We start from the raw sequence: 56,106 nt of genomic DNA on the forward strand, positions 1-56,106 counted from the left end.
CCGGCGCCGCCCGTAAACGCCGCGCCGCCCCCGGCACAGACCGCGCCGCCCCCGGCACAGACCGCGCCGCCCCCACCCCCGCCCGGGGCCGGGGCGCCGCCGCCCTCCGACGAGTGGCGGAGACCCGCCCGACGGGAGCACGCCCCGCCCGTCGACGCCCGGCAGCCCGTCGACGCCCGGCCGCCCGCCGTACGGGAGCACGAGGAGCACCAGCGCCCCGACGAGGCGCCCGGCGCGCAGGACGTACGGCCGGCGGGCCCGTTCTCCGAGGACCCCACCGCCTCGCCCGACGCGATCCTCATCCGCCGCACGATGACCGAGATCGAGCCCATCTCGGACAAGGTCACCTCGTACTTCTACGCGCTGCTCTTCGTCCAGCACCCCTATCTGCGCCCGCTGTTCCCCGCCGCGATGGACGCCCAGCGCGACCGGCTCTTCAGGGCCCTGCTGACCGCGGCCAAGCTGGTGGACGACCCGGACATCCTCACCGAGTACCTTTCGGGGCTCGGCCGCGGCCACCGCAAGTACGGCACCCAGCCGGAGCACTACCCGGCCGTCGGGGAGTGCCTGATCGGCGCGCTCACCCGCTATGCGACCGGGACCTGGAGCGAGGAGACCGAGGGCGCCTGGGTCCGGGCGTACACCGCCATCTCGCAGATCATGATCGACGCGGCGGCCGAGGACGAGCTGCGCGCGCCCGCGTGGTGGCAGGCCGAGGTCGTCGGCCATGAGCTGCGCACCCAGGACATCGCGGTCGTCACCGTGCGCCCCGACCAGCCGTACCCTTTCCTCGCCGGCCAGTACACGTCCCTGGAGACCCCCTGGTGGCCCCGGGTGTGGCGGCACTACTCCTTCGCCGCGGCGCCCCGCCCGGACGGTCTGCTGTCCTTCCACGTCAAGGCGATTCCGGCCGGCTGGGTGTCCTCGGCGCTGGTGCACCGCGCCCGCCCCGGCGATGTGATCCGCCTCGGCCCTCCGGCCGGCTCGATGACGGTCGACCACTCCACCGACAACGGCCTGCTCTGCCTGGGCGGCGGCACCGGCATCGCGCCGATCAAGGCCCTGGTCGAGGACGTCGCCGAGCACGGCCGCAACCGCCCGGTCGAGGTCTTCTACGGCGCCCGCAGCGACCACGACCTCTACGACATCGACACCATGCTGCGGCTGGCGCAGGCCCACCACTGGCTCTCGGTCCGCCCGGTCGTCTCCGACACCCCGACGAACGGGCTCAGCGGCCGACTCCCGGACGCCGTCCGCCAGTACGGCCCGTGGAACACGTACGACGCCTACCTGTCCGGCCCGCCCGGGATGATCCGCAGCGGTGTGGACACCCTGCGGGGCATCGGGATCCCGTCCCACCGCATACGGCACGATTCGCTCGAAGAGCTCGTCGCGGCGGGGGAATAGCGGGCAACTGCAACACGGCGGGGGGCCATGGCGCAGTAGTGACTAGTGAGGAGCAGGGGACTGGGGGCCGGGAGAGCAGTGCATCACTGACTCGAGCATCGCAGGATGAGGGACAAGTGAGCGTGGACGACGTCGAGCACGAGAGGGCGACGACGGAGACGACGGCGAGGGCGGCGACGGCATGGACCATGCCGGCCGACGCCCCCACGGCTGACAGGGACCGTACGAGACGTCCGGGCAGCGACGGCGAACACCGGCTGCAGCGGCGCCTGGACACGGGCGACCGCGCCGACCGCTTCTACGACGAGCAGGTGCTGGACCGGCTCAACGAACGGATGCGGGAGTTCGTCGGCCGCCAGGAGATGTTCTTCCTGGCGACGGCCGACCGGCACGGCGAGTGCGACAGCACCTTCCGGGCCGGACCGCCCGGCTTTCTGCGGGTGTTCGACGACCGGACCCTGGCCTACCCCGAATACCGGGGCAACGGCGTCCTGGCCAGCCTCGGGAACATCGAGGACAACCCCCACCTCGGCATCCTGATGATCGACTTCCTGCGCGACCGGATCGGTCTGCACATCAACGGCCGGGCGCGGGTGGTGGAGGACGCCGAGATGCGCGCCGCCCACCCCGGGCTGCCGGTCGACCCGGTGCCGGGGCGGCGGGCCGTGGTGTGGGTCGAAGTGACGGTCGAGGAGGCGTACATCCACTGCGCCAAGCACATCCCGCATCTCCAGAAGGCGCCCGCCCAGCGGCGGGTCGCGGCCAGGGTCGGTGCTGTGGGCCGCGGTACGGACGGCAGCTTGGCCGGGAGCTTGGCCGGCGGCGGCGTCGCCGACCGGGACCGTGACGACTGGGGTACGGACGACTTCAAGCGCAAGGGCGGCGACTTCTTCGGCGCCGCCGCCGACGTACGCGGGGGCCGGCGCACGCCCGTGGCCGGCCGGGAGCCGGAGCCGGAGGCCGACCATGGCTCTGGGCCCGCGCGCCCCGAGGAGTGGCAGCAGGAGGCCGAGCGGGTGCTGGCCAGGGCCCGGGAGCGGGCACCGGAGGGGGCCGGGCAGCCGTTCAGCGGCTGGTTCCGGTAGCCGACGGCTGTCGGTTCCGGTCGTCGCCGGCCGTCTTGATGGGGCGGCGGGTCAGCCCAGGTCGTCGGCGAGCAGCGCCAGCACACCTTCGATGTTCGCGTCGAGATACGTGCGCAGCGACGGCGGCACCACCCCCACCGAGGCGATCCCCGCCCGGGTGAACGGGACGCGCACCACCTCGTACTCCCCGCAGGGCTCGTCCACCTCCGGGCCGTGCCGCCGCGACAGGTCCATGGACCCCAGCCGGCATACGAAGAAGTGCTGCACCTTCACACCGGGCGAGGACTCGTCGGGGTGCGGGACGGTGTCGACGAAGGCGGGCACCACGTCCGTCACCTTCGCGCCGAGCTCCTCGTCGACCTCGCGGTGCAGCGCGTCGACGACCGAGGCGTCCTCGGGCTCCACTCCGCCGCCCGGCGTGATCCAGTACGGCTCCTCGCCCGGCTTGGTGCGCTTGATCAGGACCAGCCGGGGCTCGGGGCCGCCGTCGAGCAGGATGGCGCGGGCGGTGCGCTTGACCACAGGTCGTTCGGTCATGGTGGAGATCTGCCGCATGCGTCGCCCGGTGAAACCCGATACTCACCAGTCAACAGCGGCGCGCAGCAGCCACTCGTGCGCCCGCGCGATATGCGGCAAGGCGAGCGCACCGTTCCGGACCACCAGGAAGTACGTGCGCAGTGGCGGTACCGGCGGGTTGAGCAGGGCGACGACCTCCCCCGCGTCCAGTGCGTCCATGCACAGATAGCGCGGCAGGACGCCGAGCCCGACGCCCTCCACGACACAGGTGAGCACCGCCCGCAGATCGGGGGCGATGACGGTGCCCGCGGTGATCGGCGGGGTGTCGAAGACGGCCGACCAGTAGCGGGTGATCAGCGGCAGGCTCTCATGGACCTCGACGACCGGCAGCCGCTCCAGCGCGCTGACGCCTTTGACCTGTAACACCGCGGGGCCGCCGAGCCGGGCGGCCCAGCGCGGCGAGGCGACCAGCACATGTTCCTCGTCGCACAGCGGGGCGGCGGTCAGCAGCCGGCCGCGGGGCCGGGCGGTGGTGACGGCCAGGTCGTGGTGGTCGGCGGCCAGCCCCTCGAACAGCTCCTCCGCGCTGCCGAAGGCGCAGCGCACCGCAAGGCCCTGGTTGATGAGCGGGGCGAGGGCGGGCAGGACGCGCAGCGCGGTGAACTCCGGGGGGCCGGCGAGGTGCAGGGTGCGGTTGGCGGAGCTGTCGTCGAGCCCGGCCTCGGCTATCTCCAGCAGCGCGTCGAGGTGGGGCGCGGCCTTGTGGGCGAGCTCTTCGCCGACGCTGGTGGGGACGACCCCGCGCGCGGTGCGCAGAAACAGCGGGCGGCCCAGCTGGCGCTCGAGGGTACGGATCTGGCCGGTGACGGCGGGCTGGGAGAGCCCGAGCAGAACGGCGGCACGGGTGAACGACCCGGCCCGATGAACCGTGACAAATGTGCGTAAGAGGGCCAGATCCATGCGGTTCCCCTCCGCTCGACGCACCCCCGCCGCAGGCCAACTATAAATATGCCGATAGGTCCATGTCGCTACTGTGATTGGACACTGACGCTGAGTCAACTAGCCTTGTTCAAGCGGTTCTCCATGAGGGAACCGGGGCGTCTCGAGTCACGAGGGGGGAGACTCGAGACGCCCGCCCGGCGTGGCCTGATCCCGCTACGCCGTGGATCCAGGATCGTCCTGTGCCTCGGCGAGGGCCCGCAGCACATCCGCGATCAGGTCGTCCGGGTCCTCGGCGCCCACCGAGAAGCGGATGAAGCCGTCCGGCACGGCGTCGCCGCCCCACCGCCCGCGCCGCTCGGCCGTGGACCGTACGCCGCCGAAGCTGGTCGCGTCGTCGACCAGGCGCAGCGCGGCCAGGAAGCGATCGGCGTGTTCCTGGCCGGGGAGGACGAAGGACACCACACAGCCGTAGCGCCCGCCGCGCATCTGCGCCGCGGCGACGCGGTGCGCGGGGTCGGTCGGCAGCCCGGGGTGGCGCAGCCCGGTGACCTCGGGGCGCTCGCGCAGCGCCTCGGCCAGGGCGAGCGCGGTGCGCGCCTGGCGGTCGACGCGCAGTTGGAGGGTGGCCAGGGAGCGGTGCGCGAGCCATGCCTCCATCGGGCCGGGGATCCCGCCGGCCATCTTGCGCCAGGCCCGTACGGAGGCGGCCAGGCCCGGGTCGCGGCAGGTGACATAGCCGAGCAGGACATCGCCGTGGCCGGTGAGCGCCTTGGTGCCGCTGGCGACGGAGAAGTCCGCGCCGAGTTCGAGGGGGCGCTGGCCGAGCGGGGTGGCCAGGGTGTTGTCGACGGCGACCAGCGCGCCCCGCTCGTGGGCGGCGTCGGCCAGCCGGCGGATATCGCATACGTCCAGGCCCGGGTTGGCCGGGGACTCGATCCACAGCAGCTTCACGGGCCGCGGTTCGTTATCGGGCCGCGGTCCGCCATGGGGTCTGCCGCCCGAGTCCGGCGCGCCGTCCAGAAGGGGCAGCTGGGCGTCGCCGCCGGTGGGTGCGGTGCGCACCTCGATGCCGTAGCCCCTCAGCCGCTCGCCGAGCGGGGCCAGGAGCTGATACCCGTCGGAGGGCAGGACGGCCGCGTCGCCCTGCCCCAGCTGGGACAGCAGCACCGCGGAGATCGCGCCCATGCCGGAGGCGAAGACCACCGTCTCGGCGTCGGCGTCCGGCGACTCCAGCTCGCTGATGGCCCGCTCCAGCCGGGTCCAGGTGGGGTTGGCGTCCCGGCCGTAGGTGTACGGGCCCTGGTGGACGTCGGCGTCGCCGGGCAGGTGGTAGTGGGCGGCGAAGGCCGGGCCCGGCAGGGTCGGCTCGTACGCCTCGGGCTCGGGCAGCCCGGCCCGTACGGCCCGTGTGCCGTCGCCCGTGTGGTTGTTCGTCATGCGTTCTCTTCAGGGGCGGTCGGTGTGACGGAAGTAACAGGGGTGGCTGGGGAGGTTGAGGCGGAAGTGTCCCGGGCGGCGAGGGCCTCGCTCACCGCGCCCAGCAGCCCTTCGCTCGCCGCCTCGATCATCTCCAGGCACGCCTCGAAGTCGTCCGGCCCGCCGAAGTACGGGTCGGGCACGTCCAGGGCGTCCGGGTCCGTGCCTGGGCTTGTGCCTGGGGTGTATTCGCGCAGCAGCCGCACCTTCGCGGCGTCCTCGGGCGTCGGGGCGAGGGCGCGCAGCTCCCGCAGATGGCCGCTGTCCAGGGCGATCACCAGGTCGAGAGTCGAGAACCATGTGGACTGGAACTGCCGGGCGGTGTGGTTCTGCTCATAGCCGTGGGCCGTGAGTGCGGAAATGGTGCGCCGGTCCGCCCCGTCGCCCTCGTGCCAGGGGCCGGTGCCCGCGCTGTCCACCTCGACAAGACCGTCGAGCCCGGCTTCCTCGGCGTATGCGCGGAAGACGGATTCGGCCATCGGCGACCGGCATATGTTGCCGGTGCAGACGAAGCAGACGCGGTAGGGCGACGGGGCTCTCATGCGTCCCATCATGCTGGACTGCGCTCAGTCCTTGTCGTCGGGCAGGACGACATGCAGGGCCCAGGCGACTATGGAGATGATCAATGCGCCTATGACGGCCGTTCCGAAGCCCTCGACATGGAAGGCCAGGTCGAACTTGTTGGCCGCCCAGGAGGTCAGCAGCAGCATCAGGGCGTTGATCACCAGGGTGATCAGCCCGAGGGTGAGAATGAACAGCGGAAAGGCCAGCAGTTTGACCACTGGTTTGACCACGACGTTCACCAGGCCGAACACCAGCGCCACAAGAATGAGCGTGATCGCCTTGCGGCCGGCGTTCTCGCCGTTCAGCGTGATGTCCTTGAGGAGCCAGATGGCCACCCAGAGGGCGCCCGCGTTGGCGATCGTCTTGACGAGAAGATTCTTCATGGTTGAGATCGTCGCAGAACAGGCCCCGCGCTGGGCAGGGCCGGGGAGCAAGGGGCGGAGAGGCGAATGAAGGCGTTCCGGCTGGACGAGCTGGAGGCGGAGCGTGCCGCGAACGACGGTGCGTATCTACAGTTCCTGCGCGAACGGAACATGTCCGTCGGGCTGTACGCGCTGGACGCGGGCCAGACCGATCCACAGCAGCCGCACGGCCAGGACGAGGTGTACCTGGTGGTGAGCGGACGGGCATCGATCACGGTGGGGATGGAGACCACACAGGTGGCGCGCGGCAGCGTGGTGTACGTACCGGCCGGTGTGGCGCACAAGTTCCACCACATCACGGAGGACCTGCGGGTCATGGTCGTCTTCTCCCCGCCGGAGAGCTGACTCTCCGCTCGGGAGCCGATTCTCCGCTCGGGGGCTGGTTCTCCGACTGGGAGCTGATGCGCCCGCCCCGCGTCCCGTAGGGGTTCGGTCAGGGGAGGACGGGGGACGCGGGGCCTGTGTTCGCTTGTCGGCCGTCCTAGCATCGAAGGCGGGGGATGCGGGCCGGCGCAGAAGCTGTCGGTCCGGACCGACTCGCTCAGTGAAGAAAGCAGGGACCGACGTGGCGACGAAGGGCATATTTCAGGGCTTGCCGTGGTGGGTGACATGGGTCGCGGTTCCGATCCTCGTGCTGGCCGTGTTCGGCGGGCTGATCATGAGCGTGGTCGGCTTCGTCGTCGGTCTGGTCTTCAAGGCCCTGCTGCTGGTGGCGCTCGTCGCCGGTCTGATCTACCTCGTGCGGAAGTTCAGCTCGTCCTCGTCGTCCCGCGGCGACTGGTGACCCCGCGCGGCGGTTGCCCCGCCGCGGGCCGCGGGTAGCTCGCCGCGGGCCTCACGTACGCCACAGACCGCGGCTGCGTCGTCGCGTGCCGCGGGTACACCGCGGGTCTCGGGTACGCCGCGTGGGGGATACGCGCGTTCCAAACCTCAGTTTGACGGCACCGTTCCGGTTAGAGTTCGAGTGCTCGACGTCTCCCGTTCCGGGCGTCTGCCTCGCAACACACCCCGGGGGTGCCTGTTGACGAAAGCAATCATGGCCGCGGCCGGTGAACCGGCTCCGAACTCCCACGTCATAGGCCGGCGCCGCCCCGCCAGGCCCGGCGAGCGGATGCGCCCGCCCGCGCCGATTTTCTTGATCGCAGCCGCGCGAACAGCCGCGGCAACTCTGGCCATTTCCAGTCCCTCACATGAGGCAAACCGACTCCGCCCCGCAGTCGAGTCGCTACGCTCCAGAGTCGGCCGAGATATCAGCACTCTCTCAATCCCTATCAATATCTGAAAATTCACTTCTTATGGCCCGCTGGAGCTAGGCGGACCATGGCGTCAAGAGGCCAGGCCGTTCAAACCTGGCCATTCGCAATCAACTCGGGGCGGCGAACGATGCGTGACATGCGCGACACAGTCCAGGCAGAAGTGACGATGACCTTCCTGGTCTCCCAGGACCTCTCCTTCCGGATCCCGGTCGAGCTGTCCTACGACAGCAGCGACCCGTACGCAGTCGAGATCACCTTCCATCTGCCCGGCGACGCTCCCGTCAGCTGGGCCTTCGCCCGGGAGTTGCTATTGGACGGATTGAGCAAACCCTCGGGCGAGGGCGATGTGCGCATCGCCCCCGCCTCACCGGAGGGGCTTTCGGACGTCTTCATCAGGCTCCAAGTGGGGGCCGAGCGGGCGCTGTTCCGGGCCGGCGCCGCCCCGCTGGTGGCCTTCCTGGACCGTACGGACCGGGTGGTTCCGTTCGGCCAGGAGCAGGCGGCCTGCGATCCGGTCGGCGACCTGGACGCGGAGCTCGACCGGATCCTCGCGGAGGACCGGTACGCCGGCTAGCGCGCGGCTCTTTTGGAGGGCTCGGGTCGCCTCTTTGTCAGGGCTCGGCTCTCCCCCGGCCACCGCCGGGAGGTGCCCCCTGCCTGGGCTTATCGCCCGCGCGCCCGGCGCCGCCGTCCGCGCCCGCTCCGGCCCCCGTGGCCCCCCTGCTCCGCGCCGCCCTGTGGCGCGCGGTCCGCGGAGACCACGAGCGCGGCAAGCGCGGTGGTCACCGGCACCGAGGCGACGAGGCCGATGCTGCCCACGAGCGTCCGTACGATCTCCTCCGCGACGATCTCGCTCGTCGCCACCGCTCCCACTCCGCTGTCCGCGATCGAGAACAGGAGCAGCAACGGCAGCGAGGCGCCCGCGTACGCGAGGACCAGGGTGTTCACGACGGACGCGATATGGTCCCGCCCGATGCGCATCGCGGCCGCGTACAGCTTGCGCGGGCCCGCTGTGGGGTCCGCCTCCCTGAGCTCCCACACCGCGGAGGTCTGGGTGACGGTCACGTCGTCCAGCACTCCCAAAGACCCGATGATCACCCCGGCCAGCAGCAGACCGCGGATCTCGATATTCGGATAGAGGCCGTGGATCAGCCCCGTCTGGTCGTCGGTGTTGCCCGTCAGGCTCGCCCAGCCGATGAACAGCGAGCCCAGCAGGCCGATCAGCAGCAGTGAGATGAGCGTGCCGAGTACGGCGACCGATGTACGCGCCGTCAGCCCATGGCACATGTACAGCGCGATGAGCATGATCGCGCTGCCCCCCACGATCGCGACGACCAGCGGGTTGGAGCCGTCGAGGATCGCCGGGAGGATGAACAGCGTCAGCACCCCGAAGCTGACCGCGAGCGCCACCAGCGCGAAGACGCCGCGCAGCCGCCCGACGGCCACGACCGCGAGCGCGAACAGCCCGGCGAGCAGCGCCATGGGCAGCGCCCGGTCGACGTCCGAGACGGAGTACTGCAGATTTTTCGGCGCCTTGGGCGCGTACGCCAGCTTCAGCTTCTGGCCGGCGTCGTACTTGCGGGACGCGTTCGGCTGGACGATTTCTTCAAATGTGCGGCCTTTGTCCTTGCCTGAGGTGACCTCGATGGTCGCCTTCTCGCAGATGGTGTCCTTGCCGGATCCGCCGGCCGCGCCTTCCTGGCTCGCCGCGTCCTGCCCGGGCTCGGTGGGCTGCTGCGGCTGGGCGTTGACGTCGGCGCAGTTGACCTCCTCGACCTTCACCACCCGCCCGGCCACGGTCTGCTGGTCGAAGCCGAGCCCGCTGCGCTCATGGGCCTTGTGGTCGGGCGTACCGCCCGGCCACAGCACGATCAGCCCGGCGACGACGGCCGCGGCGAAGGGGATGAGGACCGCCGCGATCACCTTGCGCAGATGGGTGGAGACGGGCGTGGCGGGGCCGTGGCTGTGAGAATGACCATGCGTATGACTGGTTCCGGGGCTGTGCTCAGGGCCGGGCTCAGGGCTGTGGCCGCGCACGCCGCCGTGCGAGCGGCCGGGCTCGGGGCCGGGCTCATGGGGCTGATGCTGCTGCGGTGTCGAGGTCACCGTCAGATCATCGCAAGAGTGAGGGCCCTCTGTTCAGCGCCGCCGGACAACCGTTAGCGTGGGTGACACCTTTGCAATCGCGGGAGCTCGGAGCACCGGGCTGAGAGGGCGCTGATTGTGTCGGCCCGGGACGAGTCCCGGGCCCCATGCTGCGCCGACCGCTGAACCTGTTACCGGGTAATGCCGGCGTAGGGAGTGGGTCTCAATGACTCTGCAGGATGCACGCACGCCCGAAATGGTCGAGTTCGGCTGGCATAAGGGATATGTCACCGGCTCGCGACCGGACCTCCAGGTCCCGGTCCGCCGAGTGCACCTCACCAATGGCCAGGACGTCACGCTGTACGACACCTCCGGCCCGTACACCGACCCCCAGATCGAGACAGATGTCCGCCGCGGCCTCGCGCCGCTGCGGCAGAACTGGATCCTCGCCCGCGGCGACACCGAAGAGTACGCGGGCCGCCCCGTCCGCCCCGAGGACGACGGCATCAAGCACACCACGCCGCGCGGCGGGCTGCGCAACCTCGACGCGGTCTTCCCCGGCCGCCCCCGCCAGCCCCGCCGGGGCCGGGACGGCGCCGCCGTGACCCAGCTCGGCTATGCGCGCCGGGGCGAGATCACCGCGGAGATGGAGTACGTGGCGCTCCGCGAGAACGTCTCCCCCGAGGTGGTCCGCGAGGAGATCGCGGCCGGCCGGGCGGTCCTTCCGGCCAACGTCAACCACCCGGAGATCGAGCCGATGATCATCGGCAAGCGATTCCTGGTGAAGGTCAACGCCAACATCGGCAACTCCGCCGTCACCTCCTCCATCGAGGAGGAGGTCGAGAAGATGACCTGGGCCACCCGCTGGGGCGCCGACACGGTCATGGACCTCTCCACCGGCCGCAATATCCACACCACCCGCGAGTGGGTGCTGCGCAACTCCCCCGTCCCCATCGGCACGGTGCCGCTCTACCAGGCGCTGGAGAAGGTCGACGGCAAGGCCGAGGAGCTGACCTGGGAGATCTACCAGGACACCGTCATCGAACAGGCCGAGCAGGGCGTCGACTACATGACGGTGCACGCGGGCGTACGACTGCCGTACGTCCCGCTGACCGCCCGCCGCAAGACCGGCATCGTCTCGCGCGGCGGCTCCATCATGGCGGCGTGGTGCCTGGCTCACCACAAGGAGTCGTTCCTCTACACCCACTTCGAGGAGCTCTGCGAGATCCTCGCCGCGTACGACGTCACCTACTCGCTCGGCGACGGACTGCGCCCCGGCTCGATCGCCGACGCCAACGACGAGGCGCAGTTCGCGGAGTTGCGCACGCTCGGCGAACTCAACCGGATCGCCAAGCGGCACAACGTCCAGACGATGATCGAGGGCCCGGGCCATGTCCCGATGCACAAGATCAAGGAGAACATCGACCTCCAGCAGGAGATCTGCGAGGAGGCCCCCTTCTACACCCTCGGCCCGCTCACCACCGATATCGCCCCCGCCTACGACCACATCACCTCGGGCATCGGCGCGGCGATGATCGCCTGGTGGGGGACGGCGATGCTCTGCTACGTCACACCGAAGGAGCACCTGGGCCTGCCGGACCGCGACGACGTCAAGACCGGCGTCATCACGTACAAGATCGCCGCCCACGCGGCCGATCTCGCCAAGGGCCACCCCGGCGCCCAGGAGTGGGACGACGCCCTGTCCGACGCCCGCTTCGAATTCCGCTGGGAGGACCAGTTCAACCTGGCCCTCGACCCGGACACGGCCCGCTCCTTCCACGACGAGACGCTGCCTGCGGAACCGGCGAAGACGGCGCACTTCTGCTCCATGTGCGGGCCGAAGTTCTGCTCGATGAAGATCAGCCAGGACATCCGGCGAGAGCACGGGGGCGCCATGGACGCGGCCGAGGCCGGGATGGCGGAGAAGTCGAAGGAGTTCGCAGAGGCGGGGCATCGCGTCTACCTGCCTGTTGCGGACTGATCTTCTCGGTGGGGACCAACAGCAACTGGTCCCCACCGCCCTCATCGTGCGTCGCGCATCGTGAGAATGTATGCGGCGGTAAGCGCGACGACACGGTCTTCGTCGCGTGACAGCTCCGCGAGGGCACGTGACGCCGTGATTCCTGGGATATCCGCGAGCGCCTGCGTCAGCCGTCGACGTGCGGACGCCGATTCCGTGACGCCGTGGGCAAGACTTTCCACGAGCCGGGTGGCGATCTGATCCGCCAACGCAGGATGACTCGCCAGCGCGCTCAGCGCATCGGCCGCATCGACGTCGTTCGCGTCCTCGTCCACGACCATGTCGATGAGCGTGGGGACCGCGTCGGCCACTCCACGTGCCCCGAGCGCCATGGCCGCACACCTGCGGACCACGATGTCGGGGTGCGTGAGGGCGTCCCGCAGCAGTGCGGTCGCCGTACGGCTCGGAAACTCAGCGACGCACTGGACGGCACGTTTCCGCACCTCGGCCACCGGTGAGTCAAGGCCCTCGGCCAGCAGTGCCAATCCGCCATCGTCGCCCGATTGCGCCAAAGCCCATCGAAGGGCTCCGGCGACGTTCGTGTCCGTCTCGTTGAGGGCTGCCTCGACCAATGCTTCCGTTGGCACCGGAACCCCATCGACCGAGGACAGGGCCGCGCGCTGGCGCTTCCCGGCGCTCTCCGAACCCAACGCCTGGAGGAGCGCGACGATCCGGAGGACGTCTTCCCATCCGTCGGGTTCCGCGGCACCGATCCGACGGAGCCGCGTGAGCAGCTCAGTCTCGGCTGCGATGCGTTCTCGCGTCTGGCGGATGAGGTCGTCGACGAGATCCGGGGGCGTGAAGTCGGGGTCATCGAGCGCGCGCCTGACGTCACGCAGCGACAGCCCCAAGGACCGCAGGCTCTCGATATGGAAGATGCGCCGGATGTCCTGGTCGGAGTACTCGCGATAGCCGGCGCCGGTACGGTCCGTCGGCCGCAGCAGGCCGAGCGATTCGTAATGCCTGAGCATGCGGGCGCTGACTCCGGACCGTCGGGCCACATCGCCGATCAGCACTGCCCATCACCCCTTCTGGCTGGTCGGGCCGAGGGCAACAGCGCGCTTCGCCTCCTCGATCGCGAATTCGAATCCGGCGTCCGGGTCGCGCAACAGCCGTTCCGTGGCGACCGCGTGCGTGCGCACGCGAGGGTCGAGATCCGTCATCGCGGTGCGCAGAGTCGGCAAGATTACGTCACCGAGCGCGATCAGCGCCCGGCTGAGGCTCAGCTGCGTCTCACGATCGCCGCGCCCGAGCTGGGTCGCCAGCGCCGCGGCCAACTCGGCCTTCTCGTCCGCAGGTACGAGTACGACCCCTGCCCGCCAAGCGGCCCGCGCCACCTCGTCGTCGGCGTCGAACAGAAGCTCCCGCGTGATCGCCGGCCACGTCTGCGGATCCGCGATCTTGGACAGGGTGTGCAACGCCTGGCTTCGCCCCTGCGCACGCTTCGAGCGGAGTTCCTTGAGGAGCCTGGGGACTGTCAGTGACGGCGAGTGGCGGGTGAGCGCCCAGGTGAGCATTTCGCGCACGTAGAACTCGGGCTCGATCGCGCATCGCTCGATGAGCTTGTCGATGAACCCCGGGTCAGGCGTCGTGCCGACCGCCAGCGCCGCCCGCAGCCGTACCTGCGAGCGGCTGTCCTCCAGCGCCTGGAGAGCTCGAGCCGTATCCATGTCCTGACCTCGCGCGGTCATCGGGACCACCTCCTTGGCTGGAGTGAAGCCCTTGTCACTGTGTCAAGGTCAAGCGGGCAGTTCGCGGCGGCGGGCGGGTAATCGCGTATATCTGTCGATCGCGGACTGAGTGGCGGTAATGTGCGGGGGCCCGAAGCCGCAACTTCGGATTGCGACTTCGGGCCCCTGTGCCGTGTTTGTGCGGTGGGCTACTTCAGGACATACACCGGAGCGCCGTCGGGGGTCACCCCGGTCTGCCGGATACAGCCGCGCTTCTGCAGCATGCGCAGGGCGTCGTGCACACGGTGATAGGTGAGCCCGGTGTTGGACGCGATGGTGCCCAGCGGATACAGACATTCGCCCTGGGCGATGATCGCGGGCAGGATATACAGGGCCACGGCCCAGATGTCGGCGGTGACGACGAGGTTGCGCTCACGCCATCCGGCGATCACCGAGGCCGGGGTCACCGTCTTGGGCGGCTCGGGCAGGTCCCGTCGGTCGGGTGTGCGGTCGGCGAGCCGGTTGATCGCCACGGGGATCTCGCTCATGCACTGCGTCAGCGCATGAGCGGCGGTCTGCCCGGCGGCGATCGAATCCCGCTGGACGGCGGTGGACTCGCGGATCGCCTCGATCATCTCGCGCTGAACACGCTCCGCCTCGCGCTGCGCTTCGAGGGCTTCCCGCTGTGTCTCCACGGACTTCCGCATCATCTTGATGCTCTCGCGGCGCAGCTCCTGGGTCTCGCGCTGCATGGCGAGCATCTGCGCATCCATGTCGAGGTTGTGCTCCTCGAGCCGGACGATGGTGTCGGCGACCTCCTTCGGCATGGCGTAGGCGGTGGGGGCGTCCGGGGTGGTGGGCTGTACTTCGGCCTTCTCGAGTTCGTACGAGCCGTCGCGCTGCACAGACAGCACCACCTCGGCGACCCAGCGCTTGAAGGGGCGAGCCTCCGGTTTGGTCGACCCGTTGGCAAGCTGTACCAAGCCCTGGGTGTTCACCAGCTTCATCGACTTCTGCAGCCCCTGGCCTGCAGGAATGCGCAAGGCGTCTACTCCATAGACGCCTCGTGCAATCTCTCGGAGCGGCTTGCAATAGTCGTCGGCGACGTGGAAGTTCAGGGCTTGACGTGTGTTTGCGTAGCCGAGGTGCTGGGCCACATCCACAGCCGGGAACCAGTGGGTCCCGTCCGGCAGCGTGATTCGCCGCACGCGGGCTCCGGTCGCCGCGTACACGAAGTCGTTGATGTCGATCGCGTCCTGCTTGCCCGCCGGGGTCGGCGGAATGTTTTGTGTGCTCATGAAAGCATCACCTCCATGACGGACGTTATGCATCCCGGTGCGCAAATAACCCACGATTAAGGGCGAGTTCGCTCAAAAGGTGGGGAGTGAACCATTCCGCTGGCGCGAGATCACAGACCCTGAATCACCGACCCTGAACCACCGACTCCTGGAGCAGCCTTGATGGACAACCGACACGCACTCCGCGTCGTCAACGCCCAGTTCGCCGAAATCCTCAGCAAAGCGAAGGCGGAGGACTGGGGGCTGCCCACCCCCTGCAGTGAGTGGAGCATCCGCGATCTGGTGGGCCATGTGATCGGCGGGCATGTCATGGCGACCTCTCTCCTGACGGGCGAGGAGCTTGTCGCCGCGCCCGGTGACACCGTCGGGGTGTGGGCGGCGCGGGTGGAGCGGGCTGCGGAGGGGGAGGGGGTGTTGGAGCGGGTGGTGCGGCATCCGGTGTTCGGGGAGCTGAGCGGGGACGCCGCCGTGATGATCCGCTGGGGGGATGTGTGCGTGCATGCCTGGGACCTGGCCCAGGCCTTGGGCGTGGACTTCGTGCCGGAGCCGGGGCTGGCCGAGGCCGCGCTGGAGTGGCTGGTGCCGTTCGGGTCGGCGCTCAGCGCCTCGGGGAGGTTCGGGGAGGGGGCCGATCCGGGGCCCGGGGGCGATGCGTTCGCCAGGGTGCTTGCGATCACCGGGCGGGGCGGTTGGGCAGCAGAAAAATAGTAGCCATGTACATAGTGACCATGTAATGTATTCGGTGTGAGTTCAGCAGCTGAGAGCGCCACGGCAGGGTTCCTGGTCTGGCGCTTGTCGATGAAGTGGCGGGTGGCCGTCGACCGGGCGGTCGCGCCGCTGGGCCTGACCCATGCCCAGTACTCGTTGATGGCATCGCTCTACGGCATGTCGCGCTCCGGGCTGCGGCCCAGTCAGCGTCGGCTCGCCGACCACACAGGGCTCGAGCCGTTGTATGTTTCCAAGCTCGCCCGCGCCCTGGAGGCCGCCGGGCTCGTCGCCCGCACCCGGGACCCGAGCGATCCGCGCGCCATGCAGCTGTCGCTCACCGAGCAGGGGCGCGATGTCACACGCCGCGCGATCACGGTGGTCCAGGGTCTGCTGGACCAGTTGCTGGAGCCGCTCGGGGGGCAGGACAGCGCGCGCACACGGCAGTTCAACCGCGAGCTGGCGACCCTGCTCGACGTACCTCTTGACGTGCCTCTCGACGCATCTCTTGATCCGCACACCGAGAACGACAAGGAGCAGTCATGACCACCACCGCACCCACGGTCAATGGCCGGGCCATAGCCTTGGCGCACTATGCCGGGCGTGCCCTCGTGGAGGGTGTGCTGGCCCGCCACGGCGCCACGTTCCACCAGAGTGTGACGCTCGTGGCCGTCGTGCTCGCGGGCGAGTCCATCGGCCGGGACGAGCTTGTCGGCGATGTCACCGGCTCGCTGAAGACCGACGAGTCGGTCGTACGCGGCGTGATCGAGGAGCTGACGGTCGCGAAGCTGCTGGAGGAGGACCCGGCGGAGGTGTCCCGGGTGCGGCTCACGGACGCCGGACGCGAGCTGTACGAGAGCACCTCCGCCGAGACCGCCGAGATCTCCGCCCGGCTGTACGCCGGGATTCCGGCCGAGGACCTTGCCGTCGCGGGCCGCGTGTTGGCGCTGGTCACGGAGCGCGCGAACGCCGAGTTGGTCAGTGCCTGAGGTTCAGCAGACGCGGCCTAGTCGGGCTGGTGTTCCGGGCCGCCGTAGTCGGGGCTGGTGAAGTCCGGGCTGGTGAAGCGGGGGCGGGTCTTGGGGACGTCGCCTTCCGTGGAGAAGCCGGGGCGGCTGTAGCCGAGGTGGGGTGTGCGGCCGGTGGCCTGGGACCGGCTCGGGGCGTAGGCCGACGAGGGGCGTGTCGGGGAGGACGCGGGGGGCGGGGCCGGGGAGGTGTGGGCGCCGTCGGCGGCCGCCGGGTCGGCGAGCGCGTCGCGCAGGAAGGGCACCACGCCTCGCTCCAGCAGCGCCAGCCGCCAGGCCTCTCTGCTCCGGTCCACCTCTTCCCGCTGCGCGCTGCGCGCGCTGCCTCGGATCGCGCCGGTGCCGTTGCGCATCGCGGTGAGCAGAAGGCCGACGGCGGCGATCAGCAGGCCCGCGGCGGTGAGCGCGGCGAACAGCCAGCCCGCGGTGACCATCGGCTGGGCTATCGATGGTGTGGGGTTGAGCAGGTGCAGCAGATAGCCGGCGAGGAGAAAGATGACCGCCGCGGTGCCGGCCAGGACCGGGGCCAGGACGGAGAGCACGGCGACGAGTCCCGCGCCTGACGCCGCGTCCCCCACCGTGGCGGCGAACCCGCCCGTGGTCGTCGCCCCGTCCACGGTGGTCGCTCCGTCCGCGGTCGTTGTCGCGCCCGGTACCTCGCCCGCCGTGCCGTCCCGTTCCCTGTCCGTGGCGGTGAACTCGTCGCTCACGGTGTCGGGCCAGCCGGACGGCGCCGGTTGGCGCAGTTTCTCGCGGGCGGTCACATAGTGGTGGTATTCGTCGGCCGCGCATGCCGCTATGGCCGCCGCGGCGTTCATCGCCATGGTGCGCAGCTGCTCGGTGCTGAGCCGCTGCCCGACGCCGCTGAGGTCCGCGCGGCGGTCCGCGGTGCGCAGCGCCTCATCGAGAACCCGCTCGAACTCCGGGCGGTCCTCGATCAGCAGGTGCGGAGCGGTGTTCATGTGCATCCCCCGATGCTCCGTAGGGCCTTGGTGCCGGCTGTCACCGGGCAGTGGGGCGGAAACGGAGGAGAGCCTGCTACGGATAAGCCGATGGTAGAGCCGATCCGGCGCGGGGTGACAGTAGGTTTCCCGAAATTCGCTCCGCGTCGGTGAAACTGTCTATCTTCCCCGCGCGGCGTGGTATGAATCCTAGGAATCCTCAGACATTCAGCGGGAGTTGGACGACCAACAGCTTTCCGGCCATCGTGACGCCGCCGTCCATGGCGACCGCGAGGTTGTCCGCGTAGACGTGCGGGCCCTCGACGGTCGGCGCGCCGCCGTCCTCGTCGTCCTCGGAGCCGACCTCGCCGAGGAGATACGGAATCGGGCTGTGGCCGTGGACGATGCGCTGCCCGCCGTAGGTGTCGAGCAGTTCGCGGACGGCCAGGGGGCCGGCGTCCTCGTCGCGGAAGGCGAACCGCTTGGTGAACTTGCGGAACAGGTCCCAGCACTCGTCGGCGTCGCTGCGCTGCAGCGCCTCGGTCACGGCGTCGTTGACGGCCTCGATGGAGTCGCCGTATTCGAGGTAGGCGGTGGTGTCGGAGTGGACGAGCAGATGGCCGTCCTGCTCGGCCATCGCGTCGAGCCGGGACATCCACTGGAGGTGGTGGTCCTCGAGCCGTTCCATGTCGGTGCGCTGGCCGCCGTTGAGGAGCCAGGCGGCCTGGAAGGAGGCGGTGCCGGCGCCGGAGTTGACGGGGGTGTCGCCGAAGCGTTTGGCGCCGATGAGCAGCAGTTCGTGGTTGCCCATCAGGGCCTTGCAGTAGCCGCCGGCGGCCGCGGCCTCGGCGGAGAGCTGCATGACCAGGTCGATGACGCCGATGCCGTCGGGGCCGCGGTCGGTGAAGTCGCCGAGGAACCAGAGCCGGGCGTTGCCCGCGGACCAGCTGCCCTTGGCGTCGATCAGCCCTTGGGCGGCCAGCGCCTCGCGCAGCTCGTCGAGGTAGCCGTGCACATCGCCGACCACGTACAGCGGGCCGGGCCCGTCGTCCTCGGGCTCTTGGGAGCGCTCGGGGTCGGGGACCGGGGTGAGCTCGACGGTCGGGCGGTCCTGCGGGGGCACCAGCGGGGTGTCCGGGAGGGTGTGCCCGGGGCCCATGACCGGCAGGGAGCGCTCGGTGGGCGTGTACTCCGCGGGCGGCCGGGCGGGCGCGGCAGGGCGCTCGGGCACAGCGGGGCGCTCGGGCGCGGCGGGCGGCGCGGGGTGCGCCGCGGGCGCTGGGGGCGCCGGAGGCGGGGCGGGCTGGGCGGCCGGATCGCGGGGGACCCGGCCGTGCGGGACCGCGCCGTAGGGCGTCCCGCCGTACGGGTTCGGGGCAGGGGGGACCGCGCCGCCCGGGAGTGGGCCGGGCGCGGCGGACGTTCCGTACGCGGATACCGGCGGGACTGCCGCCGTGTTCCGTGCCGTGGCTCCCAGACCGGCCCCCTGAGTCATCGACCCCTCCACCATCGCGCCGCCGTGCCACCGTGTAGACCATGCCTGGTCGAGGGCGGTCCGCGGTGTCGTCCGCCCATCATAGGAATGACCGTACGGGCTTGTGACGCACCAGGGGGCCGTCAATCGGGGCGCAATCCCGGTTCGGCGGTCTTTTATCCCGGATTGGCCCGGTAGGGAAAGCGGATCGGGTTCGGGTGCGTCTCGCGTCATCCTCAAGTCTTCCTCAGGTCAACCTCCGGCACGGCTGCGCGGCGCGCTCACCGTGGTGCGTGGCGGACGCCGTTGCGAGGACGTCCGCACGATCAGTTCGGTGGGTATCACGCGCTCGACGGGGTGCTCGGCACCCGGTCCCTCGATGGCGTCGATCAGAAGCTGTACGACGGCGGTGCCGATCCGGCGGGGCTTGAGGGAGAGGGTGGTGACGGGCGGCTCGGTGGTGCGGTAGATCGCGGACTCGCTGCAGCACACCAGCAGCAGATCGTCGGGGACGCGGAGCCCGTGGCGGCGGGCGGCCGCCAGCAGATCGGTGCCGTTGGGGTCGAACAGGCCGTAGACGGCGTCGGGGCGGTCGGGGCGGGCCAGCAGGCGGTCGGCGGCGACGGCTCCGGCACAGGGGTCGTGGGCGGGGTACTCCTCGTACACCGGCTCCTGTCCGACCCGGTCGCACCAGTGCAGATACGCGGTGGTGGACAGCCGGGTGTAGGTATCGGTGGTGGTGCCGGTGAGCAGTCCGACGCGGCGGGCGCCGGAGTCGGCGAGGTGGTCGAGCAGGCCGAGCACGGCGGCCTCGTGGTCGTTGTCCACCCAGGCGGTGACGGGGAGGGTGCCGGCCGGGCGGCCGTCGCTGACCACGGGGATGCCCTGGCGCAGCAGCTCGGTGACGACGGGGTCGTGGTCGGAGGGGTCGATGACGACGGTGCCGTCGAGGGCGACGTTGGACCACACGTCGTGGCGGGAGGTGGCGGGCAGGATGACGAGGGCGTAGCCGCGGGCTAACGCGGCGGAGGTGGCGGCGCGCGCCATCTCCGCGAAGTACGCGAATTCGGTGAAGGTGAAAGGTTCATCCCCGTAGGTGGTCACGGTCAGGCCGATGAGGCCGGACTTGCCGGTACGGAGGGTGCGGGCCGCGGCGGAAGGGCGGTAGCCCAGCCGGTCGGCGACCTCGCGGACATGGCGGCGGGTGGCGTCCGGGAGCCGGCCCTTGCCGTTGAGCGCGTCGGAGACGGTCGTGATCGAGACCCCGGCTGCGGCGGCCACGTCCCGGATGCCCGCCCGTGTCAGCCGGCGGCCGGTCGACCGGCTCACCTGGTGCTTCCCTGCTGCTGTCATGGCGAGCCGATAGTAGGGCGAGGGTGGCCCCTTCGCGCGGGGGTACGCTCGGCTCTGCGAAGGCACGTTTCTGCATGAGCGCTTCGGCCAATTCCCTTGGAAATCAAGCCAGTTGACGGTTCGGGTGGGTCAGTAGTCGCCTCTGGCATATCCACGCCTGTCGATTGGTCGTTGTCTTGAAGAGGTCTCAACTCACCTGCATGGGTGATGCGCGCCAGGGCGCTCGCCACCGGCGCGCGGCAGAAGCGGAATCGCTCCCCCTCAGCTGTACGCGATCCCGCGCCGCGGTCGGCCGACCCCGTGTGCCCGCGGCCGGCCCCGTGTGCCCGGTCCTCGCACCCCGCGCGCCGGGATTGTCGCACCCCCGGACGCGGGGCTCTCACGGCCCGTGCCCCAGGGTCCGCCCACCGCGATACGCCCGGCTCAGGATGCCTCATACAGTGTGAGGTATCGACGTGCGCGGGCGCCGCGCACGGACGGGACGGTCGAGGAGGAGCCGCGGTGACTGAGAAGAGCCCCAAGCTGCGTGGAGCGCTGGACGGCATTCCGACGTACAAGCCCGGTAAGCCGGCCGCGGCGGACGGGCCGACGGCCTTCAAGCTGTCCTCGAACGAGAACCCCTATCCGCCGCTCGCGGGGGTGCTGGAGACCGCGACGGCCGCCGCCGCCTCCTTCAACCGCTATCCCGATATGGCCTGCACGGCCCTGATGGCCGAGCTCGCCGAGCGCTTCGATGTGCCGCCCGAGCACCTGGCCACCGGCACCGGCTCGGTCGGCGTGGCCCAGCAGCTGGTGCAGTCGACGGCCGGGCCGGGCGACGAGGTGATGTACGCCTGGCGGTCCTTCGAGGCGTATCCGATCATCTCGCAGATCTCCGGGGCGACGTCGGTGCGGGTGCCGCTGACCGATGGCGAGGTGCACGACCTGGACGCGATGGCGGACGCGGTCACCGAGCGCACCCGGCTGATTTTCGTCTGCAACCCCAACAACCCGACGGGCACGGTGGTGGGCCGGGACGGTCTTACGCGCTTCCTGGACCGGGTGCCGAGCGATGTGCTGGTGGTGCTGGACGAGGCGTATATCGAGTTCATCCGGGACGAGCGGGTGCCGAACGGCATCGAGCTGTACCGGGAGCGGCCCAATGTGTGCGTGCTGCGCACCTTCTCCAAGGCGTACGGCCTGGCGGGGCTGCGCGTCGGTTTCGCGATCGCGCATGAGCCGGTCGCGGCCGCGCTGCGCAAGACGGCGGTGCCCTTCGGGGTCAGCCAGCTGGCGCAGGACGCGGCGGTGGCCTCGCTGCGCAGCGAGGACGCGCTGCGCGAGCGGGTGGAGGCGCTGGTCGCGGAGCGGGCGCGGGTGAGCGAGGCGCTGGCCGGGCAGGGGTGGACGGTGCCCACATCGCAGGCGAACTTCGTCTGGCTGCGGCTGGGGGAGCGCACGGTGGACTTCGCGGCGGCGTGCGAGGCGGCGGGCGTGGTGGTGCGCCCGTTCCCGGGCGAGGGGGTTCGGGTGACGATAGGCGAGGACGAGGCGAACGACGTCTTCCTGCGCGCCGCCGAGGAGTTCCGCAAGGAGCTGTGACGCGCCACGGGGCCGCCGACGAATAGCTGACGAGCGGCCGGCGAGTAGCCGACGAGCACGCAACGCCCCGCAACCAGCAGAGATGCCGGTCGGATCCTACCGATACGTTCCGCTTACGCCCCTTCCACCCCCCCGGTGGGAAGGGGCGTATGTGTGTGCGTATCCTTGCTTGTGAATGTGAATACGTTCACAAGCTCCCTTGTGGGGCCGCAGGCGACCCCTGCGGTGGGCACGACCGGGCAACAGCGTAAGGAGAGATTCCCGTGGATCTGGCTCTGGCGCCGGAGACGCTGGCGCGATGGCAGTTCGGCATCACCACCGTCTACCACTACCTCTTCGTCCCGCTCACGATTTCTCTCGCGGCCATGACCGCCGGTCTGGAGACGGCCTGGGTCCGCACCGGCAAGGAGAAGTACTTCCACGCGACCAAGTTCTGGGGCAAGCTCTTCCTGATCAACATCGCGATGGGCGTGGTCACCGGCCTCGTCCAGGAGTTCCAGTTCGGCATGAACTGGTCGGACTACTCGCGCTTCGTCGGCGATGTCTTCGGCGCCCCGCTCGCCATGGAGGCGCTGCTCGCCTTCTTCTTCGAGTCCACGTTCATCGGACTGTGGATCTTCGGCTGGGACAAGCTGCCGAAGAAGATCCACTGTGCCTGCATCTGGATCGTCGCGCTGGGCACCGTCCTGTCCTCGTACTTCATCCTCGCCGCCAACTCGTGGATGCAGCACCCGACCGGCTACGCCATCGACAAGGCCACCGGCAAGGCGCGGCTCACCGACATCTGGGCGGTGCTGACCCAGAACACCACCCTGGTCGTGGTCTTCCACACCCTCACCGCCGCCTTCCTCACCGGCGCCGCCTTCATGGTGGGCATCTCCTCCTTCCACCTCTGGCGGGCCAAGCGCCGCCAGGACCGCGGCGAGGAGCTCGGCGAGAAGCAGCGGAAGCAGATCGGGGCGATGCGGTCGTCGCTGCGCGTCGGTCTGGTCGTCGCCGTGATCGCGGGTATGGGCACCGCGATCAGCGGCGACCAGCTCGGCAAGGTGATGTTCGAGCAGCAGCCGATGAAGATGGCCGCGGCGGAGGCACTGTGGGACACCCAGGCGCCCGCGCCCTTCTCGGTCTTCGCCGTCGGCGATGTGAGCAAGGGGCACAACAGCGTCGAGCTTGAGGTTCCCGGGATGCTGTCGTTCCTCGCGCACAGCAACTTCACCGACTCCGTCCCCGGTATCAACGATGTGGCCGCACGGGAGGCCGCCGCCTACGGCGGGCAGCCCGAGGACTACATCCCCAGCATCTTCATGACCTACTGGGGCTTCCGGCTGATGATCGGCTTCGGGATGACTTCGTTCGTCGCCGCGCTGATCGGGCTGTGGACGACCCGGCGCAAGAAGTGGCTGTCGCCCGCCTTCCGTACTGGGGAGGACGAGGTGCCGCGGCTCATGCTGACCAAGGGGCGTGAGATGAGCCCGCTGCTGACCAAGTGGTCCTGGCGGATCGGCATCCTGACCATGGGCTTCCCGCTGATCGCCAACTCCTTCGGCTGGATCTTCACCGAGATGGGGCGTCAGCCGTGGGTGGTGTACGGGCTGATGAAGACCGCCGACGCGGTCTCCCCCGGCGTCAGCCGGACCGAAGTCCTCATCTCCCTGGGCGTCTTCACACTGCTGTACGGCGTACTCGCGGTCGTGGAGGTGCGGCTGCTGACCAAGTACGCCAAGGCCGGGCCGGACACCGATGAGAAGCCGCCGGCCAAGGACCCCCGGCTGCGGCTGCCCTCCGGCGGACCGGGCGCCGGGGCGGCGGGGGAGCACGATGCCGCCGACGACGACGCCGACAAGCCGCTGACCTTCGCGTACTGAACGTACTGAACCGGAGAGAGCCATGTCACTGCATCTTCACGACGTCTGGTTCGTACTGATCGCCGTCCTGTGGACCGGCTACTTCTTCCTCGAGGGCTTCGACTTCGGCATCGGCGTGCTGACCAAGCCGCTGGCCCGGAACCGTACGGAACGCCGGGTGCTCATCAACACCATCGGCCCGGTCTGGGACGGCAACGAGGTCTGGCTGATCACGGCGGCCGGCGCGACCTTCGCGGCCTTCCCTGACTGGTACGCCACGCTCTTCAGCGGCTTCTATCTGCCGCTGCTGGTCATCCTGGTCTGTCTGATCCTGCGCGGCGTCGCCTTCGAGTACCGGCACAAGCGCCCCGAGGAGCGCTGGCAGCGCAACTGGGAGAACGTGATCTTCTGGTGCTCGCTGCTGCCCGCGTTCCTCTGGGGCGCGATCTTCGCCAACATGGTGCGCGGCGTGCCGATCGGACCGGACAAGAACTACGCCGGCGACCTCCTCGATCTGGTCAATCCGTACGCCCTGCTCGGCGGGGCGCTCACCCTGGTGCTGTTCACCTTCCACGGCGCCGTGTTCGCCTCGCTCAAGACGGTGGGGGACATCCGGACCCGGGCGCGGCGGTTCGCGGCGGGGCTCGGCCCGGTCGCCGCCGTGCTCGCCGTGGCCTTCCTCGGCTGGACGCAGCACGACGGCGGCAACGGACGTTCGCTGGCCGCGCTGCTGGTCTCGGCGGTCGCGCTGCTCGCGGCGCTGGTGATGAACCGGCGCGGCCGGGAGGGCTGGGCGTTCGCCCTGTCCGGGGTGGCCATCGCCGCGGCGGTCGCGATGCTCTTCCTCGCGCTCTTCCCGGACGTCATGCCGTCCTCGATGGACCCGAAGTGGAGCCTGACCGTGGCGGACTCGGCCTCCAGCCCGTACACGCTGAAGATCATGACCTGGATCGCGGGCGTGATGACCCCGCTGATCATGGCCTACCAGGCATGGACGTACTGGGTCTTCCGTAAGCGGATCGGCACCCAGCACATTCCCGAGCCGACCGGTCACTGACCCCGCGGGTGGTGTGTTTCACGTGAAACCAATCGACCCCCGGCTGCTGCGCCAGGCCCGGGCGACCCGTCTGTTCCTTGCCGCGTCCGTGGCGTTGGGGCTGGTGTCGGCGGGGTTTGTGGTGGCACAGGCCATGCTGATCGCCGAGGTGGTGGTCGCCGCTTTCGTCCACGGGGCGGCGCCCGGGGAGCTCGGGCGCCCGCTGGCGCTGCTGGCGGCCGTCGCCGTCGGCCGCGCCGCGGTCGCCTGGCTGACCGAACTGGCCGCCCATCGGGCCGGGGCCGCGGTCAAGTCCGAGCTACGGCTGCGGCTGCTCGCCCATGCGGTGCGGCTGGGGCCTGAGCGGATGGCCTCGCCGGGCGGTACGGCCTCGCCGGGCGGTACGGGCGCATCGCCCGGCGAGGGCGGTACGGGCGCATCGCCCGGCGCGGGCGGTACGGGCGAGCTGACCACCCTCGCCACCCGGGGCATCGACGCTCTGGACGACTACTTCGCCCGCTATCTGCCGCAGTTGGGCCTGGCCATGGTGGTGCCGGTGGCGGTGCTCGCCCGTATCGTCACCGCCGACTGGGTCTCGGCCCTGATCATCGCCGCCACGCTGCCGCTGATCCCGCTCTTCATGATCCTCATCGGCTGGGCCACCCAGTCCCGGATGGACCGTCAGTGGCGGCTGCTGTCCCGGCTGTCCGGACACTTCCTGGACGTCGTCGCCGGCCTGCCCACCCTCAAGGTCTTCGGCCGCGCCAAGGCCCAGGCCGCGTCGATCCGCGCCATCACCGCCGACTACCGGCGGGCCACGCTGCGCACCCTGCGGCTGGCCTTCCTGTCCTCCTTCGCGCTCGAACTGCTCTCCACCGTGTCGGTCGCCCTCGTCGCGGTCGGCATCGGTATGCGGCTGGTCCACGGCGAGCTGGACCTCTATACGGGTCTTGTGGTGCTCGTCCTCGCCCCCGAGGCGTATCTGCCGCTGCGGCAGGTGGGCGCGCAGTACCACGCGGCGGCGGAAGGGCTGACCGCCGCGGACGAGGTCTTCGCGGTCCTCGAACGGGAGCCCGGGGCCACCGGCGCCGAGCCCGCCCCGGACGCCCGGGGAGCGGCGCTGACCGTGGAGGGTCTTGTGGTCCGCCACCCGGACCGCGCCGAACCATCCCTGGCCGAGACCTCGTTCGAGATCGCGCCGGGCGAGACGGTGGCCGTCGTCGGCCCCAGCGGGGCGGGCAAGACCACGCTGCTGAACGCCCTGCTGGGATTCGCCGCGCCGGCCGAGGGCCGGGTACTGGTCGCGGGCCGGGACCTGGCGTCGCTCGACCTCGACAGCTGGCGCGGCCAGGTCGCCTGGGTGCCCCAGCGCCCGTATCTGTTCGCCGGGACGGTCGCCGAGAACGTACGGCTGGCGCGGCCGGAAGCCGATGACACCGCCGTACGGGCCGCGCTGCGGGACGCGGGCGCGCTCGGCTTCGTCGACGCGCTGCCGCACGGGGCCGACACCCGCCTCGGCGAGATGGGCGCGGGCCTGTCCGCGGGGCAGCGGCAGCGGATCGCGCTGGCGCGCGCGTTCCTGGCCGACCGGCCGGTGCTGCTGCTCGACGAGCCGACCGCGGGCCTGGACGGGGAGACGGAGGCGGCGGTCGTCGAGGCGGTACGGCGGCTGGCCGAGGGCCGTACGGTCCTCCTGGTCGTCCACCGCCCGGCGCTGCTGCCCCTCGCCGACCGTGTGGTGCGGCTGCCAGGACCCACCGCCGTGGCACCGGTCGCGGCGGCCCCGGTCGCGGCGGCCCCGAGCACCGTCCCGGCGGACGGTGCGCACCAGGGCACCGACCGTGAAGCCCCCGACGCCCCGTCGGCGTACGAGGAGCACCACGTACCGGAGCGCCGCTCGCCGCTGGCGTGGGTACGGGAGTCGGGGCGGGCCTGGCGGGGGCGGTTCGGGCTCGCGCTGCTGCTCGGCACCCTCGCGCTGGGCAGCGCCGTCGGGCTGATGGCCGTCTCCGGATGGCTGATCTCCCGCGCGTCACAGCAGCCCCCCGTGCTCTATCTGATGGTGGCGGTCACCGCGACCCGCGCGTTCGGGATCGGCCGGGCCGTCTTCCGCTACGCCGAGCGCCTGGTCTCGCACGACGCCGTGCTGCGGGTGCTGGCCGAGCTGCGGGTCGCGGTGTACCGCAGGCTGGAGCGGCTGGCGCCGGTCGGGCTGAAGGACACCCGGCGCGGCGATCTGCTCTCCCGGCTGGTCGCCGACGTGGACGCCCTTCAGGACTACTTCCTGCGCTGGCTGCTGCCCGTCGGCGCCGCGCTGGCCGTGGGCGTGGCCTCCGTCGGCTTCACCGGCCGGCTGCTGCCGGAGGCGGGCGCCGTGCTGGCGGCCGGACTTCTGCTGGCGGGGGTCGTGGCGCCCCTTGTCTCCGGGGTGGTGGCCCGCCATGCGGAGCGCCGGCTGGCCCCGGCGCGCGGCGCGCTGTCCGCCCAGGTCGTCGATCTGCTCACCGGCACCGCCGAGTTGACCGTCGCCGGTGCGCTGCCGCGCCGGCTGGACGAGGTGGGCCGCGCCGACGGCAACCTCACCCGGATCGCCCGGCGGGGCGCGGCCGCCACCGGCGTGGGCGCCGGGCTGTCCGCGCTGGCCTGTGGGCTGACCGTGGCCGCCGCGGCGCTCGTCGGTGTGCGGGCGGTGGCCGACGGCCGGCTCGACGGGGTGTGGCTGGCCGTCGTGGTGCTCATGCCGCTCGCCGCGTTCGAGGCGGTCGCGGGGCTGCCGCTGGCCGTGCAGCACCGCCAGCGGGTGCGGCGGGCCGCGCGGCGGGTGTACGACGTGGTGGACGTGGTGGACGTGGCGGACGGGGCGCCGGACCAGGGCCCGGCCGGCCCGGCCCCGGCGGCCACGGAGACCCCGCAGGGGGCGTATCCGCTGGTGCTGAGCGGGATCTCGGCCCGGTATCCGGGGCGGTCCGAAGCCGCCCTGAACGGGTTCGACCTGGAGCTGCGCCCGGGCCGCCGGATCGCCGTCGTCGGCCCGTCCGGCTCGGGCAAGACCACCCTCGCCCATGTGCTGCTCCGCTTCCTGGACCCGCGGACGGGCACGTACACCCTCGCGGGCCGCGACACCGTGGCCATGGACCCTGACGCGGTACGGCGGTTGGTGGGGCTGTGCGCCCAGGACGCGCATATCTTCGACAGCTCGCTGCGCGAGAACCTTCGCCTGGCCCGCACCGACGCGAGCGACGGCGAACTGCGCGAGGCGCTGGCCGCGGCCCGGCTGCTGGAGTGGGTGGACGGGCTGCCCGACGGGCTGGACACGCTGGTCGGCGAGTCGGGCGCGCGGCTGTCCGGCGGGCAGCGCCAGCGGCTCGCCCTGGCCCGCGCGCTGCTCGCGGACTTCCCGGTGCTGGTGCTCGACGAGCCCGCCGAGCACCTGGATCTGCCGACGGCCGACGCGCTGACCGCCGATCTGCTGTCCGCCACACGGGGGCGTACGACCGTGCTGATCACCCATCGGCTGGCTGGTCTGGAGGCGGTCGACGAGGTCGTCGTGCTGGACAGGGGCCGGGCCGTGCAGCGCGGTCCGTACGCTCAACTCGCCACGGAGAAAGGCCCGTTCCGGCGAATGCTGGAGCGCGAGGCCGGGGAGGCCCACGCCCTGGCGGCGGCCGCTCCCCCGGTCAGGGCCGCGGCGGGCGCCAGGTGACTTTTTCCGGCGGACGGTTTACACGGCGGCATCAAGGGATCGGATGAGGCCCTGTCCGACCGGGAGTTAGCCCGGTCAGGGCAACTCCTCACCTGGGCGGGCCAACTATCGCTGCGTCAGCATGCGGACTCCCTTAACGGGCAGTGGGATGAGCTTCGCGGGCCGTTTGGTCAGCTTGTCCTCTTATCGTCCATCGCACTCCGCGACAGTTGTTGGCCCGACGCGGGGAAGGAAATCATCACGTGAACAGCAAGAGCGCAACCTCCAAACGATCCCGGGCGCGCTACCGGGCCGTCTTGGCCGCCGCAGTGAGCGCGGTGGCCCTGAGCAGCCAGTTGCTGACCGCGGCCCCCGCCGCCATCGCGGACGAGAGCCCCCTGGACGGTCGCCCCAATCCGCCCAGACCGCCGCAGTACCCCACCGTCCTGCACGGGGTGCGGGAGTTCACCGCGAGTGGGTCCTTCACGCCTCCCCCGGGCGTGACCTCGGTGCACGTCCAGGCATGGGGCGGCGGCGGTGGTGGCGGTGGCGGCGGTGGCGGCGCCACCCCGACCGGTACCGGTGTCGGCGGCAACGGCGGTGGCGGCGGCGCCGGTGGCTTCACCTGGTGCGTCATCCCGGTCCAGGCCCTGCAGAGCTACACGGTGAACCTGGGCGGCGCAGGTACCGTCGGTACCGCCGGGCCCATCGGTGTCAACGGTGGTAACGGTGGCACCGGTGGCACCACAAGCGTGATCGCTCCCAGCACCACCACCCTCCTCAGCGCCACCGGTGGCGTCGGTGGCCTCCACGGCAGCGCCGGGGTGGGCGCCACCAACGGCGCCGACGGTGCGGGCGGCGCCGGCGGCACGGGCTCGTGCATCACGGGCGGTGTGAACCGGACCGGTGACAGCGGGCAGACCGGAGACGGGGGCGGCGAAGAGGTCGACGGCATCGTCGATCCGCCCGGGATCAGGGGCGAAGGCGGCGACGGCGGCTTTGGCGGTCCGGCCAACACGGCCGGCACGGCGGGCGGCGTCGGTGGCGCCGGATACGTCGTCTTCTTCTGGTAAGCCGATTCGGTCGTAACGATTCCGGGCTTGCGGAACCGTCCTCCGGCCACCCGGCCGGGGGGCGGCCCGTCCCGGACCCGCCCCGGGCGCCTCAGCCTTCCTGGATCTCTTCCCGGATCTCCTCCAGGATCCGCTCGATGACGGCCGCGACGCCGTCGTCCTCGTTGCTCGCGGTGTGGCTGGTGGTCGACGCCAGCACCTGCGGGTGGGCGTTGGCCATCGCGTACGAGGTGCCAGCCCAAGCCAGCATGTCCAGGTCGTTGGGCATATCGCCGAACGCCACGACCTCCTCGGGGGCGATGCCCCGGCGCGCGCAGCACCGGGCCAGGGTGCTGGCCTTGCTCACCCCGAGCCCGCTGATCTCCAGCAGGGCGGTCGGGCTGGAGCGGGTGAAGTCGCCGTGTGCCCCCGCCACCGCGCGGCCCAGCTCCAAGAAGGCGTCGGGCGCCATGGCGGGGTGGTGGGCGAGCAGTTTGAGGACCGGCGTACCGCCGCATTCGCCGTCCTCGTCCAGCAGCTTCTCGGCGGCGGCGATGATCGCGCTCGGGTCGCGGTGGAAGGGCGGGTAGTCCGGTTCGTACGCGATGCCCTCGGTGCGCTCGACCGCGAAGGAGGTGCCGGGAGCCGCGCCGCGCAGCGCCTCCACGATGGCCAGCGCCCGGTCCACGGGCAGCGGGCGCGCGTCGAGCAGCCGGCCGCCGTCGTGCAGATCGACCACGGCCGCGCCGTTGGCGCAGATGGCCAGGCCATGGCCGTGCACATGTTCGCTGACCACGCCCATCCAGCGGGCCGGCCGGCCGGTGACGAAGAACACCTCGATACCCGCACGCTCCGCCGCGGCGAGGGCGGCGACGGTGCGGTCCGAGACCGTTTTGTCATTCCGCAACAGGGTGCCGTCGAGGTCGGTGGCGATCAGCCGGGGGCGGGGTGTGGTGGAGTGGGATCTGCCTGCGGCCGGGGTCTCGGACTGCTCGGTTGCTGGAGTCACGGCAACCATCCTCCCGCATATGCCGCGCACGAGTGCCTTCAGGCTGGCCCAGGTCCTGTCCGGGGATTGTCCGGGGATCACCCGGAGAGGACCTAGGCTCGATGGCATGCGACTGAGCACCGTGATCCTTCCCGTACGCCGCTGGTCCGAGGGCGGCCGCCAGGTGTGGCAGCGCGCCGAGGAGCTGGGTTTCCACGCCGCGTACACCTATGACCACCTGTCGTGGCGCAGCTTCCGTGACGGACCCTGGTTCGGCGCGATCCCGACCCTCACGGCGGCGGCCGCGGCGACGTCCCGGCTGCGGCTTGGCACCCTGGTCACCTCCCCGAACTTCCGCCACCCCGTCACGCTGGCCAAGGAGCTGATCTCCCTGGACGACATCTCCGGCGGCCGGATCACTCTGGGCATCGGGGCGGGCGGCTCCGGTTTCGACGCGACGGCGCTGCTGTCCGGCGGCGAGGAGGCGTGGACGCCGCGGGAGCGGGCCGACCGTTTCGGTGAGTTCGTATCGCTGCTCGACCGGCTGCTGACCGAGGACGCGGTGACCCATGAGGGCCGGCATTACAGCGCCCGTGAGGTGCGCAACATCCCCGGCTGCGTCCAGCGGCCCCGGCTGCCCTTCGCCGTCGCCGCCACCGGCCCGCGCGGGCTGCGGCTCGCGGCGCGGCACGGGCAGGCGTGGGTGACCACGGGCGACCCGAAGATCTACGAGACGGGGACACCGGCCGAGTCGGTGGCCGCCATCGGGCGCCAGATCGACCGGCTGGGCGAGGCGTGCGCCGAGGCCGGGCGGGACGTGGTGGAGCTGGACAAGGTCCTGCTCACCGGCTTCACCCCCGACCCGAAGCGGCCGCTCTCCTCCGTCGACGCGTTCGTCGACTTCGCCGGGGAACACGCGCGGCTGGGCATCGACGAGATCGTGCTGCACTGGCCGATCCCCGATTCGGTCTTCGCGGCGGATCTCGCGGTCTTCGAGAAGATCGCCACGGACGGTCTGGCGCAGCTGGGCAGGTAGCCGGGGGCGCCGCAACCCTGATCCCGCAACTCTAAATAGGGCAAATAGCTCAAAAGCCTTCACTCCTATGTGACCGGTTTTGCCGGTGCAAGGCGGGTTTACTCCGACAAGACGGCTATAGGGAGCAGAATCGGGTGTAGAGATTCCGGCCACCACCGTTGCTGGGAGGCACCCATGCCACGCACCCGATACGCCCCCGACCGGGGGCTGACCGCCCGCATGGTGACCACGATGTTCTTCATCGGTCTGCTCTACGTGGTCTTCGTCGGCGTGCTGCTGGCCCTGCTGCGCGGGGCCTGGCCGCTGATCCTGCTGATCGCGGGCGGGCTGTTCGTGGCGCAGTTCTGGTTCAGCGACCGGATCGCGGCGTTCTCCATGGGCGCCCGGGAGGTCACCCCCGAGCAGGCGCCCGAGCTGCACGGCGCGGTCGACCGGCTGTGCGCGCTCGCCGATATGCCCAAGCCGAAGGTGGCCATCGCCGACTCCGATGTGCCCAACGCCTTCGCGACCGGCCGCAACCAGCGCAACTCGATGGTCTGCGCGACGACAGGGCTGCTGCGCCGGCTGGAGCCGGAGGAGCTGGAGGGCGTGCTCGCGCATGAGCTGTCGCATGTCGCTCACCGGGATGTGGCGGTCATGACCATAGCTTCGTTCCTGGGCGTCCTGGCGGGCATCATGACCCGCGTCGCCCTGTGGGGCGGCCTGAGCAGCCGTAACAGCCGGGACTCCAATACCGCCATCGCGGTGCTGATCATCCCGCTGGTGAGCGCCGTGGTCTACGCGATCAGCTTCCTGCTCACCCGGCTGCTCTCCCGCTACCGGGAGCTGAGCGCCGACCGCGCCGGTGCCCTGCTGACCGGCCGTCCCTCGGCGCTGGCTGCCGCGCTGACCAAGGTGACCGGGCAGATAGCCCGAATACCCACCCGCGATCTGCGCCGGGCGGAGCCGTTCAACGCCTTCTACTTCGCCCCGGCGCTCAGCGGGCAGAGCCTGAGCCGGCTGTTCGCCTCCCACCCCACGCTGGAGCGGCGGCTCGAACAGCTGGCTCGCGTCTCCGCCCAGCTTGGCCAGGCGGAGAGGGGCTGAGAACCATGGGTTTCTGGGATGCCGTCCTCGGCCGCAGCAAGCCCGTACGGCCCGATCTCGACCAGCTCTTCGCGCTGCCATCGGCCGCGGTGACGCTGGAGGCGGGGGCGGGGTTCACCCCCACGGGTCTCGGCTCGGTGTGCTTCGCGAGCGTCGAGGGCGGCGCCTTCGACCGGCTCCAGGAGGAGGTACGGGCCCTGCTGGACGCGGACACCGAACGCGGCGGGGTGCCCGTCGAGTTCAGCCGGGACGAGTACGGCTACACCTGGCTGCTGGCCCGGCAGCCGCGGGACGATCTGGCGGCCCTGGTGAGCGATCTGCACGCGGTCAACACCCTGCTCCAGGACGCCGGCTTCGGCCCGCAGCTGCTGTGCTCCCTGGTCGGCTTCCGGGACGCGGAGGCTCGGCCACTCGCGCTGGTGTACCTGTACAAGCGCGGCACGTTCTACCCCTTCGCCCCGCTGCCCGGCCGCGGCGAGAAGCGCGACAACGCGCTCGAGCTCCAGGTGCGGGGGCTGCTCGGCGACGATCTACGGGTCGAGGAGGACCTGAGCCGCTGGTTCCCGGTGTGGGGCGCGCCCGGTATGGCCGGCTGAGCGCCGCCTCCGGGGGCTTGCCTCTGAGGGCGGGTGTCAGATGTCGCGCGTCTTGGCGAAGGCGACGAATGACGCCCAGGCGGCGGCCTCGAATATGAGCGCTGGGCCGTCGGGGGCCTTGGAGTCCCGGACGGGGACCAGCCCGGAGGTGGCGATGTTCGGCGCCCACTCGACGCACTGCGCCCCTCCGTTGCCGGAGAACGAGGACTTGACCCACTTCGCGCGGAGCAGGTCGGGGGTGAGGCTCATATGCGGCACGCCTTGGCGAAGGTCACGAATGACGCCCAAGCGGCGGCCTCGAATATGAGCACCGGGCCGCCGGGGACCTTGGAGTCCCGGACCGGGACCAAGTCAGAGGCGGCGATGTTCGGCGCCCACTCAACACAGTTGCCGCCTCCGTTGCCGCTATAGCTGGACTTGGCCCACTTCGCGTAGGAGAGGTCAGGGGCGGTGCTCATGCTGGTAGTGCCTCCAATACGGACCGAATGAACGCCGCCGAGTCACCCGGCGACAGGGCGCACGCCCTGAGTAGATCGTAGGACCGCTGACGGTCCGCGACGACCTCCAGGTCTTCTAGCAACGTTCCGGTTGTGATGCTCTCTTCGTAAGCCACTCGTGTCCCATCGTCCAAGGTCATCAGCGTCAGGGAGCCCCCTAGCAGTGCGTGCCCTCCATGTTCGAATGGGAGGACTTGAACCACAGTTGTCGGCGTGAGCGCTAGTTCAGCGAGATGGCTCAGTTGGGCCCGCATGACTCTTGCTCCGCCGATGCCCCGCCGTAGCACTGCCTCATCAAGAATCATGGAGAAGTCGGGCGGAGGGTCGGCCATCAGCAGAGCTTGCCGACTCATGCGGGCCGTGACCAGTTCCTCGATCTTGTCGCGCGTCGCTTTGGGGTTGGCCAGGACGAACTGAGCACGTGCATAGTCGTCGGTCTGCGCGAGGCCCGGCACGATCTGCGGGGTGTAATCCTCGATGAGCCTTGCCCGCGCCTCAAGCTCCATACGACGGCGGAACTGGTCCGGATGGATCTCCTTGCGAGCGAGGGCGTACAGCTTCCCGAAGATGCCATCCGTACCGAACGCCGCGTCGAGTATGGCCGGAAGCTCCGGCGGAATCATGGATTCTGCCGTCTCGAACCGCGCCAGCGAACTCTTGCTGAACTTGGTGACAGCGGCCAGAGCCTCAAGGGACATCCCTGCCGCTCCTCGCAATCGGCGCATCTCCGCACCAAACAGGTGACGGGCGGAACGATCTGGTGTCAGTGCGCATGGCCGAGCTGGCATCGAGCAACCTCATTTCCCGATGGGCCGGTTGGGACATCAATGACTTCAGATCGTACGCGCCAGGCGACAGGCTGTGACCATGCAAGGTGACTACTGGTCACGAGCAGGAGTGCCAGATGAAAGAAGGCCCCTGATGGTGGTTCCCCCCGAACAGATCATCGAATCCGCGTCAGACGCTGCGACCACGATTGACCTCCGACGCGTGTCCGTCCGCATAGCTCACCGGCTACAAGACACCGCGCTTCGGTCGCTTGAATCGCTGCGAGCGGGGTGGATGTCGATGAAGCGCCGCACGGTGAGCGCAACCGCAGAACTGCTGCGGCGCATGCGGTACGTCATCGCGGCCGACCAGGGTCGGCATAGCGCGGCGTACGTGGCACCTCGCCCTGTCCACGCTCCCGTACCGCCGCCTCCAATGCCCGTCGCCGTCGAGCCCTCCACGCCCTCATCTGTCTTGCACGAGGACCCACCCACGCTCCCCCTCCCGCGCATCCCGGCTGCCGAGCGCTTCCCGATTGTCTGGGACGTCGACCCTGTGGGGTTGTACGTCGTCGAGTACGAGCGTGAGCGGGCGTTGGGAATGACGCGATGAGCGCGGGGACACCTCCGCAGGAGACGCCGGGTGGTCCCGGACCGCGCCCAACTCTCAAGGAGTTGGAGCAGCGCGCGGAGGCTTTGGCCAAGGCGATCCGCAAGCACCTGGAACAGGGGACGCGGCGGTGAGGCCGTTGATGGCGCGGAGCATGACAGTTGGAGCCCGAGGCTGCGCGAAGTGCCGGGAGTGCATCGCGTTGCGCGAGAAGGCCAAGCGGGACGGGGATTACGGCAAGGCGACCACGTACGAGATCTTGCGCCGCCGTCATCCGTCCCACGAAACGCCGGGCCGTACGGCCCGTTGGGGGCTGCCCGTATGAGCCGGCCGACGCCGTACAGGGGCCCAAGGGTGGGCCAGGAAGCGTACGACGCTGCCTCGGGGCGCGTCGGCGTCCTCCAGGACGTCTGTCACGTTGACGATCTCATCTTCGACCACCGGATGCCCGGGCCCCGTGTCGCCTTCCTACGCCCGGCTGCAGGCGGGCGGGAGTGGATGACCGACGCCGGAAACGTCAAGTTCCCAGCGGAGGCCAAGAAGCATCCCGACGCCTGCGACGAGTCACACTGGGAATGACATCGGCATAGAGACCAATGCCAGTGACTTTGCGGTGAGTATGGGACAGCGACACGCCGACACCACGGCGTTTCGCTGTCCGATACTCACCGCAAACCAGGCTTGGGACGTGAGAGTCCCTGGCATTGGCGTATAGACCCCTGCCTCTGTCCTGCCGCAGAGTCGGGCCAGCACGGAGTGTGAAGAGGTAGCGGCCCGGATATCACGGCGCAGCGCGACGCCCGGGCGTGGTTTGTGTCAGGAGCGGGCCCGGTGGAACCACTGGGCGGACTGCCGCAGCGACAGCAGCACCACGATCGTGACGCCTATAACTAGGTCGACCAGTCCAGCCGGTTGACCCTGTCCCATCGCGCGGAACGCGATGGCGATCATCAGTGACGCGGCGACAATCGTTGTCATCCTGCTTTTGCTCTTGCCGAAGCGGAGCGCGCACACAAAGGCAATGATCACCGGAAAGCTTGCCCCGGTGATCTCACCGGCTTTCTCCGGGTCACCAGCCAGTGCTATACGGAGCGCGACGAGTCCCACCATGACGAAGACCAGTATCTGCGCGGCCCGGACCGTCCCTGGCATGGTCATCGGCTGTGGATATCCTGGCCCGGCCTCGGGGCCGTGCGAAGGGTACGGCTGGTAGGCGGTAGGTGGCTGTGGGCCGTAACCCGCCGGGGGACCGTATCCGACAGGCGGGGCCTGATTGGGATCCTGGCCCGTGTCCCAACCTGGATGTTGTGGGGTGGACATGACACGGACTTTACCAGTGACGCAGCGCGACGATTGCCTCGCGCTGTGGTTACGCAAGGCGCAACTCGCGGATTGATCAGAAGAGGTCGACGATGCGGCCGGACCGCCGGGGCAGAGTTGACTCCCTGCTGGTCAAGTGGTGCATCTTCATCCGTACTTTGTGGAGCTGGAGCAGTTGTTCCGAGCCGTCGAGGAAGCCGTCCTCACGGGCTGAGAGCGCCTTGCGCCGAGCGAACCCAGGTCTGGTCGGCCTGCACCGGCTCATCCGCCGGCTCCACCCGCTCATCGGACCCCGAAGCCTGGATCACCTTTCCCGACAGCTTCGCCATCGCCACCACCCGCGCGGCACTCGGAGCCGCCTGCGGTCGGAAGACTGGGCCTGGCGATGACCTGTATCAGGAGATCGCCTGCTCCAGCCTAGTGATCCACCTCGAACAGGTCTCCGCGTTAATCTCGTAAAATAGCTCAGGAGTGGAGATCTCAAAGAGGAGCTGAATCAGCAAGTCCTCATGCCCTTCGGCCACGCCAATGGCATACAAAGAATGCACAACCTCCGCCCACTCGGTAAGTTCACGAGCGGAGACGCTACCTGAGAGAAACTTGTCGAGCACCCTGATCGCACTCTTCGGGCGAAGATACACGACCTCATCGATTTGACCAGCACTCGCAGACCGTGCGGTGGGAGCCAGATCGTCGATATTCCCATTCAGGTCGAGCAGATCTAGGACCGCTTTGACTTCCTGTTGATTGATGTCATCCCCCAGGTCCTTTCAACGCGTCTACCACACACTGCGCTGGTCCCGGCAGCCACAGCATCAAACCATCGCTCTGCCGTCATCGCGGAAAGGCTCATAGATTGTGCCAAGCGTGATTGCATGCGCCGCGACACTCCGTTTCTCTTCGTCGCGTGTCGGCGACTGCGAATGTCGAAAGCAGAACGCGGAAGGACTTTACATACTCACTCGGAGGGAGATTAATAATCTTTCCCATTTGTTCGAGAATTGGTTCTCGAACTATCAGTACAGCAGGGGTCATCGTCGGCTTCACCCCTGACTGCGCCAGGCCGTTTCGCCCGTCCTCCGATGTTGCGTGGGCCTGCATCGAGTATCGGACCACCTCTTGCAGCACAGCTTTCTGCTCGGCTTGGGCCAGTGAGCCGAACCAGCTCACGGCCGCTTCCATACTGCGCAGTCCTTGGGCAACCTCATTGATAATTCGCTCCGACTCTCTCATGCGATCAACCACTTTCGGGTTGGAATACAACATACGGCTTATCTCTGTCCAGCTCTGCATAGTCTGGTCGGTCTGGGTTATAAGTCTGCCAGAAGTCCCGACCGCGTCCACTGCCTTCGCCGTCACCCGTTCCCCTTGGCAAGGAATTATGGACGCTGTGTCGGGTCCTGGATGGGCCAGACAGGATGTAATCCCAGTCCGATGCTGGGTTGGCCGTTCCGCTCGCGCGGCTTCCAACTACAATAATGGGCTCACCTGCTTTATTGGCGGCATTCTGAATGCGTCGAGCGTCGTTCGGGCTTATGCCAGCCTCTGACGGCGTTCGCAACCCGGGGCCGCGCCATTTATGGGGGCATTCCGGCGCGAGGCCGAGGGGATCGGCCCAGGCGTAGGGGTTATCGATGTATGACTCTGGGTTGGGAGCTGGAGCCAGGCCCAATGGGTCTGGTGAGGTGTAGCGGGCGGTTTCGAGGTCGTAATGGCGGAAGTAGTTGTAGTGGAGGCCGGTTTCTGGGTCGGCGTATTGGCCGGGGAAGCGGAGGGGGCAGTCGGCTGTGCCGGGTGGGGTGGGGAGGGGGGTGCCCCAGAGGGCGGTGCGGTGTTGCCAGGCGAGGGTGCCGTTGGGGGTGACCAGTTCGGTGGGGGTGCCGACGAGGTCGGTGATGATGGCGTGGAAGCGGGCGTCGTACTCCGATTGGGGGGTGCTGTCGGCCGCGTGGAGGATGGATGACGCCTGCTCCTCCGTTGGATCCAGCGGAGTTCGGCGCTCGGTTTGGGATATGGGGCGGTGGGTTCCTGGGGCGTAGTCCCAGGTTGTCGTGGCCCCGTCCCTTGTGGTTTGTTCGGCCAGGCGGGTGCCGTCCCAGGTGAAGTGGATCCGGTCGGCGTTTGTGCCGTCCTCGGCGAGGCGTTGTTTGGTGGTGCGGCGGCCCAGGGGGTCGTAGGTGTAGGTCCACTCCTCGCCGCCCGGGGTGGTGGCGTGGGTGAGGCGGTCTTCCGCGTTCCAGGTGTAGGTCCAGGTGCGGGTCTGGCCGTTGAGAAGTTTGCGGGTGCGGCGGACGAGGCGGCCTTGGGCGTCGTGTTCGTAGGTGGTGCGGCCGGCGCGGTGGAGGATGGTGCCGGTGAACTGGCGGTCGCCGGGGGATTGGTGGTTGGGGGCGGTGGCGTGGGTGAGGTTGCCCGCGCTGTCGTAGGTGTAGGTCTCGGTCCAGCCGTGGGCGTGGACCGCCCTGACGCGGCCGACCGGGTCGAGGTCGAAGCGGCGGGTGCCGGAGGTCAGCTCGCGGATTTCGGTGAGGTGGTCGTCCGGGCGGTAGGCGTACTCCCGGTGCTGCAGCAGCGTGGACGTGTCGCCGTGGGTGAGGGACTGGGTCGTCAGGCGGTCCAGGGCGTCCCAGGTCTGAGTGAGCGCCACGTCGTCGCCGAGTGTGCGTGCTGTCTCGCGGCCCACCGCGTCGTAGGCGAAGTGCAGCGCGTTGTCCGCCGTGGTGAGCGTCGTGGGGCGGCCCGTCGCGTCGTATGCCCATTCCGAGCGCAGGCCGCTCGGGGTGATCCGGCCGGTGCGGTTGCCCGCCTGGTTGTAGGTGTACGCGGTGGTCTTGTCGTTGACGGTCTCGGTTAGGACCCTGCCCTGGGCGTCGTATGTGCGGTGCAACTCCGCATCCGGGTTCGCCGACGGTGCCGTTGCGGTCGGTCCAGGATGTGATGCGGTGCTGGTCGTCGTAGGTGAACCGCATCGGTTCTTCGGCGGAGTTGAAGACCTCGGTCAGGTCGCCCGCGCCGTTGTAGCCGAAGGAGACCAGCGTGGTGCCCGTCTCGGCGTCTCCGACGCCCAGCAGGCGCAGCGCGGTGATGCGCAGCAACTCCGGGTCCGTGTCGACCGCGATGCGGTAGCCGCCGGAATGTGCCACCTCCAGCGGGGTGCCGTCCGCGTCATAGGTGAAGGTGATGGACCGGCCGTTGCGGTCCTCGATCATCTGGAGGGGGAGTTCGTTGCCGTTTGCGGCCGGGGGCGTGAAGTGGAGGGTGCGGGCCTGCTCGGGGATCTCGATCCGCATCGTGCCGCCCGGCGTGCCGTCCCAGCGCAGTGGCCAGCGCGGGCCCCGCACTGGGTAGGTGTCCTCCTCGGGTTGAGGTACCGCGTAGCGCAGCACCATGCCCTCGGGCGCTACGAACACGATCCCTTCCGCGTCCAGCTCCAGTCGCTGGTCGAGGGTGGCGGACCAGGTGCGGCCGAACCATCCTCCGCAGGTGTGACCGGAGACGAAGGTACGCTCCAGGACCAGCGGCAGCGCCCCCGGCAGGGACACGTCCGTGGCCGACATGAGCATCTCGCCGGTCGCCACGTCAACCGGGTCGGTTTCGCAGTCCTTCTCGACCCCGCACTTGTCCGTGCCCTTGTCGTTCGCCCGGTCGGACGCCTCGCCGTCCCGGCCCAGCTCCTTCTTACGCAGCGCCAGCCGCTCGGCAGGGGTCTTGCCGACGTTCCTCAGCTCCTTGCGCAGCACGCTCGAACCGCCCGTGGCCACGGCGAGCAGCAGCGACGGGGTGATCTCGCCGGCCGCGCGGATCGGGTCCTTGGACCACATGTCCCAGTTGGTGGCCGCCTTCACGAACTCCTTCGGGTGCGCCGCCGCGTACGCCGCGCCGTCCAGCATGCCGGCCAGCAGCATCGAGAACCCTGCGCCGTCGCCTTTGATGAGCGAGGCGGGGAGTTCGGCCATGTCGAGGATCATGTAATGGGCCTTCCACAGCCCGTCCTTGAGGCTGTCCCCGGCCTTCTGCCAGTTGCTCGGCTTGTTCGGGGCCTTCTCCGTCGCCTTGTCGATCTTCTTTTTCGACGCGTCGACGACCAGGTCCAGCTCGGCGACCAGCTTGTCCAGCCGACCGATGCAGTCCTCCATCGCGGAGACGCCCGGATCGGTCTCCGCGGGCTTCTCCGGCAGCTGCGCATCGCCGCGCGTCACCGCGTCGTCGTAGGCCTCGACCTTCTTGAAGTGCGCCTTGGACGCCGCCCGCGCAGCGTCCGCGTCCTCGATGATCGGCTCGCAGCGCTTCTGTACGGAGCGCAGCTTGGTGGCGTACGACGCCAGCGCACTCGCCACGTGCGTGAACTGGTCGTGGCCCGAGGTCAGTTCCTTCGGCAGCCGGTCGACGGACTTCCGGAACTCACCCGCGCCCCGGCCCTGCCAGTCTTGCAGGTCCGCCAGCCGCAGCTTGTCCTTGCCGTCCTGGAAGGCGCCCGCATACGCGCGTAGCTCCAGCACCAGGTCATCGACGTCATCGGGATTGCCGGGGATCAGGTCCTTGGGCTTCGCGCCCACCGGTATCCGTATCTGCGGGGGCCGCACCGCATCCGGGTCCGCCATCAGGACTCGTCCTCGTACTCACCCAGCGCCTGACGCGCGAACTTCGCCAACGCCGTGTTCCCCGGGCGCTCTTCCATCTCCGGCGCGCCCACGTGCTCCCAGGACCACTTGCCCGCCGCGCCGCTCGGCAGCTTTGCCATGTTCGCGTCCGAGGGCCAGAAGTCCTTCACCCGCATCAGATCCGCCAGCATGTACCCGGCCACCGCCTCGTACAGCCGTTCCACCACCACATCCGCATGGTCCGCGAGCTCGCCCATGCCGAACCCCCACTCCTTGACGAACGCCTTGCCCGACTCCAGGAGATCGGGCGCCCCGCAGTGCTGGAGATAGGCCGTCAGCTTCTCCTGGTTGTTCTTGACCGCCCGGGCCCCGACCACCGACTCCTCCAACGGGCCGATCTGAGCCTTCACCGCAGCGATCTCGATCTTGTAGCCGTCGGCGCCCTCGTTGCCGCCGTACCTGCCGTCCGGGCCACCCTCGGGGAGGGACCGGTTCGCACTCGGCGCGTCAGGATCCGCCATCGTCAGCCCCCTCGCCCTCGCTCTGGCCCTCGTCCTGGCCCTCGTCCTCTGCCTCGCGCAGCGTCTGCGCGTCCAGCAGGAACGGGTGCTTGCCCAGTGGGTCCACCAACGCCCGTACGCCCTCGGGCAACAGCCCCACCAGGTCCTCGGCCGTCGTGGAGGCCCATCCGCACGCTCCCGCGAAGCGCGCAAGGCCCTCGAGCGAGGTGAAGACGGGCACGAGCGGGCCGGCCTCCGCCGTCTCCGAGACCAGGAACCCCGGGTTCTCCGGGCGCTGGAAGTACAGCCGCGCCGCGCGCAGCGCCGCCCACTTCTCCCGCTCCGACATCTGCGCGGCGGTCTCCTGGCGGACCAGGTCGGACAGGCTCGCTTTGCCGCCCTGACCAGGCGATCTGGTGTTCCCTCCCCCAAACATGAGGGCTATCTTCACACAGGTGACCGACACCTTGGGTGACTGACACGCACCTCTTCGCAATCACTCCATGAGTTACCCGTGCGCGGCGTGCCGTCCACCCCGTCGCCCACCGGACCTGCCCCTGCGCCGCGCCACTGGCACCGCCAAGCCGGTCAGCAGCCCTACCGCCAGCGCGTACGGCCACCAGCCGGGTCCGCTGTCGCCCGCGGAGCTCGCGTTCTCCGTCGTGATCTCCGCCGCCGCACCGGGGGAGGCCGCGTCGGCATGGGCGCTCGCGGACGCGCGGGCGGCAGCGGTGGCGGCGGTGGCGGCGGTCAGCAGCACGTCGTTGCCGTCCCCGCCCCGGTAGCTGATCCGGTACGTGGTGCCGGCGAGTTTCACCTCGGCCCCCTCACGGAGACCGGTGAACGCGCCCGTGGTCTTGGCGCCGCCCTTGTGGTCCAGGACGCTGATCTTCCGCGGCGGCTTGGCCCCGACGCCCGAAACGTCGAGCTTCCCGGCCAGCCTGGCCTTGCCCGACACCTCCAACGGCCGGTCGGAGCGCAAGGCCAGTCTCCCCTTCGCGCTCTGCGTGTAGTCACCGGTCACGGCGAGGCCGCCGGTGACCTCGCCCTGGTTGGTCACCGAGCCCTTCACCGTGCCCTTGCCGGACAACGAGGTCGCCACCCGCAGGCCCGTCGTGCCCACGTCCAGCTTCGCCCCCGCCGAAGTGAGGCGGATCGCCTTGCTGCGGGCGAGGGTCGCCCCGGAGCGCAGCGCCAGCGTGCCCTTTTTGACCGTCGTCGTCCCCGTGTACGTCACCGCGCTGCCCGTCAGGGTCGTCGTCGCGGCACCCGCCTGGGTGAGCGATCCGGTTCCGCCGATCTGGGACAGGATGGCGGACTTGCCCGTGTTGTTCAGCACCAGAGAGCCGTTGTTGACGACCTTGTAGAGGTCGCCCTTGGTGTAGAGCCCGCCGTCGCCGCCCCGCTTGCCACTGCCAAGACGCAGTACGGCGCCCTTCTCGACGGTCGTCGAGCCGTTGTAGTACTGGACGGCGGCGAAGGTGACGTCGTTGCCCTTCGTCCCCTTGATGACGATGTCGCCCGCGCCGGGCGCGGAGAGCGTGTCGTGGAAGCGCCCCCCGCCGATGGGGGCGCCCAGCGTCACCGGGCCGTTGTAGTCGAAGGTGAGCAGGGAACGGGAGCGGGCCGCCAGCAGGTTGATGTAGACGGTGTCGGCGGTGCCCGGCATGAAGATCTTGTTCGTGGTGCCGTCGCCCCACTGGACGTCGGCGCCCTTGATGTTGGTGCCGCGCTTGTTGACGTTCTTCCGCGCGGGCGCCCAGTTCAGGGCGGGGTCACTGAGCGAGGGATCGGTGTCGCCGCCCTGGTCCGACCAGCTGTACTGGCCGGTCAGGATGACCTTGCTCCCCGGCCGGGACTGGACGTTGATATCGCTGCCGTACTCGCGCTGGTAGAAGTCCATGCCCATGGTGACGGTCTGTCCCAGCGGGGTGTCCACGGTCCAGGTGCCCTGGTTGAGGACCTTGCGGACGGACCGCAGCGACGTCGCGTACTCCGGCCGGCCCGCGTTCACCTGCGTACCGTTGTCGATCACCCCGGAGAAGGGGTGCGCGCCCGACAGGTCCCAGGTGCCCCAGAGGAACCTCGGCTGGGTGACCAGCCCGGAGCCGCTGATGGTGCCCAGGTTGTAGGAGCTCTTCAGGGAGAGCCGCAGGGTGCCGTCCACCCGGATGTTGTCCTGGTTGAGCCGGAACGCCGGAGTGTTGTACGGAAAGTGGCCGATCAGTCCGGTGGCGCCGCCGTTGCCGTACTGAAGGGTGGCGCCTTTCGCCACGGTCACGGCCGGCGGGTCCGGGTTGGTGACGGTGACGTACGGATGGTTGCCGCCCGGCGTCCTCACCACCTGCCGCTGCCGGGGCCTTCGGCAGGCTGAAGTCGCTGTCCCTGGTGAGGATCAGTGTGCCGGTGCCGCGCACGGTGAGCGTGCCGGTGCCGCTGAACACGCCGTCGTACGTGGTCGTCCCGGCCGGCACGGTCACCACCGTGTCGCCGGCGAGCGTCACGTTCCGGCCCGCCAGCACGTCGGCGGTCACGTCCCGGGGCCCGGGCCCGGCGGCGCTCGCGGCCGGGGCTCCGAGCACGAGGGCGACCACAGCGAGGGCGCCGGCGGATGCTGTTGTCTTGTGAGTGAGGCTGCGCACGTAGCGGAGACGGTCCAGGGCCGGTCCCGATAACAGAAATCTCACCGACTTTTCGCCTCCGCCGCCCCCTCCGCAGGCCGGCACAACGTGTTGCTTGATGTAGAGCAAGCATTTTTTTGGGAGGGGGTGGGGGAGAGCCCCAACCGGACCGGCGTCTACCGCTTCTGGGCGACCGCCACCCGTTCCGACGCTCGCCAGCCGGTGACGGCCCGCTTGGGCTGGACGGCGACGATGCCTCCGGCGCCCCCTCCTCTCCCGCTGCTGGCCGCTTTGCGCCAAAGGCGCGAGACGATGCCCGCGCTCGGCGGTCGGAGCATGTCGTCCAGCTGTGCTCGTCCGCGAGGGCCGGCCCTGTCGAAAGTGCTGTCCCTTACGGGACCGTCAGACCCGAGAACTAGGGAAAACCAGCCGTCTGGACTGACGCCCGCTGTGGCGCACGCCACTACGGTCGAATACGTGACTGTGATCGCCACCGAAAGCCTGAGCAAGCGGTTCCCCCGGGTCACCGCGCTCGACCGGCTCTCCGTCGACATCACGCCGGGCGTCACCGGCCTGGTAGGTGCCAACGGGGCCGGTAAGTCCACCCTGATCAAGATCCTGCTGGGGCTGTCCCCCGCCAGCGAGGGGCGCGCCACCGTCCTGGGCCTCGATGTGGCCAAGGACGGCAGCGCCATCCGCGAGCGGGTGGGCTATATGCCCGAGCACGACTGTCTGCCGCCCGATGTCTCGGCGACCGAGTTCGTCGTCCATATGGCGCGCATGTCCGGGCTGCCGCCCGCCGCCGCCCGCGAGCGGACCGCCGACACCCTGCGCCATGTGGGGCTCTACGAGGAGCGGTACCGCCCCATGGGGGGCTACTCCACCGGTATGAAGCAGCGCGTCAAGCTCGCCCAGGCGCTGGTCCACGACCCGCGGCTGGTGCTGCTCGACGAGCCCACCAACGGCCTCGACCCGGCGGGCCGCGACGAGATGCTCGGCCTGATCCGCCGGGTCCACACCGACTTCGGCATCTCGGTCCTGGTCACCTCGCATCTGCTCGGCGAGCTGGAGCGCACCTGCGACCACGTCGTGGTCATCGACGGCGGCAAGCTGCTGCGCTCCAGCTCCACCCGTGACTTCACACAGGCCACGGCCTCGCTCGCGGTCGAGGTGACCGACACCGCCGCCCACCCGGATGGCACGGCCGCGCTCCGCGCCCACCTCGCCGAGGCCGGTCTCACGGTCCAGCCCGCGGGCCGCTCCGGCGACGGGGGGCCCGCCTCCGACCATGTGCTGCTGGTGGACGTCGCGGGTGACGAGACGTACGACGTGGTCCGGGACGCCATCGCCGGGCTCGGCCTCGGCCTGATCCGTATGGAGCAGCGCCGCCACCGCATCGCCGAGATCTTCCGCGACGAGGACGCGCACGAGGACGCGCACGACGACGCCGCGGACGACGCGCACGACGGCGCGCACGAGGACGCCGCGGACGATGCGCCCGGCGACGCGCACGGCCACGCGCCCGACGACGCCCCCGACGGAGACAAGAACGCCACGCGGCGGAGCCGCACATCGAACGGAAGCGGAGGTGCCGCCGATGCCGCCTGAGTCCGCGACCCAGCAGCGCGCCGATGTCATTCACAACATCGGCTACCGCCATTACGAGGGCCCGCGCCTGGGCCGCGCCTACGCCCGCCGTTCGCTGTTCTCCCAGAGTCTGCGCGGCGCCTACGGCCTCGGCCGCTCCGCCAAGTCCAAGGTCGCGCCGATGCTGCTGGCCGCCGTGATGTGCGTGCCCGCGCTCATCATCGTCGCGGTGGCCGTGACGACCAAGGCGAACGAGCTCCCCGTCGAGTACACGAGATACGCGATCATCATGCAGGCCGTCATCGGCCTGTACACCGCGGCCCAGGCCCCCCAGTCCGTCTCGAGGGACCTGCGCTTCAAGACGATTCCGCTCTACTTCTCCCGCCCCATCGAAGCGGCGGACTATGTGACGGCCAAGTTCGCCGCCATGGCCTCCGCGCTCTTCGCCCTCACCGGCGCTCCGCTGGTGATCCTGTACGTGGGTGCCCTGCTCGCCAAGCTGGACTTCGCCGACCAGACGAAGGCCTTCGCGCAAGGACTGGTCTCCGTGCTTCTGCTCTCGCTCCTCTTCGCCGGCATCAGCCTGGTCATCGCCGCGCTCACCCCGCGCCGCGGCTTCGGCGTGGCGGCCGTCATCGCCGTACTGTCCATCTCGTACGGCGCGGTGTCCACTCTGCAGGCCATCGCATGGGACCAGAACAACACCGACGCGGTCAGCTGGATCGGCCTGTTCTCGCCGATCACCATCATCGACGGAGTCCAGACGGCCTTCCTCGGCGCCTCCTCCGCCTACCCCGGCGGATTCGGCCCCGGCACCGGGGCGGGACTCGTCTTCCTCCTCGTCCTCCTCGGCCTGATCGCCGGCTCCTACGGCCTGCTCCTGCGCCGCTACCGAAAGGTCGGGCTGTGACCACGATCGCCATCGACAATGTCTCCCGCTGGTTCGGGAACGTCGTCGCCGTCAACGACGTGACCGTGAGCATCGGCCCCGGTGTCACCGGCCTCCTCGGCCCCAACGGCGCGGGCAAGTCCACCCTCATCGGCATGATGGGCGGCTTCCTGGCGCCTTCCACCGGCTCGGTCACCCTGGACGGGGCCACCATCTGGCGCAATGAAGCGGCCTACCGCCAGATCGGTATCGTCCCCGAGCGCGAGGGGATGTACGACTTCCTGACCGGCCGCGAGTTCGTCATCGCCAACGCCGAACTGCACGGTCTGCCCGACCCTCGCGCAGCCGCCCGCAAGGCGCTGGAGACGGTCGAGATGGATTTCGCGGGCGCCCGTCGCATCGCCACGTACAGCAAGGGCATGCGGCAGCGGGTGAAGATGGCCTCCGCGCTGGTCCACGAGCCGTCGGTGCTGCTGCTCGACGAGCCGTTCAACGGCATGGATCCACGCCAGCGGATGCAACTCATGGAGCTGCTGCGGCGGATGGGGGACGAGGGCCGTACCGTCCTGTTCTCCTCGCACATCCTGGAGGAGGTCGAACAGCTCGCCGCGCATATCGAGGTGATCGTCGCCGGGCGGCACGCGGCCTCCGGGGACTTCCGCAAGATCCGCCGCCTGATGACCGACCGTCCGCACCGCTATCTGGTGCGCTCAAGCGACGACCGCGCGCTCGCCGCCGCCCTCATCGCCGACCACTCCACCGCGGGTATCGAGGTGGACGCGAGCGGCGGCCCCGAAGCCGGGCTGCACATCCAGGCGGTCGACTTCACCCGCTTCACCGAACTGCTGCCCCGCGTCGCCCGCGATCTGGGCGTCCGGCTCCTCACGGTCTCGCCTTCCGACGAGTCCCTGGAGAGCGTCTTCTCCTACCTCGTCGCGGCCTGAGCGGCCGGAAAGGAGCCTTGAAAGCGATGAAAGCCATGTCGTTTTACCACCCCACCGTCGCCCGGCTCACCTACCGGGCCCTGCTCGGCCGCCGCCGCGCGCTGATCCTGTTCAGCCTGCCCGGGCTGCTGCTGGTCATCGCGGTGGCCGTACGGGCGCTGGCCGGCGCCGATGACCAGACCGCCGACGCCGTGCTCGGCGGCTTCGCGCTCGCCACGATGGTCCCGCTGATCGGGGTGATCGCCGGTACGGGCGCGATCGGCCCGGAGATCGACGACGGTTCGGTGGTCTATCTGCTGGCCAAGCCCGTCAAGCGGCCGACGATCATCTTCACCAAGTTCATCGTCGCGACCGGCGTCACGGTCGTCTTCTCGGCGCTGCCCACCCTGCTGGCGGGCTACATCCTCAACGGGAACGGCCAGCAGCTGGCGGTCGCCTACGCCCTCGCCGCCGCCGTCGCCTCGATCACCTACAGCGCGATGTTCCTGCTGCTGGGCACCATCACCCGGCACGCGGTGATCGTGGGTCTTGTCTACGCCCTGGTGTGGGAGTCCCTGTTCGGCAGCCTGGTGGGCGGTGCCCGCGACCTCAGCGTCCAGCAGTGGTCGCTCGCGCTCGCCCAGAAGGTCGCCGACAACGGGGCGGTCACCTCAGAGGTCGGCCTGCCCGCCGCAGTGGTCCTGCTGCTGGCGGTGACCGTGGCCGCGACCTGGTACGCGGGCCGGAAGCTGCGGACCTTGACCCTCGCGGGCGAGGAGTGATCCCTGAGAAGCGACTCCTGAGAAGCGACTCCCGAGGAGTGATTCCTAAGGACGCCACCGGGCCGGGACGGAGCTGAACCGGAAACCGGTCTCGGCGGTGGCCGCCGCACTGGGCGCGGCCACCGCCGTTGTTTTGTGCCCGGGGGCCGAGTTGGCCTGGTCCAGGGCCGAGGCCACGGTGGCGGACGAGCCGAGTATCACGGTCGCCGCCACACAGGCCACGGTCCACGGTGCCCGCAGCGTCCGCACCCACCCCGACGTACGCTTCACAACCGCCGTGCCGCTCATGCCGTCCTCCGATCCTCGTCGGTGCCGATGAGGCGATCCTGACGGGCGGAGTTGTCGATCGGCCCTGCGTCACCTACGGGGAAGCTGTGGACCGGGCGCTCAGCCATCGGCAACCGGCCTCAGGTGCGGGCCGGTTCGGCCGGGGGTGCGGTCTTCGCGGGGGCGTCGGACCTGGTCGCCGCGCCGGGGCCGCCGCGGACGACGGCCAGCACCAGCAGGCCCGCCGCCAGCGCGGCGATCCCGGATATCACGCAGATACGGTCGAGCCCCGCCACGAAGGACGAGTCCACCAGCGCCTTGGCCGCCTCCGTACGTCCCGCCGGGGCGGCGGCGATCACCGCGTCGGCGTGGCCGCCGCTGATCGCCTCGGCCGCCTGTCCGGCGGCGCGCCCCGGGATGGTCCCGCTGTCCTCGACGACGTCCCGTACCCGGGCGGCGAACACCGTACCCAGGACCGCGATCCCGAGCGCGTACCCCAGCTGCCGGAAGGTGTTCACCGCGCCGCTGGCCATCCCGGCGCGCTCCGGCGGCGCCGCGCCGAGGGCCGCCGAGACCAGGACGGGCATGATCAGACCGATGCCGAGGCCGCCCAGCATCAGCCCGGGGACAAAGGCCGTCCAGTCCGAGCCGGGCGTCAGCCGCGCGGCGGTGACCAGCGCGCTCGCGCCCACCAGCAGCAGCCCGCCGCCGAGCGCGCGCCCCGGAGCGACCCGCTCCAGCACCCGTCCGCCCGCCGCTCCGACGACCAGCGCGACCCCGGCCATCGGGGTCACCGCCAGCCCGGCCTGCACCGGGCTGAGCCCGAGCACCGACTGCAGCCACATCCCCGCGTAGGTGAGGTACGGGAAGGCCGATGCCTGCACCAGCAGGGCCGCCGCCATCAGCACCACGAAGGTCGGGCGGCGCATCAGCGCCAGATCCAGCAGCGGCTGCCGCTTCCGGCGCTCCACCAGGACGAAGACGACCAGCGCGAGGGCGGAGACCACCAGCGACGCGATCGTGCCGCTGTCGGACCAGCCGTCCTCGCCGCCCCGTATCAGCCCGTACGTCAGCGTGCCGGCGCACAGCGTGAAGAGGGCGGCGCCCGGCCAGTCGATCCGCGCCCCGGGCGCGCCGCGCGACTCGCCGACCGTACGGATTGTGATCCACACCGCGATCGCGGTCAGCGGCAGGTTGACCAGGAAGATCGCCCGCCAGTCGGCGTACTCGGTGAGCAGCCCGCCCAGGATCGGGCCGACGGCCGCGGCGGCCCCGCTGGTCCCGCCCCATACGCCGAAGGCGACGCCGCGGTCGCGCCCGCTGTAGGTGGCCATCAGCAGCGGGGTGTTGGTGGCGAACATCGCCGCCGCCCCGACGCCCTGCACCGCACGGGCGGCGATCAGCACCCCGCTGTCCGGGGCGAGCCCGCAGGCCAGCGAGGAGAGCGCGAAGACGGCGAGCCCCCACAGATACAGCCGCCGCCGGCCGTAGACGTCGGCCGCCGATCCGGCGGCCATGAGCAGGGCGGCGAGCGCCAGCGCGTAGATGTCCATCACCCACTGCAGTGAGGTGAAGGAGGCGTCCAGGCCCTGCGCCACCTCCGGCAGCGCCGTGTTCACGATCGTGACGTCGATCAACAGCATGAAATTGCCGAGGGTGATGGCCGCGAGCGGCCACCATTTGCTCCGCATGACGAACTCCGAGTTCCACAGAGAGTGGGGCCCGGCCCGACGCCGTACCCCCCGTGATCCCAAAGTCCGTCAGCGGACCCCGCCCCTTCCAGCCAACACCGCATCTGTGGCGCTATCCGACAACGGCTAGCCTTCTGCGGTGAATTACGACGCGTTCGACGACCTGGACCGGCAGCTCGTCCAGGCCCTCCAGCTCGACGGCCGGGCCCCGTTCAGCCGGATCGCCGATGTGCTCGGCGTCTCCGACCAGACCGTGGCGCGCCGGTACACCCGGCTGCGCACGACGGGGACGATCCGGGTGCTGGGGCTCACCGACCCCGCCGCGCTCGGCGAAGTCGTCTGGCTGCTGCGGGTGCAGTGCACCCCGGACGCGGCTGTGTCGGTGGCCGAGGCGATGGCCCGCCGCTCCGACACCTCATGGGTGAGCCTGATGTCCGGCGGCACCGAGATCTCCGGCATCACGCGTGCGGCGTCCGGCGAGGACAGCGACGCGCTGCTGCTGCGCAAACTGCCGAGTACTCCACGGGTGGTGGGGGTGACCGCGCACTGTGTGCTGCACGAGTACTTCGGCGGGCCGCAGGGGCTGGTCAGCAAGTCGGGCACGCTGACGCCCCGGCAGATCGAGCGGCTGGTCGTCCCGGTCGTCCAGCGCCCGCCGAACGGCCGCGCCCGGCTGGACGACGGCGACCGTCAGCTTCTGGCCGTGCTGGCGCGCGACGGGCGGGCGGGTCTTGCCGAGCTGGCGGCCGCCACGGGCTGGTCGCAGTCGACGGTACGCCGCCGCCTGGCGGAGCTGCGCGCCGACGGCACCCTCTACTTCGACGTCGACTACCACCACCGGATGTTCGGCCACAGCTCCACGGCCGTGCTGTGGCTGTCGGTGCTGCCGGCCCACCTCGCCGCCGCCGGGGAGGCGGTGGCGGAACACCCGGAGGCGGCCTTCGTCTGTGCGACCACCGGGCCGCACAATCTGCTGGCGGTCGTGGTGTGCCGGGACGTCCGGCATCTGTACGAGTACCTGACCACGCGGGTCGCCGCGCTGCCGGGGGTGCGGGGCATGGAGACCTCCCCGACGATCCGCCGGGTCAAGGGCGCGGGGCCGCTGCCGCCGTCTCCTCGCGGCCCGGCGCGGCGCGTTCCCTGACCTGTCTTCCCTGACCTTGCCGCTGAAACCCATGGTCAGCAGGGTCACTTGGAGGAAGATCCCAACTCCCGTTGGTTGAACTCTGTTCAAGCAGACGACTCAATAAATCTTGACGATTGTCAGGGACCTGCCGAACCCTTGGCGTGCACCAGCGCAACTCCTCGTACCCGTTCCAACTCCCTTCCCTACGGCCTCGATGAGGGGCCGTCAGAGACATCGGAGGAACCGATGCGTCGTCTTGCCACGAGCCTCGCCGCCACCGCGGTCGCCGCGGCCGCCACCGTGGCCCTCTCCGGGCCCGCCCACGCCGCCCCCGCGGACAAACCGCAGGTGCTCTCCAGCTGGACCCAGACAAGCGCCAGCAGCTACAACGCGTGGCTCGCGGCGCGGAACAACCAGGGCGCCTGGTCGGCGTACCAGTTCGACTGGTCGACCGACTACTGCAGCAAGTCCCCCGACAACCCCCTCGGCTTCCCGTTCAAGACCGCCTGCGCCCGGCATGACTTCGGCTACCGCAACTACAAGGCCATGGGCACCTTCAGCGCGAACAAGGCCCGTATCGACAGCGCCTTCTACGAGGACCTGAAGCGGGTGTGCAACGGCTACGGCACGGTGACGAAGGCCGCCTGCAACAGCACCGCCTGGACGTACTACCAGGCGGTCAAGGCGCTGGGCTGAACAGCCGCTCCAGGACGAGGGCGATACCGTCCGCCTCGTTGGACGCGGTGACCTCGTCGGCGACGGCCTTGAGTTCGTCGTGGGCGCCCGCCATGGCCACGCCGTGGGCCGCCCAGCGGAGCATCGCTATGTCGTTGGGCATATCGCCGAAGGCGATGGTGTCCTCGGCGGTGAGGCCGAGGCGGCGGGCGGCCAGCGAAAGGCCCGTCGCCTTGGTCAGCCCCAGCGGCAACAGCTCCACCAGGCCCTCGCCCGCCACGGTCACCCCCACCAGGCCGCCCGCGGCCGTGCGGGCGGCCTCGGCCAGCTCGTCGTCGCCCAGCCGCGCGTGCTGGATGTAGATCTTGCTGACGGGGGCGGACCACAGGTCGGCCCGGTCCTCCAGCGACCGGGCCGCCCGCTCCGCCGGATGCACCCGGTAGCCGGGCCCGAAGAGCACCTTGCCGTCGAGCCCGTCGCGGGCCACGGCCAGGAAGAGCGGGCCGATCTCCGACTCGATCTTCTCCAGCGCGAGCGCGCCGAGCTGCCGGTCCAGGGTCACGGAGGTCAGCAGCCGGTGCTCGCCCGCGTGGTAGACCTGCGCGCCCTGTCCGCACACCGCGAGCCCCTGGTAGTCCAGGTCGTCGAGGATGCCCCGGGCCACCGGCACCGTCCGCCCGGTGACCACGATATGCGCCGCGCCCGCCGCGGTGGCCGCGGCGAGCGCCGCCCTGGTGCGCTGGGAGACCGTGTGGTCGCCGCGCAGCAGGGTGCCGTCGAGGTCGGTGGCGATGAGCGAAAAGGGCAGGGGCACCGAGGGGCTGTCGCTCATCGGGCGACCGGCTCCAGGACCTCACGCCCGCCCAGGTACGGGCGCAGCGCCTCGGGCACTCGCACCGAGCCGTCGGCCTGCTGGTGGTTCTCCAGGAGGGCGACGATGGTCCGCGTGACCGCGCACAGCGTGCCGTTCAGCGTCGCCAGGGGGCGGACCCGCTTGTCCTCGCGCATCCGGATCGACAGCCGGCGCGACTGGAACTCGGTCGTGTTGGACGTCGAGGTCAGCTCGCGGTACTTGCCCTGCGTCGGGATCCACGCCTCGCAGTCGAACTTCCGCGTCGCCGAGGCGCCCAGGTCGCCCGAGGCCAGGTCGATCACCCGGAACGGCAGCTCGAGCGAGGTCAGCCACTGCTTCTCCCACTCCAGCAGCCGCTGGTGCTCGGCCTCCGCCTCCTCCGGCGTCGTGTAGACGAACATCTCGACCTTGTCGAACTGGTGCACCCGGAAGATGCCGCGGGTGTCCTTGCCGTACGAGCCGGCCTCGCGGCGGAAGCAGGAGGAGAACCCGGCGTAGCGGCGCGGCAGCTGCGACGCGTCCAGGATCTCGTCCATGTGGTACGCGGCCAGCGGCACCTCGGAGGTGCCGACCAGGAAGAGGTCGTCCTTGTCGAGGTGGTAGACGTCGTCCGCGGCCTGGCCGAGGAAGCCGGTGCCCTCCATGGCCTTGGGCTTGACCAGGGCGGGGGTGAGGACGGGGATGAAGCCCGCCGCGGTGGCCTGCGCGATCGCGGCGTTGACCAGCGCGAACTCGAGCAGCGCGCCGACGCCCGTCAGATAGTAGAAGCGCGAGCCGGACACCTTGGCGCCGCGCTCGGTGTCGATGGCGCCGAGCAGCTCGCCGAGCTCCAGGTGGTCCTTGGGGGTGAAGCCCTCGGCCGTGAAGTCGCGCGGGGCGCCGACCGTCTCCAGGACGGCGAAGTCGTCCTCGCCGCCGACGGGCACGTCCGGGTGGACCAGATTGCCGAGCTGGAGCAGCAGCCGCTGGGTCTCCTCCGCGGCCTGGTCCTGCTCGGCGTCGGCGGCCTTCACCGCGGCGGACAGCTCGCCCGCCTTCTTCAGCAGCTCCGTCTTCTCGTCGCCGGAGGCCTTGGGGATGAGCTTGCCGAGCGACTTCTGCTCGGAGCGCAGCTCGTCGAAGCGGACGCTGGACGACCTGCGCCGCTCGTCGGCGGAGAGCAGGGCGTCGACGATGGCGACGTCCTCTCCACGGGCGCGCTGAGAGGCGCGCACACGGTCGGGGTCCTCACGGAGCAGACGAAGGTCAATCACCCCACCAGGTTACCGGTGTGCACATCCGGCGCTCGACGCGATATTCCCTTTCGTCATGCTTCGCCCTGTTTGGGGTGGTATGGATTCGCGGAAATTCGCCCGTCTTCCCTTGTGCGAAGGGGGAGTTGGCCTCGCGTTGTCCACAGGTGCAGGTGGTTCCGGCCCGAGTTATCCACAGGCTGTGTGTGAGTTCTGTGGATGTCGGGCTGATCATCTGGTACGCGAAGTGCTCGGCGATGATCCCCCACTCAAACCTCGTTCACACACTCTTTCGGGTGGATTTTGCTCACACCGGAGCGCCGGCCAAGAGAAAAGTGATGACGTGAGTGGTAGATGTGATGGTAGGTGGGTTGAGGCGAGCTGGGTGATACGTCGATTACGTCGGGTTGATGTGTCGACTTGTCCCCAGCCCGCGCCTCAAGCCTGTGGATAACTCGGCTGGATAACTCGGCCAGGGCCTGGTCCGGCCGTCAGGCCCGGCCGTCCTGGCAGCGGGCCAGCCACTCCTCCGCCACCGCGAAGTCCTCGTCCGAGGTGCCGTTCCGCAGCGCGGACATCTCCGTCGGCTCGAACCCGGCCCGCGGGTAGGAGCCCAGGAACCGCACGTTCGGGCAGATCCGCTTGAGCCCCATCAGGGCGGAGGCGACCCGCCGGTCCGTGATGTGCCCCTCGAGATCCACCGAGAAGAAGTAACGGCCGATGCCCTGACCCGTCGGGCGCGACTCGATGCGCACCAGGTTGACCCCGCGCGCCGCGAACTCCTGCAGCAGCTCCAGCAGCGCACCCGGGTGGTCGTCGCCGAGCCAGATCGCCACGGACGTCTTGTCCGCGCCGGTGCGGACCGCGGGCCGCGCCGGGCGGCCGACCAGTACGAAGCGGGTCGTCGCGTTCTCCGCGTCGTGGATGGCGCTCACCAGGGGCTCGAGCCCGTACGTCGCCGCCGCGAACTCACCGGCGAACGCCGCGTCGTAGCGCCCCTCCTGCACCAGCCGCGCCCCGTCCCCGTTCGAGGCGGCCGACTCCCATACGGCGTCCGGCAGATTCGCCGCCAGCCACTTCCTGACCTGCGGCTGGGACACCGGATGGCCCGTCACCGTCTTCACATCGGCGAGCTGGGTGCCCGGCCGCACCAGCAGCGCGAAGGCGATCGGCAGCAGCACCTCGCGGTAGATCATCAGCGGTTCGCCGGTGGCCAGCTCGTCGAGCGTGATGGTCACGCCGCCCTCCACCGAGTTCTCGATGGGGACCAGCGCGGCCGCCGCCGCCCCCGACCGCACGGCGTCCAGCGTCGTCGGCACCGAGACCATGGGCATCAGCTCGCGCGTGGCGGCCTCGGGCAGCGACCGCAGCGCGGCCTCCGTGAAGGTGCCTTCGGGACCGAGGTAGGTATAAACACTGGCCGACATCACGCTGACTCCCTGAAACGGACGAGAACCGTCACGATACCCAGCGTCCGGCCCCGACGCCCGCGGTTCACCCTTCCAAGAGTGCCTGACCGACGTACTCTCCGGGGGCGCAGCCGCCCGGCACCGCGAAGAGCGCGCTCGCCTCGTGGCGCAGGAACCGCGACAGCCCGTCCCCCCGGTCCAGCTTCCGCTGCACCGGGACGAAGCCCTTCATCGGATCCGCCTGCCAGGCGACGAACAGCAGCCCGGCGTCCGGCGCGCCGTCCTCGCGGAAGCCGTCGTGGTACGAGAAGGGGCGGCGCAGCATCGCCGCGCCCTGGTTCGAGGCCGGCGCGGCGACCCGTACGTGCGCGTCGCCCGCGATGGCCAGCGAGCCGTCCGCGTTCACCTTGGCCAGCTCGACCGGAGTGGTCTCCGTACCGCCGGACAGCGGGGCGCCGTCCGACTTGCGGCGGCCTATCACCCGCTCCTGCCGCTCCAGGGAGAGATGGTCCCAGGAGTCCAGGAGCATCCGGATCCGCCGCACCACCGCGTACGAGCCGCCCGCCATCCAGTCCGGCTTCCCCTTCGCCGGGACGAAGATCCGCTGGTCGAA

General features: G+C 70.1%; 51 protein-coding genes and 2 pseudogenes (1 of these 53 only partly in view). 24 read left to right on the plus strand and 29 right to left on the minus strand.

Features of this window, described 5'->3' with window-relative positions; all coding sequences use genetic code 11:
* A partial coding sequence (locus ACWDSL_RS15765) for a globin domain-containing protein (protein ID WP_450485620.1) occupies positions 1-1,407 on the plus strand: 1,407 nt, incomplete at its 5' end.
* Positions 1,408-1,523: 116 nt separating this feature from the next.
* The gene (locus ACWDSL_RS15770) at positions 1,524-2,492 is read left to right on the plus strand and encodes a pyridoxamine 5'-phosphate oxidase family protein (RefSeq protein ID WP_450485622.1); all 969 of its coding nucleotides are present in this window, start codon (positions 1,524-1,526) and stop codon (positions 2,490-2,492) included.
* A 51-nt stretch (positions 2,493-2,543) separates the two neighbouring features.
* Here ACWDSL_RS15770 and ACWDSL_RS15775 read toward each other — a convergent pair whose 3' ends face one another.
* From ACWDSL_RS15775 to ACWDSL_RS15795, 5 genes are all read right to left on the minus strand, one after another.
* A complete protein-coding gene (locus ACWDSL_RS15775) occupies positions 2,544-3,029 on the minus strand; it encodes an NUDIX domain-containing protein (protein ID WP_450485623.1) in 486 nt (161 codons plus the stop codon).
* 42 nt (positions 3,030-3,071) lie between these two features.
* Positions 3,072-3,968, minus strand: coding sequence for a LysR family transcriptional regulator (locus ACWDSL_RS15780; RefSeq protein WP_450485625.1), 897 nt, complete (start codon positions 3,966-3,968; stop codon positions 3,072-3,074).
* A gap of 195 nt (positions 3,969-4,163) precedes the next feature.
* Positions 4,164-5,387 (minus strand): cystathionine gamma-lyase, encoded by a 1,224-nt coding sequence (locus ACWDSL_RS15785; RefSeq protein ID WP_450485627.1) that lies wholly within the window; start codon positions 5,385-5,387, stop codon positions 4,164-4,166.
* Complete coding sequence (locus ACWDSL_RS15790; RefSeq protein ID WP_450485629.1) at positions 5,384-5,968, minus strand: low molecular weight protein-tyrosine-phosphatase; 585 nt, start codon at positions 5,966-5,968, stop codon at positions 5,384-5,386. The genes ACWDSL_RS15785 and ACWDSL_RS15790 overlap by 4 nt, the downstream gene beginning before the upstream one ends.
* Positions 5,969-5,992: 24 nt before the next feature.
* Positions 5,993-6,373: a phage holin family protein gene (locus ACWDSL_RS15795; protein ID WP_450485631.1), complete on the minus strand. Its 381-nt coding sequence runs from the start codon at positions 6,371-6,373 to the stop codon at positions 5,993-5,995.
* A gap of 66 nt (positions 6,374-6,439) precedes the next feature.
* Between ACWDSL_RS15795 and ACWDSL_RS15800 the strand changes: the two genes are divergently transcribed.
* The 3 genes from ACWDSL_RS15800 (at position 6,440) to ACWDSL_RS15810 (ending at position 8,242) form a co-directional block, all read left to right on the plus strand.
* Positions 6,440-6,757: a cupin domain-containing protein gene (locus ACWDSL_RS15800; RefSeq protein WP_014177917.1), complete on the plus strand. Its 318-nt coding sequence runs from the start codon at positions 6,440-6,442 to the stop codon at positions 6,755-6,757.
* A 220-nt stretch (positions 6,758-6,977) separates the two neighbouring features.
* Complete coding sequence (locus tag ACWDSL_RS15805; protein WP_014177916.1) at positions 6,978-7,196, plus strand: DUF5326 family protein; 219 nt, start codon at positions 6,978-6,980, stop codon at positions 7,194-7,196.
* Between the two features lie 608 nt (positions 7,197-7,804).
* Positions 7,805-8,242, plus strand: a complete 438-nt coding sequence (locus ACWDSL_RS15810) for an SsgA family sporulation/cell division regulator (protein ID WP_043487236.1) — start codon at positions 7,805-7,807, stop codon at positions 8,240-8,242.
* Positions 8,243-8,331: 89 nt separating this feature from the next.
* Here ACWDSL_RS15810 and ACWDSL_RS15815 read toward each other — a convergent pair whose 3' ends face one another.
* Complete coding sequence (locus ACWDSL_RS15815; RefSeq protein ID WP_450485634.1) at positions 8,332-9,774, minus strand: YibE/F family protein; 1,443 nt, start codon at positions 9,772-9,774, stop codon at positions 8,332-8,334.
* A gap of 205 nt (positions 9,775-9,979) precedes the next feature.
* Between ACWDSL_RS15815 and thiC the strand changes: the two genes are divergently transcribed.
* The gene (gene thiC, locus ACWDSL_RS15820; RefSeq protein ID WP_450485635.1) at positions 9,980-11,734 is read left to right on the plus strand and encodes a phosphomethylpyrimidine synthase ThiC; all 1,755 of its coding nucleotides are present in this window, start codon (positions 9,980-9,982) and stop codon (positions 11,732-11,734) included.
* Between the two features lie 41 nt (positions 11,735-11,775).
* Here the strand turns inward: thiC and ACWDSL_RS15825 are convergent, their stop codons facing one another.
* The 3 genes from ACWDSL_RS15825 to ACWDSL_RS15835 all read right to left on the minus strand — a co-directional run bounded on the left by ACWDSL_RS15825 (position 11,776) and on the right by ACWDSL_RS15835 (position 14,786).
* On the minus strand, positions 11,776-12,789 hold the full coding sequence (locus ACWDSL_RS15825; RefSeq protein ID WP_450485637.1) for a MerR family transcriptional regulator: 1,014 nt from the start codon (positions 12,787-12,789) through the stop codon (positions 11,776-11,778).
* A 6-nt stretch (positions 12,790-12,795) separates the two neighbouring features.
* Entirely contained in the window at positions 12,796-13,464 is a 669-nt protein-coding gene (locus ACWDSL_RS15830; RefSeq protein ID WP_450485639.1) for a HEAT repeat domain-containing protein, read from the minus strand.
* A gap of 188 nt (positions 13,465-13,652) precedes the next feature.
* Positions 13,653-14,786: a BRO family protein gene (locus tag ACWDSL_RS15835; RefSeq protein WP_450485641.1), complete on the minus strand. Its 1,134-nt coding sequence runs from the start codon at positions 14,784-14,786 to the stop codon at positions 13,653-13,655.
* A 117-nt stretch (positions 14,787-14,903) separates the two neighbouring features.
* Between ACWDSL_RS15835 and ACWDSL_RS15840 the strand changes: the two genes are divergently transcribed.
* Genes ACWDSL_RS15840 through ACWDSL_RS15850 form a run of 3 tightly spaced genes read left to right on the plus strand, consistent with a single transcriptional unit; the run spans position 14,904 to position 16,435 of the window.
* The gene (locus ACWDSL_RS15840) at positions 14,904-15,449 is read left to right on the plus strand and encodes a TIGR03086 family metal-binding protein (protein WP_450485643.1); all 546 of its coding nucleotides are present in this window, start codon (positions 14,904-14,906) and stop codon (positions 15,447-15,449) included.
* A 36-nt stretch (positions 15,450-15,485) separates the two neighbouring features.
* The gene (locus ACWDSL_RS15845) at positions 15,486-15,992 is read left to right on the plus strand and encodes a MarR family winged helix-turn-helix transcriptional regulator (RefSeq protein ID WP_450485645.1); all 507 of its coding nucleotides are present in this window, start codon (positions 15,486-15,488) and stop codon (positions 15,990-15,992) included.
* Positions 15,989-16,435 carry a MarR family transcriptional regulator gene (locus ACWDSL_RS15850; RefSeq protein WP_450485647.1) on the plus strand — a complete coding sequence of 149 codons (447 nt, stop codon included), beginning with the start codon at positions 15,989-15,991 and terminating at the stop codon, positions 16,433-16,435. Before ACWDSL_RS15845 ends, ACWDSL_RS15850 begins: the two co-directional genes overlap by 4 nt.
* A gap of 17 nt (positions 16,436-16,452) precedes the next feature.
* On the opposite strand, the gene ACWDSL_RS15855 is transcribed toward ACWDSL_RS15850, so the two are convergent.
* The 3 genes from ACWDSL_RS15855 to ACWDSL_RS15865 all read right to left on the minus strand — a co-directional run bounded on the left by ACWDSL_RS15855 (position 16,453) and on the right by ACWDSL_RS15865 (position 20,242).
* Positions 16,453-17,442: a hypothetical protein gene (locus ACWDSL_RS15855; RefSeq protein WP_450485648.1), complete on the minus strand. Its 990-nt coding sequence runs from the start codon at positions 17,440-17,442 to the stop codon at positions 16,453-16,455.
* 193 nt (positions 17,443-17,635) lie between these two features.
* Entirely contained in the window at positions 17,636-18,910 is a 1,275-nt protein-coding gene (locus ACWDSL_RS15860; protein WP_450485650.1) for a metallophosphoesterase, read from the minus strand.
* 231 nt (positions 18,911-19,141) lie between these two features.
* A complete protein-coding gene (locus ACWDSL_RS15865) occupies positions 19,142-20,242 on the minus strand; it encodes a LacI family DNA-binding transcriptional regulator (protein ID WP_450485652.1) in 1,101 nt (366 codons plus the stop codon).
* Positions 20,243-20,743: 501 nt separating this feature from the next.
* Between ACWDSL_RS15865 and hisC the strand changes: the two genes are divergently transcribed.
* The 5 genes from hisC to ACWDSL_RS15890 all read left to right on the plus strand — a co-directional run bounded on the left by hisC (position 20,744) and on the right by ACWDSL_RS15890 (position 29,458).
* Positions 20,744-21,823, plus strand: coding sequence for a histidinol-phosphate transaminase (gene hisC / locus ACWDSL_RS15870; RefSeq protein ID WP_450485654.1), 1,080 nt, complete (start codon positions 20,744-20,746; stop codon positions 21,821-21,823).
* Positions 21,824-22,086: 263 nt separating this feature from the next.
* Positions 22,087-23,688 carry a cytochrome ubiquinol oxidase subunit I gene (locus tag ACWDSL_RS15875; RefSeq protein WP_450485656.1) on the plus strand — a complete coding sequence of 534 codons (1,602 nt, stop codon included), beginning with the start codon at positions 22,087-22,089 and terminating at the stop codon, positions 23,686-23,688.
* 28 nt (positions 23,689-23,716) lie between these two features.
* On the plus strand, positions 23,717-24,724 hold the full coding sequence (gene cydB, locus ACWDSL_RS15880; RefSeq protein WP_450485710.1) for a cytochrome d ubiquinol oxidase subunit II: 1,008 nt from the start codon (positions 23,717-23,719) through the stop codon (positions 24,722-24,724).
* Between the two features lie 22 nt (positions 24,725-24,746).
* Positions 24,747-28,406, plus strand: coding sequence for a thiol reductant ABC exporter subunit CydD (cydD, locus tag ACWDSL_RS15885; protein ID WP_450485658.1), 3,660 nt, complete (start codon positions 24,747-24,749; stop codon positions 28,404-28,406).
* A 242-nt stretch (positions 28,407-28,648) separates the two neighbouring features.
* The gene (locus ACWDSL_RS15890) at positions 28,649-29,458 is read left to right on the plus strand and encodes a hypothetical protein (protein ID WP_450485660.1); all 810 of its coding nucleotides are present in this window, start codon (positions 28,649-28,651) and stop codon (positions 29,456-29,458) included.
* Between the two features lie 91 nt (positions 29,459-29,549).
* Here ACWDSL_RS15890 and ACWDSL_RS15895 read toward each other — a convergent pair whose 3' ends face one another.
* On the minus strand, positions 29,550-30,455 hold the full coding sequence (locus ACWDSL_RS15895) for a Cof-type HAD-IIB family hydrolase (RefSeq protein ID WP_450485662.1): 906 nt from the start codon (positions 30,453-30,455) through the stop codon (positions 29,550-29,552).
* A gap of 97 nt (positions 30,456-30,552) precedes the next feature.
* On the opposite strand from ACWDSL_RS15895, the gene ACWDSL_RS15900 reads away from it, so the two are divergent.
* The 3 genes from ACWDSL_RS15900 to pspAB all read left to right on the plus strand — a co-directional run bounded on the left by ACWDSL_RS15900 (position 30,553) and on the right by pspAB (position 33,143).
* A complete protein-coding gene (locus ACWDSL_RS15900) occupies positions 30,553-31,461 on the plus strand; it encodes an LLM class flavin-dependent oxidoreductase (protein ID WP_450485664.1) in 909 nt (302 codons plus the stop codon).
* Between the two features lie 174 nt (positions 31,462-31,635).
* Positions 31,636-32,547, plus strand: coding sequence for a zinc metalloprotease HtpX (gene htpX / locus ACWDSL_RS15905; RefSeq protein WP_450485666.1), 912 nt, complete (start codon positions 31,636-31,638; stop codon positions 32,545-32,547).
* A 5-nt stretch (positions 32,548-32,552) separates the two neighbouring features.
* A complete protein-coding gene (gene pspAB / locus ACWDSL_RS15910; protein WP_450485668.1) occupies positions 32,553-33,143 on the plus strand; it encodes a PspA-associated protein PspAB in 591 nt (196 codons plus the stop codon).
* 36 nt (positions 33,144-33,179) lie between these two features.
* Here the strand turns inward: pspAB and ACWDSL_RS15915 are convergent, their stop codons facing one another.
* From ACWDSL_RS15915 to ACWDSL_RS15925, 3 genes are read right to left on the minus strand one after another with little or no spacing between them, the layout of a single operon-like run.
* Entirely contained in the window at positions 33,180-33,392 is a 213-nt protein-coding gene (locus ACWDSL_RS15915) for a DUF397 domain-containing protein (protein ID WP_450485669.1), read from the minus strand.
* Positions 33,389-33,601, minus strand: coding sequence for a DUF397 domain-containing protein (locus tag ACWDSL_RS15920; protein ID WP_450485671.1), 213 nt, complete (start codon positions 33,599-33,601; stop codon positions 33,389-33,391). Before ACWDSL_RS15920 ends, ACWDSL_RS15915 begins: the two co-directional genes overlap by 4 nt.
* On the minus strand, positions 33,598-34,428 hold the full coding sequence (locus tag ACWDSL_RS15925; protein ID WP_450485672.1) for a helix-turn-helix domain-containing protein: 831 nt from the start codon (positions 34,426-34,428) through the stop codon (positions 33,598-33,600). The genes ACWDSL_RS15920 and ACWDSL_RS15925 overlap by 4 nt, the downstream gene beginning before the upstream one ends.
* A gap of 743 nt (positions 34,429-35,171) precedes the next feature.
* Between ACWDSL_RS15925 and ACWDSL_RS15930 the strand changes: the two genes are divergently transcribed.
* A complete protein-coding gene (locus ACWDSL_RS15930) occupies positions 35,172-35,342 on the plus strand; it encodes a hypothetical protein (protein WP_450485674.1) in 171 nt (56 codons plus the stop codon).
* 491 nt (positions 35,343-35,833) lie between these two features.
* Here ACWDSL_RS15930 and ACWDSL_RS15935 read toward each other — a convergent pair whose 3' ends face one another.
* The 7 genes and pseudogenes from ACWDSL_RS15935 to ACWDSL_RS15965 all read right to left on the minus strand — a co-directional run bounded on the left by ACWDSL_RS15935 (position 35,834) and on the right by ACWDSL_RS15965 (position 44,080).
* The gene (locus tag ACWDSL_RS15935) at positions 35,834-36,175 is read right to left on the minus strand and encodes a hypothetical protein (RefSeq protein WP_450485676.1); all 342 of its coding nucleotides are present in this window, start codon (positions 36,173-36,175) and stop codon (positions 35,834-35,836) included.
* A 238-nt stretch (positions 36,176-36,413) separates the two neighbouring features.
* Positions 36,414-36,602 (minus strand): hypothetical protein, encoded by a 189-nt coding sequence (locus ACWDSL_RS15940; RefSeq protein ID WP_450485678.1) that lies wholly within the window; start codon positions 36,600-36,602, stop codon positions 36,414-36,416.
* Between the two features lie 584 nt (positions 36,603-37,186).
* Positions 37,187-37,630: a DUF5958 family protein gene (locus ACWDSL_RS15945; RefSeq protein WP_450485680.1), complete on the minus strand. Its 444-nt coding sequence runs from the start codon at positions 37,628-37,630 to the stop codon at positions 37,187-37,189.
* Between the two features lie 289 nt (positions 37,631-37,919).
* Positions 37,920-40,938, minus strand: a pseudogene (locus tag ACWDSL_RS15950) (RHS repeat domain-containing protein); the annotation flags it as partial.
* Positions 40,938-41,459 (minus strand): hypothetical protein, encoded by a 522-nt coding sequence (locus ACWDSL_RS15955; RefSeq protein ID WP_450485682.1) that lies wholly within the window; start codon positions 41,457-41,459, stop codon positions 40,938-40,940. The gene ACWDSL_RS15955 and the pseudogene ACWDSL_RS15950, both read right to left, overlap by 1 nt.
* Positions 41,446-41,874, minus strand: coding sequence for an SseB family protein (locus ACWDSL_RS15960; protein WP_450485684.1), 429 nt, complete (start codon positions 41,872-41,874; stop codon positions 41,446-41,448). Before ACWDSL_RS15960 ends, ACWDSL_RS15955 begins: the two co-directional genes overlap by 14 nt.
* 72 nt (positions 41,875-41,946) lie before the next feature.
* Positions 41,947-44,080: pseudogene (locus tag ACWDSL_RS15965) on the minus strand (autotransporter).
* A gap of 429 nt (positions 44,081-44,509) precedes the next feature.
* Here ACWDSL_RS15965 and ACWDSL_RS15970 point away from each other — a divergent pair.
* From ACWDSL_RS15970 to ACWDSL_RS15985, 4 genes are read left to right on the plus strand one after another with little or no spacing between them, the layout of a single operon-like run.
* Positions 44,510-45,667 carry an ABC transporter ATP-binding protein gene (locus ACWDSL_RS15970; protein WP_450485686.1) on the plus strand — a complete coding sequence of 386 codons (1,158 nt, stop codon included), beginning with the start codon at positions 44,510-44,512 and terminating at the stop codon, positions 45,665-45,667.
* Positions 45,657-46,556, plus strand: a complete 900-nt coding sequence (locus ACWDSL_RS15975) for an ABC transporter permease (protein ID WP_398530950.1) — start codon at positions 45,657-45,659, stop codon at positions 46,554-46,556. Before ACWDSL_RS15970 ends, ACWDSL_RS15975 begins: the two co-directional genes overlap by 11 nt.
* Entirely contained in the window at positions 46,553-47,479 is a 927-nt protein-coding gene (locus tag ACWDSL_RS15980) for an ABC transporter ATP-binding protein (protein ID WP_450485688.1), read from the plus strand. The genes ACWDSL_RS15975 and ACWDSL_RS15980 overlap by 4 nt, the downstream gene beginning before the upstream one ends.
* Before the next feature lie 35 nt (positions 47,480-47,514).
* The gene (locus ACWDSL_RS15985) at positions 47,515-48,240 is read left to right on the plus strand and encodes an ABC transporter permease (RefSeq protein ID WP_450485712.1); all 726 of its coding nucleotides are present in this window, start codon (positions 47,515-47,517) and stop codon (positions 48,238-48,240) included.
* Positions 48,241-48,285: 45 nt separating this feature from the next.
* On the opposite strand, the gene ACWDSL_RS15990 is transcribed toward ACWDSL_RS15985, so the two are convergent.
* A complete protein-coding gene (locus tag ACWDSL_RS15990; RefSeq protein WP_450485690.1) occupies positions 48,286-48,528 on the minus strand; it encodes a hypothetical protein in 243 nt (80 codons plus the stop codon).
* A 119-nt stretch (positions 48,529-48,647) separates the two neighbouring features.
* Complete coding sequence (locus ACWDSL_RS15995) at positions 48,648-50,198, minus strand: MFS transporter (protein ID WP_450485692.1); 1,551 nt, start codon at positions 50,196-50,198, stop codon at positions 48,648-48,650.
* A gap of 139 nt (positions 50,199-50,337) precedes the next feature.
* Between ACWDSL_RS15995 and ACWDSL_RS16000 the strand changes: the two genes are divergently transcribed.
* Positions 50,338-51,342 (plus strand): Lrp/AsnC family transcriptional regulator, encoded by a 1,005-nt coding sequence (locus tag ACWDSL_RS16000; RefSeq protein WP_450485694.1) that lies wholly within the window; start codon positions 50,338-50,340, stop codon positions 51,340-51,342.
* Between the two features lie 228 nt (positions 51,343-51,570).
* On the plus strand, positions 51,571-52,020 hold the full coding sequence (locus ACWDSL_RS16005; RefSeq protein ID WP_450485696.1) for a phospholipase: 450 nt from the start codon (positions 51,571-51,573) through the stop codon (positions 52,018-52,020).
* Here ACWDSL_RS16005 and ACWDSL_RS16010 read toward each other — a convergent pair.
* The 4 genes from ACWDSL_RS16010 to efeB all read right to left on the minus strand — a co-directional run.
* Complete coding sequence (locus ACWDSL_RS16010) at positions 52,004-52,831, minus strand: Cof-type HAD-IIB family hydrolase (RefSeq protein ID WP_450485698.1); 828 nt, start codon at positions 52,829-52,831, stop codon at positions 52,004-52,006. The genes ACWDSL_RS16005 and ACWDSL_RS16010 overlap by 17 nt on opposite strands.
* Positions 52,828-54,105 (minus strand): serine--tRNA ligase, encoded by a 1,278-nt coding sequence (gene serS / locus ACWDSL_RS16015; RefSeq protein WP_450485700.1) that lies wholly within the window; start codon positions 54,103-54,105, stop codon positions 52,828-52,830. The genes ACWDSL_RS16010 and serS overlap by 4 nt, the downstream gene beginning before the upstream one ends.
* A gap of 470 nt (positions 54,106-54,575) precedes the next feature.
* Positions 54,576-55,511, minus strand: coding sequence for a prephenate dehydratase (gene pheA, locus ACWDSL_RS16020; protein WP_450485702.1), 936 nt, complete (start codon positions 55,509-55,511; stop codon positions 54,576-54,578).
* Between the two features lie 67 nt (positions 55,512-55,578).
* Positions 55,579-56,106, minus strand: the 3' portion of a protein-coding gene (efeB, locus tag ACWDSL_RS16025) for an iron uptake transporter deferrochelatase/peroxidase subunit (protein WP_450485704.1). 819 nt of this gene lie beyond the right edge of the window; 528 of the gene's 1,347 nt are visible here — the last part of the coding sequence; the start codon falls outside the window, past its right edge; it ends in the stop codon at positions 55,579-55,581.

The sequence above is a fragment of the Streptomyces sp. NPDC000941 genome (assembly GCF_053599555.1).

Bases quoted from the DNA above. Each gene is read 5' to 3' on its own strand.
- ACWDSL_RS15790 (WP_450485629.1), bottom strand. From the start codon at position 5,968: ATGAGAGCCCCGTCGCCCTACCGCGTCTGCTTCGTCTGCACCGGCAAC.
- ACWDSL_RS15975 (WP_398530950.1), top strand. From the start codon at position 45,657: ATGCCGCCTGAGTCCGCGACCCAGCAGCGCGCCGATGTCATTCACAAC.
- ACWDSL_RS15945 (WP_450485680.1), bottom strand. From the start codon at position 37,630: ATGCAGAGCTGGACAGAGATAAGCCGTATGTTGTATTCCAACCCGAAA.
- ACWDSL_RS15840 (WP_450485643.1), top strand. From the start codon at position 14,904: ATGGACAACCGACACGCACTCCGCGTCGTCAACGCCCAGTTCGCCGAA.
- ACWDSL_RS15995 (WP_450485692.1), bottom strand. From the start codon at position 50,198: ATGCGGAGCAAATGGTGGCCGCTCGCGGCCATCACCCTCGGCAATTTC.
- thiC (WP_450485635.1), top strand. From the start codon at position 9,980: ATGACTCTGCAGGATGCACGCACGCCCGAAATGGTCGAGTTCGGCTGG.
- ACWDSL_RS15920 (WP_450485671.1), bottom strand. From the start codon at position 33,601: ATGAGCACCGCCCCTGACCTCTCCTACGCGAAGTGGGCCAAGTCCAGC.
- ACWDSL_RS15855 (WP_450485648.1), bottom strand. From the start codon at position 17,442: ATGCACATGAACACCGCTCCGCACCTGCTGATCGAGGACCGCCCGGAG.
- ACWDSL_RS15985 (WP_450485712.1), top strand. From the start codon at position 47,515: ATGTCGTTTTACCACCCCACCGTCGCCCGGCTCACCTACCGGGCCCTG.
- ACWDSL_RS16005 (WP_450485696.1), top strand. From the start codon at position 51,571: ATGCGTCGTCTTGCCACGAGCCTCGCCGCCACCGCGGTCGCCGCGGCC.
- ACWDSL_RS15800 (WP_014177917.1), top strand. From the start codon at position 6,440: ATGAAGGCGTTCCGGCTGGACGAGCTGGAGGCGGAGCGTGCCGCGAAC.
- htpX (WP_450485666.1), top strand. From the start codon at position 31,636: ATGCCACGCACCCGATACGCCCCCGACCGGGGGCTGACCGCCCGCATG.
- ACWDSL_RS15810 (WP_043487236.1), top strand. From the start codon at position 7,805: ATGCGCGACACAGTCCAGGCAGAAGTGACGATGACCTTCCTGGTCTCC.
- ACWDSL_RS15775 (WP_450485623.1), bottom strand. From the start codon at position 3,029: ATGACCGAACGACCTGTGGTCAAGCGCACCGCCCGCGCCATCCTGCTC.
- ACWDSL_RS15915 (WP_450485669.1), bottom strand. From the start codon at position 33,392: ATGAGCCTCACCCCCGACCTGCTCCGCGCGAAGTGGGTCAAGTCCTCG.
- ACWDSL_RS15780 (WP_450485625.1), bottom strand. From the start codon at position 3,968: ATGGATCTGGCCCTCTTACGCACATTTGTCACGGTTCATCGGGCCGGG.
- ACWDSL_RS15850 (WP_450485647.1), top strand. From the start codon at position 15,989: ATGACCACCACCGCACCCACGGTCAATGGCCGGGCCATAGCCTTGGCG.
- ACWDSL_RS15785 (WP_450485627.1), bottom strand. From the start codon at position 5,387: ATGACGAACAACCACACGGGCGACGGCACACGGGCCGTACGGGCCGGG.
- ACWDSL_RS15895 (WP_450485662.1), bottom strand. From the start codon at position 30,455: ATGGTTGCCGTGACTCCAGCAACCGAGCAGTCCGAGACCCCGGCCGCA.
- ACWDSL_RS15935 (WP_450485676.1), bottom strand. From the start codon at position 36,175: ATGACCATGCCAGGGACGGTCCGGGCCGCGCAGATACTGGTCTTCGTC.
- ACWDSL_RS15860 (WP_450485650.1), bottom strand. From the start codon at position 18,910: ATGACTCAGGGGGCCGGTCTGGGAGCCACGGCACGGAACACGGCGGCA.
- pheA (WP_450485702.1), bottom strand. From the start codon at position 55,511: ATGTCGGCCAGTGTTTATACCTACCTCGGTCCCGAAGGCACCTTCACG.
- ACWDSL_RS15940 (WP_450485678.1), bottom strand. From the start codon at position 36,602: ATGAGCCGGTGCAGGCCGACCAGACCTGGGTTCGCTCGGCGCAAGGCG.
- ACWDSL_RS15925 (WP_450485672.1), bottom strand. From the start codon at position 34,428: ATGCCAGCTCGGCCATGCGCACTGACACCAGATCGTTCCGCCCGTCAC.
- ACWDSL_RS15900 (WP_450485664.1), top strand. From the start codon at position 30,553: ATGCGACTGAGCACCGTGATCCTTCCCGTACGCCGCTGGTCCGAGGGC.
- ACWDSL_RS15960 (WP_450485684.1), bottom strand. From the start codon at position 41,874: ATGTTTGGGGGAGGGAACACCAGATCGCCTGGTCAGGGCGGCAAAGCG.
- ACWDSL_RS16010 (WP_450485698.1), bottom strand. From the start codon at position 52,831: ATGAGCGACAGCCCCTCGGTGCCCCTGCCCTTTTCGCTCATCGCCACC.
- ACWDSL_RS15955 (WP_450485682.1), bottom strand. From the start codon at position 41,459: ATGGCGGATCCTGACGCGCCGAGTGCGAACCGGTCCCTCCCCGAGGGT.
- ACWDSL_RS15830 (WP_450485639.1), bottom strand. From the start codon at position 13,464: ATGACCGCGCGAGGTCAGGACATGGATACGGCTCGAGCTCTCCAGGCG.
- ACWDSL_RS15930 (WP_450485674.1), top strand. From the start codon at position 35,172: ATGACAGTTGGAGCCCGAGGCTGCGCGAAGTGCCGGGAGTGCATCGCG.
- ACWDSL_RS15795 (WP_450485631.1), bottom strand. From the start codon at position 6,373: ATGAAGAATCTTCTCGTCAAGACGATCGCCAACGCGGGCGCCCTCTGG.
- pspAB (WP_450485668.1), top strand. From the start codon at position 32,553: ATGGGTTTCTGGGATGCCGTCCTCGGCCGCAGCAAGCCCGTACGGCCC.
- ACWDSL_RS15990 (WP_450485690.1), bottom strand. From the start codon at position 48,528: ATGAGCGGCACGGCGGTTGTGAAGCGTACGTCGGGGTGGGTGCGGACG.
- ACWDSL_RS15865 (WP_450485652.1), bottom strand. From the start codon at position 20,242: ATGACAGCAGCAGGGAAGCACCAGGTGAGCCGGTCGACCGGCCGCCGG.